General features: G+C 67.1%; 54 protein-coding genes and 1 riboswitch (2 of these 55 running past the window's edge). Of the genes, 31 read left to right on the top strand and 23 right to left on the bottom strand.

Annotated features, from left to right (window positions below; all coding sequences use genetic code 11):
• The 3 genes in view from betB to betI are tightly spaced (at most 12 nt apart) and all read right to left on the bottom strand, a layout consistent with a single transcriptional unit that may run on beyond the window.
• Window positions 1–1,388, bottom strand: partial view of a betaine-aldehyde dehydrogenase gene (betB, locus tag PAA8504_RS06185; protein WP_108893279.1) — the 5' portion only. It extends 70 nt beyond the left edge of the window; only the first 1,388 of its 1,458 coding nucleotides appear in the window; its start codon is at window positions 1,386–1,388; its stop codon lies off the left edge, out of view.
• Window positions 1,389–1,400: 12 nt separating this feature from the next.
• The gene (betC, locus tag PAA8504_RS06180) at window positions 1,401–2,915 is read right to left on the bottom strand and encodes a choline-sulfatase (protein ID WP_281259936.1); all 1,515 of its coding nucleotides are present in this window, start codon (window positions 2,913–2,915) and stop codon (window positions 1,401–1,403) included.
• A complete protein-coding gene (betI, locus tag PAA8504_RS06175; protein WP_108893278.1) occupies window positions 2,912–3,514 on the bottom strand; it encodes a transcriptional regulator BetI in 603 nt (200 codons plus the stop codon). Before betI ends, betC begins: the two co-directional genes overlap by 4 nt.
• Window positions 3,515–3,578: 64 nt before the next feature.
• Between betI and choX the strand changes: the two genes are divergently transcribed.
• The 3 genes from choX to choV all read left to right on the top strand — a co-directional run bounded on the left by choX (window position 3,579) and on the right by choV (window position 6,454).
• On the top strand, window positions 3,579–4,502 hold the full coding sequence (gene choX, locus PAA8504_RS06170) for a choline ABC transporter substrate-binding protein (protein WP_108893277.1): 924 nt from the start codon (window positions 3,579–3,581) through the stop codon (window positions 4,500–4,502).
• A gap of 75 nt (window positions 4,503–4,577) precedes the next feature.
• Window positions 4,578–5,432 (top strand): choline ABC transporter permease subunit, encoded by an 855-nt coding sequence (gene choW / locus PAA8504_RS06165; RefSeq protein ID WP_108893276.1) that lies wholly within the window; start codon window positions 4,578–4,580, stop codon window positions 5,430–5,432.
• Window positions 5,429–6,454, top strand: coding sequence for a choline ABC transporter ATP-binding protein (choV, locus tag PAA8504_RS06160; protein ID WP_108893275.1), 1,026 nt, complete (start codon window positions 5,429–5,431; stop codon window positions 6,452–6,454). The genes choW and choV overlap by 4 nt, the downstream gene beginning before the upstream one ends.
• A 4-nt stretch (window positions 6,455–6,458) precedes the next feature.
• Here the strand turns inward: choV and PAA8504_RS06155 are convergent, their stop codons facing one another.
• A complete protein-coding gene (locus PAA8504_RS06155; protein WP_108893274.1) occupies window positions 6,459–7,118 on the bottom strand; it encodes a response regulator transcription factor in 660 nt (219 codons plus the stop codon).
• An 11-nt stretch (window positions 7,119–7,129) separates the two neighbouring features.
• The gene (locus PAA8504_RS06150; protein ID WP_108893273.1) at window positions 7,130–7,894 is read right to left on the bottom strand and encodes an HpcH/HpaI aldolase family protein; all 765 of its coding nucleotides are present in this window, start codon (window positions 7,892–7,894) and stop codon (window positions 7,130–7,132) included.
• 152 nt (window positions 7,895–8,046) lie between these two features.
• Between PAA8504_RS06150 and PAA8504_RS06145 the strand changes: the two genes are divergently transcribed.
• Genes PAA8504_RS06145 through PAA8504_RS06130 form a run of 4 tightly spaced genes read left to right on the top strand, consistent with a single transcriptional unit; the run spans window position 8,047 to window position 10,607 of the window.
• Window positions 8,047–8,448 (top strand): ketosteroid isomerase-related protein, encoded by a 402-nt coding sequence (locus tag PAA8504_RS06145; RefSeq protein ID WP_108893272.1) that lies wholly within the window; start codon window positions 8,047–8,049, stop codon window positions 8,446–8,448.
• Window positions 8,445–9,029: a GNAT family N-acetyltransferase gene (locus PAA8504_RS06140; RefSeq protein WP_108893271.1), complete on the top strand. Its 585-nt coding sequence runs from the start codon at window positions 8,445–8,447 to the stop codon at window positions 9,027–9,029. The genes PAA8504_RS06145 and PAA8504_RS06140 overlap by 4 nt, the downstream gene beginning before the upstream one ends.
• Window positions 9,026–9,913 carry a nitrilase-related carbon-nitrogen hydrolase gene (locus PAA8504_RS06135; protein WP_181375710.1) on the top strand — a complete coding sequence of 296 codons (888 nt, stop codon included), beginning with the start codon at window positions 9,026–9,028 and terminating at the stop codon, window positions 9,911–9,913. Before PAA8504_RS06140 ends, PAA8504_RS06135 begins: the two co-directional genes overlap by 4 nt.
• 52 nt (window positions 9,914–9,965) lie before the next feature.
• Window positions 9,966–10,607: a DUF3047 domain-containing protein gene (locus tag PAA8504_RS06130; RefSeq protein ID WP_108893269.1), complete on the top strand. Its 642-nt coding sequence runs from the start codon at window positions 9,966–9,968 to the stop codon at window positions 10,605–10,607.
• A gap of 2 nt (window positions 10,608–10,609) precedes the next feature.
• On the opposite strand, the gene PAA8504_RS06125 is transcribed toward PAA8504_RS06130, so the two are convergent.
• A complete protein-coding gene (locus tag PAA8504_RS06125; RefSeq protein ID WP_108893268.1) occupies window positions 10,610–11,887 on the bottom strand; it encodes a lytic murein transglycosylase in 1,278 nt (425 codons plus the stop codon).
• A gap of 179 nt (window positions 11,888–12,066) precedes the next feature.
• Here PAA8504_RS06125 and PAA8504_RS06120 point away from each other — a divergent pair, with 179 nt between their 5' ends.
• Together PAA8504_RS06120 and PAA8504_RS06115 are read left to right on the top strand one after the other, a co-directional pair.
• Entirely contained in the window at window positions 12,067–13,242 is a 1,176-nt protein-coding gene (locus PAA8504_RS06120) for an acetyl-CoA C-acyltransferase family protein (RefSeq protein ID WP_181375728.1), read from the top strand.
• A gap of 66 nt (window positions 13,243–13,308) precedes the next feature.
• Window positions 13,309–15,378 (top strand): PAS-domain containing protein, encoded by a 2,070-nt coding sequence (locus PAA8504_RS06115; RefSeq protein ID WP_108893266.1) that lies wholly within the window; start codon window positions 13,309–13,311, stop codon window positions 15,376–15,378.
• A gap of 4 nt (window positions 15,379–15,382) precedes the next feature.
• Here PAA8504_RS06115 and PAA8504_RS06110 read toward each other — a convergent pair whose 3' ends face one another.
• The 3 genes from PAA8504_RS06110 to PAA8504_RS06100 all read right to left on the bottom strand — a co-directional run bounded on the left by PAA8504_RS06110 (window position 15,383) and on the right by PAA8504_RS06100 (window position 18,608).
• Window positions 15,383–16,144, bottom strand: coding sequence for a YaaA family protein (locus PAA8504_RS06110; protein ID WP_108893265.1), 762 nt, complete (start codon window positions 16,142–16,144; stop codon window positions 15,383–15,385).
• A gap of 52 nt (window positions 16,145–16,196) precedes the next feature.
• Entirely contained in the window at window positions 16,197–18,239 is a 2,043-nt protein-coding gene (recQ, locus tag PAA8504_RS06105) for a DNA helicase RecQ (protein WP_108893264.1), read from the bottom strand.
• An 81-nt stretch (window positions 18,240–18,320) separates the two neighbouring features.
• Window positions 18,321–18,608, bottom strand: a complete 288-nt coding sequence (locus PAA8504_RS06100) for a YggT family protein (protein WP_108893263.1) — start codon at window positions 18,606–18,608, stop codon at window positions 18,321–18,323.
• A gap of 112 nt (window positions 18,609–18,720) precedes the next feature.
• Here PAA8504_RS06100 and PAA8504_RS06095 point away from each other — a divergent pair, with 112 nt between their 5' ends.
• The 7 genes from PAA8504_RS06095 to arfB all read left to right on the top strand — a co-directional run bounded on the left by PAA8504_RS06095 (window position 18,721) and on the right by arfB (window position 24,824).
• Window positions 18,721–19,257: an acyl-CoA thioesterase gene (locus tag PAA8504_RS06095; protein WP_108893262.1), complete on the top strand. Its 537-nt coding sequence runs from the start codon at window positions 18,721–18,723 to the stop codon at window positions 19,255–19,257.
• A gap of 57 nt (window positions 19,258–19,314) precedes the next feature.
• Window positions 19,315–20,649: an MFS transporter gene (locus PAA8504_RS06090; RefSeq protein ID WP_108893523.1), complete on the top strand. Its 1,335-nt coding sequence runs from the start codon at window positions 19,315–19,317 to the stop codon at window positions 20,647–20,649.
• Window positions 20,646–21,551 (top strand): penicillin-insensitive murein endopeptidase, encoded by a 906-nt coding sequence (gene mepA, locus PAA8504_RS06085; protein WP_108893261.1) that lies wholly within the window; start codon window positions 20,646–20,648, stop codon window positions 21,549–21,551. Before PAA8504_RS06090 ends, mepA begins: the two co-directional genes overlap by 4 nt.
• Window positions 21,527–22,384: an esterase-like activity of phytase family protein gene (locus PAA8504_RS06080; RefSeq protein WP_108893260.1), complete on the top strand. Its 858-nt coding sequence runs from the start codon at window positions 21,527–21,529 to the stop codon at window positions 22,382–22,384. The genes mepA and PAA8504_RS06080 overlap by 25 nt, the downstream gene beginning before the upstream one ends.
• A gap of 104 nt (window positions 22,385–22,488) precedes the next feature.
• The gene (locus tag PAA8504_RS06075; protein WP_108893259.1) at window positions 22,489–23,106 is read left to right on the top strand and encodes a queuosine precursor transporter; all 618 of its coding nucleotides are present in this window, start codon (window positions 22,489–22,491) and stop codon (window positions 23,104–23,106) included.
• A gap of 264 nt (window positions 23,107–23,370) precedes the next feature.
• Window positions 23,371–24,405 carry a sodium:calcium antiporter gene (locus PAA8504_RS06070; RefSeq protein ID WP_108893258.1) on the top strand — a complete coding sequence of 345 codons (1,035 nt, stop codon included), beginning with the start codon at window positions 23,371–23,373 and terminating at the stop codon, window positions 24,403–24,405.
• Window positions 24,402–24,824, top strand: coding sequence for an alternative ribosome rescue aminoacyl-tRNA hydrolase ArfB (gene arfB / locus PAA8504_RS06065; RefSeq protein WP_108893257.1), 423 nt, complete (start codon window positions 24,402–24,404; stop codon window positions 24,822–24,824). The genes PAA8504_RS06070 and arfB overlap by 4 nt, the downstream gene beginning before the upstream one ends.
• A gap of 75 nt (window positions 24,825–24,899) precedes the next feature.
• Here arfB and PAA8504_RS06060 read toward each other — a convergent pair whose 3' ends face one another.
• Window positions 24,900–26,012: an S-(hydroxymethyl)glutathione dehydrogenase/class III alcohol dehydrogenase gene (locus PAA8504_RS06060; protein WP_108893256.1), complete on the bottom strand. Its 1,113-nt coding sequence runs from the start codon at window positions 26,010–26,012 to the stop codon at window positions 24,900–24,902.
• A gap of 137 nt (window positions 26,013–26,149) precedes the next feature.
• Here PAA8504_RS06060 and pncB point away from each other — a divergent pair, with 137 nt between their 5' ends.
• A complete protein-coding gene (pncB, locus tag PAA8504_RS06055) occupies window positions 26,150–27,442 on the top strand; it encodes a nicotinate phosphoribosyltransferase (RefSeq protein ID WP_108893255.1) in 1,293 nt (430 codons plus the stop codon).
• On the opposite strand, the gene cobS is transcribed toward pncB, so the two are convergent.
• From cobS to cobU, 3 genes are read right to left on the bottom strand one after another with little or no spacing between them, the layout of a single operon-like run.
• Complete coding sequence (cobS, locus tag PAA8504_RS06050) at window positions 27,439–28,149, bottom strand: adenosylcobinamide-GDP ribazoletransferase (RefSeq protein WP_245897535.1); 711 nt, start codon at window positions 28,147–28,149, stop codon at window positions 27,439–27,441. The two genes, pncB and cobS, sit on opposite strands and share 4 nt — an antisense overlap.
• Window positions 28,146–29,150 (bottom strand): nicotinate-nucleotide--dimethylbenzimidazole phosphoribosyltransferase, encoded by a 1,005-nt coding sequence (gene cobT / locus PAA8504_RS06045; protein WP_108893254.1) that lies wholly within the window; start codon window positions 29,148–29,150, stop codon window positions 28,146–28,148. The genes cobS and cobT overlap by 4 nt, the downstream gene beginning before the upstream one ends.
• A complete protein-coding gene (gene cobU, locus PAA8504_RS06040; RefSeq protein ID WP_108893521.1) occupies window positions 29,147–29,656 on the bottom strand; it encodes a bifunctional adenosylcobinamide kinase/adenosylcobinamide-phosphate guanylyltransferase in 510 nt (169 codons plus the stop codon). The genes cobT and cobU overlap by 4 nt, the downstream gene beginning before the upstream one ends.
• Before the next feature lie 49 nt (window positions 29,657–29,705).
• On the opposite strand from cobU, the gene PAA8504_RS06035 reads away from it, so the two are divergent.
• The 4 genes from PAA8504_RS06035 to cobD are packed head-to-tail and all read left to right on the top strand — an operon-like array spanning window position 29,706 to window position 32,921.
• Window positions 29,706–30,278, top strand: coding sequence for a histidine phosphatase family protein (locus PAA8504_RS06035; protein ID WP_108893253.1), 573 nt, complete (start codon window positions 29,706–29,708; stop codon window positions 30,276–30,278).
• Window positions 30,275–31,036, top strand: coding sequence for a propanediol utilization protein (locus tag PAA8504_RS06030; RefSeq protein ID WP_108893252.1), 762 nt, complete (start codon window positions 30,275–30,277; stop codon window positions 31,034–31,036). Before PAA8504_RS06035 ends, PAA8504_RS06030 begins: the two co-directional genes overlap by 4 nt.
• Before the next feature lie 8 nt (window positions 31,037–31,044).
• Entirely contained in the window at window positions 31,045–31,965 is a 921-nt protein-coding gene (cbiB, locus tag PAA8504_RS06025; RefSeq protein WP_108893520.1) for an adenosylcobinamide-phosphate synthase CbiB, read from the top strand.
• Window positions 31,962–32,921 (top strand): threonine-phosphate decarboxylase CobD, encoded by a 960-nt coding sequence (gene cobD / locus PAA8504_RS06020; RefSeq protein WP_108893251.1) that lies wholly within the window; start codon window positions 31,962–31,964, stop codon window positions 32,919–32,921. The genes cbiB and cobD overlap by 4 nt, the downstream gene beginning before the upstream one ends.
• 3 nt (window positions 32,922–32,924) lie before the next feature.
• Here cobD and PAA8504_RS06015 read toward each other — a convergent pair whose 3' ends face one another.
• Genes PAA8504_RS06015 through cobO form a run of 4 tightly spaced genes read right to left on the bottom strand, consistent with a single transcriptional unit; the run spans window position 32,925 to window position 36,366 of the window.
• Entirely contained in the window at window positions 32,925–34,370 is a 1,446-nt protein-coding gene (locus PAA8504_RS06015) for a cobyric acid synthase (RefSeq protein ID WP_108893250.1), read from the bottom strand.
• Window positions 34,367–35,149: a metallophosphoesterase gene (locus PAA8504_RS06010; RefSeq protein WP_108893249.1), complete on the bottom strand. Its 783-nt coding sequence runs from the start codon at window positions 35,147–35,149 to the stop codon at window positions 34,367–34,369. Before PAA8504_RS06010 ends, PAA8504_RS06015 begins: the two co-directional genes overlap by 4 nt.
• Window positions 35,146–35,757 carry an HAD family hydrolase gene (locus PAA8504_RS06005; RefSeq protein ID WP_108893248.1) on the bottom strand — a complete coding sequence of 204 codons (612 nt, stop codon included), beginning with the start codon at window positions 35,755–35,757 and terminating at the stop codon, window positions 35,146–35,148. The genes PAA8504_RS06010 and PAA8504_RS06005 overlap by 4 nt, the downstream gene beginning before the upstream one ends.
• A complete protein-coding gene (gene cobO / locus PAA8504_RS06000) occupies window positions 35,758–36,366 on the bottom strand; it encodes a cob(I)yrinic acid a,c-diamide adenosyltransferase (protein WP_108893247.1) in 609 nt (202 codons plus the stop codon).
• A 26-nt stretch (window positions 36,367–36,392) separates the two neighbouring features.
• Window positions 36,393–36,580, top strand: a riboswitch (cobalamin riboswitch).
• Between the two features lie 79 nt (window positions 36,581–36,659).
• Here cobO and PAA8504_RS05995 point away from each other — a divergent pair.
• From PAA8504_RS05995 to PAA8504_RS05950, 10 genes are read left to right on the top strand one after another with little or no spacing between them, the layout of a single operon-like run.
• Window positions 36,660–37,034 (top strand): DUF1636 family protein, encoded by a 375-nt coding sequence (locus tag PAA8504_RS05995; protein WP_108893246.1) that lies wholly within the window; start codon window positions 36,660–36,662, stop codon window positions 37,032–37,034.
• Complete coding sequence (cobW, locus tag PAA8504_RS05990; protein WP_108893245.1) at window positions 37,031–38,080, top strand: cobalamin biosynthesis protein CobW; 1,050 nt, start codon at window positions 37,031–37,033, stop codon at window positions 38,078–38,080. Before PAA8504_RS05995 ends, cobW begins: the two co-directional genes overlap by 4 nt.
• The gene (gene cobN / locus PAA8504_RS05985; RefSeq protein WP_108893244.1) at window positions 38,081–41,359 is read left to right on the top strand and encodes a cobaltochelatase subunit CobN; all 3,279 of its coding nucleotides are present in this window, start codon (window positions 38,081–38,083) and stop codon (window positions 41,357–41,359) included.
• Window positions 41,356–42,498 carry a ferredoxin-like domain-containing protein gene (locus PAA8504_RS05980; RefSeq protein ID WP_245897534.1) on the top strand — a complete coding sequence of 381 codons (1,143 nt, stop codon included), beginning with the start codon at window positions 41,356–41,358 and terminating at the stop codon, window positions 42,496–42,498. The genes cobN and PAA8504_RS05980 overlap by 4 nt, the downstream gene beginning before the upstream one ends.
• Window positions 42,488–43,117: a precorrin-8X methylmutase gene (locus tag PAA8504_RS05975; RefSeq protein ID WP_108893242.1), complete on the top strand. Its 630-nt coding sequence runs from the start codon at window positions 42,488–42,490 to the stop codon at window positions 43,115–43,117. Before PAA8504_RS05980 ends, PAA8504_RS05975 begins: the two co-directional genes overlap by 11 nt.
• A complete protein-coding gene (locus PAA8504_RS05970; protein WP_108893241.1) occupies window positions 43,114–43,839 on the top strand; it encodes a precorrin-2 C(20)-methyltransferase in 726 nt (241 codons plus the stop codon). Before PAA8504_RS05975 ends, PAA8504_RS05970 begins: the two co-directional genes overlap by 4 nt.
• Window positions 43,836–44,570 carry a precorrin-3B C(17)-methyltransferase gene (gene cobJ, locus PAA8504_RS05965; RefSeq protein ID WP_108893240.1) on the top strand — a complete coding sequence of 245 codons (735 nt, stop codon included), beginning with the start codon at window positions 43,836–43,838 and terminating at the stop codon, window positions 44,568–44,570. Before PAA8504_RS05970 ends, cobJ begins: the two co-directional genes overlap by 4 nt.
• A 51-nt stretch (window positions 44,571–44,621) precedes the next feature.
• Window positions 44,622–45,878, top strand: a complete 1,257-nt coding sequence (locus PAA8504_RS05960) for an alpha/beta hydrolase family protein (RefSeq protein ID WP_108893239.1) — start codon at window positions 44,622–44,624, stop codon at window positions 45,876–45,878.
• A 59-nt stretch (window positions 45,879–45,937) separates the two neighbouring features.
• On the top strand, window positions 45,938–47,041 hold the full coding sequence (gene aroC, locus PAA8504_RS05955; protein WP_108893238.1) for a chorismate synthase: 1,104 nt from the start codon (window positions 45,938–45,940) through the stop codon (window positions 47,039–47,041).
• A gap of 39 nt (window positions 47,042–47,080) precedes the next feature.
• Window positions 47,081–48,745, top strand: coding sequence for a S1 family peptidase (locus PAA8504_RS05950; RefSeq protein ID WP_108893237.1), 1,665 nt, complete (start codon window positions 47,081–47,083; stop codon window positions 48,743–48,745).
• A gap of 12 nt (window positions 48,746–48,757) precedes the next feature.
• Here PAA8504_RS05950 and PAA8504_RS05945 read toward each other — a convergent pair whose 3' ends face one another.
• The 6 genes from PAA8504_RS05945 to PAA8504_RS05920 form a co-directional block, all read right to left on the bottom strand.
• Window positions 48,758–49,885 carry a zinc-binding dehydrogenase gene (locus PAA8504_RS05945; protein ID WP_108893236.1) on the bottom strand — a complete coding sequence of 376 codons (1,128 nt, stop codon included), beginning with the start codon at window positions 49,883–49,885 and terminating at the stop codon, window positions 48,758–48,760.
• 62 nt (window positions 49,886–49,947) lie between these two features.
• A complete protein-coding gene (locus tag PAA8504_RS05940) occupies window positions 49,948–50,985 on the bottom strand; it encodes a LacI family DNA-binding transcriptional regulator (RefSeq protein WP_108893235.1) in 1,038 nt (345 codons plus the stop codon).
• A gap of 79 nt (window positions 50,986–51,064) precedes the next feature.
• Window positions 51,065–52,681: a peptidoglycan-binding domain-containing protein gene (locus PAA8504_RS05935; RefSeq protein ID WP_108893234.1), complete on the bottom strand. Its 1,617-nt coding sequence runs from the start codon at window positions 52,679–52,681 to the stop codon at window positions 51,065–51,067.
• A gap of 17 nt (window positions 52,682–52,698) precedes the next feature.
• A complete protein-coding gene (locus tag PAA8504_RS05930; RefSeq protein ID WP_108893233.1) occupies window positions 52,699–53,898 on the bottom strand; it encodes a phenylacetate--CoA ligase family protein in 1,200 nt (399 codons plus the stop codon).
• Window positions 53,899–54,033: 135 nt separating this feature from the next.
• A complete protein-coding gene (locus tag PAA8504_RS05925) occupies window positions 54,034–54,885 on the bottom strand; it encodes an ABC transporter ATP-binding protein (protein WP_108893232.1) in 852 nt (283 codons plus the stop codon).
• 60 nt (window positions 54,886–54,945) lie between these two features.
• A protein-coding gene (locus PAA8504_RS05920; RefSeq protein WP_108893231.1) for an ABC transporter substrate-binding protein crosses the window boundary here: on the bottom strand, window positions 54,946–55,745 show its 3' portion. 484 nt of this gene lie beyond the right edge of the window; only the last 800 of its 1,284 coding nucleotides appear in the window; the start codon falls outside the window, past its right edge; it ends in the stop codon at window positions 54,946–54,948.

Here is a 55,745-nt window from a genome sequence, read left to right as displayed (position 1 = left end):
GCCTTCGAGTTCTCGCGTCCCATACCGGACATCTTCATGCCGCCGAACGGCGCCTCGACGGGCGTAAGGTTGAAGGCGTTGATATAGCATGTCCCGGCCTGGAACCCGGCGGCCATGCGATGGGCGCGGGTCAGGTCCTGCGTGAAGACCCCGGCGGCGAGGCCGAATTGCGTGGCGTTGGCGCGGGCCAGCACCTCGTCCTCGGTCTCGAAATCGAGGACGGACATGACGGGGCCGAAGATCTCCTCGCGGGCGATGGTCATGTCGTCGGCGACATCCGCGAAGACGGCGGGGGCGATCCAGAAGCCTTCCTGTTCATGGCGTTCGCCGCCCGTAACGAGGCGCGCGCCCTCGGCCTTTCCCTTTTCGATGTAGTCGAGCGTGATGGACAGTTGGCGCTCCGAGACCATGGGGCCGAGGGTCGTGGCCTGGTCCAGCGGATCGCCGATGACGACGTCCTTCATGCGGGTCGTAAGCCGATCTAGGAAGGCCTGCTTGATGCCGGACTGGACGAAGACACGGGTCGAGTTCGAGCAGATCTGGCCGGTGGAGTAGAAGTTGCCGTTGATCGCCGCCGAAACGGCCGAGTCCAGATCCGCGTCGTCGAAGATCACCAGGGGGGACTTGCCACCCAGTTCCAGCGTCGCGTGCTTCATGCCCGCGGCGGCGGATTGATAGACCTTGAGGCCGGTGGGCACCGACCCGGTCAGCGACACTTTGGCGATACGCGGATCCTCCAGCATCTTCGCCGCTTCGGGGCCATATCCCTGCACGACGTTGAACACGCCGGGGGGTGCGCCCGCCTCGGTCAGGATCTCGGCCAGTTTCAGGGTGCACAGGGGCGTCGTCTCGCTGGGCTTCATCACCATGGTGTTGCCGCAGGCCAAAGCGGGCGCGGCCTTCCACGCGGCGATCTGGGTCGGATAGTTCCAAGCGCCGATGCCCAGAACGACGCCCAGCGCCTCGCGGCGGGTATAGACGAAATCGCCCTCGGGAAGCTGGATGTGCTCGCCCGTCAGGGCCCCCGCCAGACCGCCGAAATATTCCAGCGCATCGGCGGCAGAGGTGGCGTCTGCGATCAGCGTCTCGGACAGGGGCTTGCCCGTGTCGTAGGTCTCCAGAACGGACATCTCGTGGTTGCGGTCGCGCAGGATGTCGGCGGCCTTGCGCAGGATGCGGCCGCGTTCGGTGCCAGAAAGCGCGGCCCAGGCGGGTTGCGCGGCATGGGCGGCGGCTAGGGCCTTGTCGATCACCGCGTCGGTCGCGGCGTGAAGGCGCGCGATCTCCTGGCCCGTGGCGGGATAGATCACCGGAATCGCGGCGCCTTCGGCATCATCGAGGTAAGCGCCAGCGATATAGTGGCTGGCGGGCGGCTGTTGGCTGGTCATGAGATCTTCTTTCTATTCGCCGCGGGGGAAGCGTTGGCTTTCTTCGACCACGTTCAGGTCCATGTGGTTGCGCATGTACCGCTCGGACGCCTTCTGGAGGGGCTGGAAATCCCAGGGATACTGGCCACCCTGGCTCAGCGCCTGGTAGGTAACCCAGCGTTTGGCTTGGCTGTCGCGCACCTCGGCGTCGAACTTGTCCAGATTCCAGATGGCATCGGCCTTGGCACGCAGATCGTTCAGCGCGTCCGGCGCGTCACTGGCGATCGCGAGGTTCGTCAGCTCGTGCGGGTCGGCGTCGAGGTCGAACAGCTGTTCGGGGTCCAGCGCGCAGCGGGTGTATTTCCACTTGCCCTCGCGCAGGGCGACCATGGGTGCGTAACTCGCCTCGGCCGCGTATTCCATGCGGACGGGGTTCTGCCGCCCCTGCCCCGCCGCGACTGGAACCAGGCTTTCGCCTTCCGTCCAGGGCATGACCTCTTCCATCGAGATCCCGGCGAGGTCGCACAGCGTCGGGCACACGTCGATGGTCGAGACGGGGTCGGTGATCAGCCCCGGCTCCATCCCCGGGGCACAGATCATCAGCGGCACGCGGGAGGAGCCCTCATAGAAGCTCATCTTGAACCACAGGCCACGTTCGCCCAGCATGTCGCCGTGATCGCTGACAAACATGATGATCGCCTCCTGACGCGTGCGGTCCAGCACGTCGAGGATCTCTCCGACCTTCTCGTCCAGATAGCTGATGTTGGCGAAATAAGCACGGCGGGAGCGTTCGATGTCGCGTTCAGTGATGTCGAAATCGCGCCAGTTGTTGGCGTCGAAGATGCGCTTGGAATGGTTGTCCTGATCCTCGTAGGGGATCGCCGGGACTGCCGGTTGCAGGCGGTCGCAATCTTCGTAGAGGTCCCAGAACTTGCGGCGCGCGACGTATGGGTCGTGCGGGTGGGTGAAGCTGACCGTCATCATCCACGGCCGGTCATCCTTGCCCCGCGCGAGGTCATAGAGCTTGCGGGTCGCGTGATAGGCGACTTCGTCGTCGTATTCCATCTGGTTGGTGATCTCGGCCACGCCTGCCCCGGTCACGGACCCCATGTTGTGATACCACCAGTCGATCCGCTCGCCCGGCTTGCGGTAGTCCGGGGTCCAGCCGAAATCGGCGGGGTAGATATCGGTGGTCAGACGCTCCTCGAACCCGTGCAGCTGGTCGGGGCCGACGAAATGCATCTTGCCCGACAGCGTCGTCTGATAGCCCGCGCGGCGCAGGTGGTGGGCGTAGGTCGGCAGGGCCGAGGGAAACTCGGCCGCGTTGTCGTAGATGCCGGTCGATGACGGCAGGCGACCGGACATGAAGGCACCGCGCCCGGGCGCACACAGGGGGCTGGCGGTATATGCGTTGCGGAACCGGGTCGAGCGTTCGGCCAGCTTCTTCAGGTTCGGGGCGTGGATGAAATCCTCGGGCCCGTCGGGAAAGAACGTCCCGTTCAACTGGTCGACCATGAGGATCAGGATGTTCGGCTTCTTGCGTGTCACGTGCTGTGTTCCATTTCCTGGTCGAGTTGGGTGAGGACGTGCGCCTGCGCCTCCGCGGCGGTGGTCAGATCATCAAGGGCCGCGTGCAGGTACAGACCGTCGATCATACAGGCGATGCGCTTGGCGGCGCCGGGGGCGCGGTCGCCCAGGGACGGGCGCAGGGCGTAGCAGAGGTTCGAGGCCAGCCGGCGGCGATAGAGGGTCAGAAGCCGCCGCGCCCCGTCCGAGCGCTGGGCCAGCACATAGAAGTTCAGCCAGGCGGCAATCGAATCATGGCCGAAATTGTGGGGCGAGAACGAGGCGGCCACGATCCCCCTGACCCGAGCGCGCGCGCCTGTCACGCCGCGCAGCGCATCGGCGGCCTCGGCCCCGAAATCTTTCAGGATCTGGCGCATGGCCGCCAGGAACAGCGCTTCCTTGCCGCCGAAATAATGGAACGCCAGCGCAGGCGACATCCCCGCGCGGGCGGCGATCTTGCCCACGGTCACGTCGAGCGATCCGCTCGCCCCAATTTCGGCGATAGTCGCGGCGATCAATTCCTTCCGCCTGCGGACCTCGGCCCTCGCCTTTTCGGGTTTTTTCGCATCCACTGTTGTCATCACGGGAGAGATAGCATTTTATTGACCCGTCAATCAATAGATCGAACAGAACAGGGAGACCATAATGAAACTTCTCGCTTCCGCTTCGCTTGTCGCACTTCTGGGTGCAGGTGCCGCTGCGGCACAGGGTGCCCAGTGCGACGAAGTCGTGTTCTCGGACGTGGGCTGGACCGACATCACCACCACCACCGCCGTCGCCAACCACGTGCTGAGCGCGCTGGGTTACGACGTCGAAGTGAAGGTCCTGTCCGTGCCGGTGACCTTCGCATCGCTTGAGAACGACGACATCGACGTGTTCCTGGGCAACTGGATGCCGTCGCAGACCCAGGCGATCCAGCCCTACCTCGACTCGGGCGAGATCGAGCAGGTCGCGGTGAACCTCGAAGGCACGAAATATAACCTGGCCGTGCCGACCTACACCTACGAAAAGGGCCTGCAATCCTACGAGGACCTGGCCGAGTTCGAGGAAGAGCTGGACGGCACGATCTATGGCATCGAGCCCGGCAACGAAGGCAACGCCTACCTCATCGGGCTGACCGAAGAGGACGAGTACGGCATGGGCGCCCTCGAAGTCCGCGAAAGCAGCGAACAAGGCATGCTGGCGCAAGTGCGCCGCGCGGTGGACGACGAGGAAGACGTCGTGTTCCTTGGCTGGGAGCCACACCCGATGAACGCCAATTTCGACTTGGAGTATCTGGAAGGCGGCGAGGATTTCTTCGGCGGTGAAGGCCAAGTCCACACCGTTACACGTCAAGGTTTCGTCGAGGAGTGCCCGAATGTCGGCCAGCTTCTGCAGCAGATGCAGTTCAGCCTGCCGATGGAAAACGAGATCATGGGCAAGATCCTGGATGACGGCATGGATGCCGAAGAAGCCTCTCTCGAATGGCTTCAGGCCAACCCGGACGTGGTCGAGCCCTGGCTTGAAGGCGTGACCACCGTCGAGGGCGAGCCCGGCCTCGCCGCCGTTCAGGAAGAACTGGAGCTGTAAGCCGCCCCCGGGCGCGACATCGCGGCCCTGCCCACCGATCGGGCGGGGCCGTTTTCTTGAAAGCGAGGGGACCGGATGGACTGGCTGACGAACAACAAGCTGCCGGTGGGCGACATCGCCGAAACGGCGTTCGACTGGATCAACGACAACCTGCAATTCCTGCTGGACTGGCTATCGGACGTGCTGGAGGTGCTGATCGACGCGATCCTGCTGGTGCTTCAGGGTCCCGTGGGCGCGGAAGATTGGTGGGCGCTTCTGATCATCGCGGCCTTCGTGGCGCTGACATGGGCGCTGCAGAAGAACTGGAAGGTCTGCCTGTTCGTCGGCTTGGGGTTCCTGTTCATCCTCAACCAGGACTATTGGGAGGAAACGACCGAAAGCCTGACGCTGGTCCTGTCCGCCTGCATCGTCTGCATGGCCATCGGGGTGCCCATCGGCATCGCGGCGGCGCACCGCCCGAAGCTGTATGCCGCCATCCGCCCGGTGCTGGACCTGATGCAGACGCTGCCGACCTTCGTCTATCTGATCCCGGCGATCGTCTTCTTCGGCATCGGCATGGTGCCGGGTCTGATCGCCACGGTGATCTTCGTGTTGCCCGCGCCGATCCGCCTGACCTATTTGGGGATCGCGAACACCCCCACGGCGCTGGTCGAGGCCGCGCGCGCCTTCGGCGCCACCCCGCGCCAACTTCTGTGGAAGGTCGAGATGCCAAGCGCCTTCCCGCAGATCATGGCCGGCCTGAACCAGACCATCATGCTGTCGCTGTCGATGGTTGTGATCGCCGCCCTTGTCGGCGCGGACGGTCTGGGCGTGCCGGTGGTGCGGGCGCTGAATTCGGTGAACACCGCGCTGGGGTTCGAGAGCGGGTTCGTCATCGTGGTCGTCGCCATCATCCTTGATCGCATGCTGAACGTGGGGACGCGCAAATGAGTACGGCAGTTCGGATCGACAACGTCTCGATCGTGTTCGGAGACCGGCCCGAGGACGCGCTTCCGCTGATGGATCAGGGGCAGAACCGCCCGACCATTCAGGAGAAGACCGGCCAGGTTCTGGGCGTGCACGACTGCAAGGTGGACGTGGAAGAGGGCGAGATCCTCGTCCTGATGGGGCTTTCGGGCTCGGGCAAGTCCACGCTTCTGCGGGCCGTGAACGGGTTGAACCCCGTGGCGCGCGGCAAGGTCGAAGTGCGGTCGGGCGACCGGATGGTCGACGTCACTCACGCCGATCGCAAGACGCTGCGCAGTCTGCGGCTGGATACCGTGTCGATGGTGTTCCAGCAGTTCGGCCTGCTGCCCTGGCGCACCGTGCGCGAGAATGTCGGGCTGGGGCTGGAGCTTGGCGGCCAGTCGAAGAAGGCCCGGGTCGAAGCGGTGGACCGCCAGCTGGAGCTTGTCGGCCTGTCCGACTGGTCCGAGCGCAAGGTGGGCGAGCTGTCGGGCGGGATGCAGCAGCGCGTGGGCTTGGCCCGCGCCTTCGCCACCGACGCGCCGATCCTTCTGATGGACGAGCCGTTCTCTGCCCTCGACCCGCTGATCCGGGGCAAACTGCAAGACGAGTTGCTGGAGCTTCAGCAGCGGTTGCAGCGAACCATCGTCTTCGTCAGCCACGATCTGGACGAGGCGTTCAAGATCGGTAACCGCATCGCAATCATGGAAGGCGGGCGGATCGTGCAATGCGGGCGCCCGGCCGAGATATTCTCGAACCCCGCGGACGATTACGTGGCCGAGTTCGTGGCCCATATGAACCCGCTGGGCGTACTGACCGCGCGTGACGTGATGGAAGACGGCGCGGGCGGGCATCTGAAGGTCGATCACGGCGCCAGCGTCGAGGAAACGATGCGCGCCCTCGTCGCCTCGGACGGGCCGATCTCGGTCACACGCGACGGAGAGACCATCGGTCAAGTGTCCGAACGCGGCCTGATGAAGCGGCTTCTGGACCCGCGCGGCGGCTGAGGGCTCAGAACAGCCCCTCTTGCCGGGCGATCATGGCCGCCTGCGTCCGGTTCGCCGCGCCAATCTTGCGATACAGCGACTTGGCGTGCATCTTCACGGTCGGCTCGCTGATGTTAAGGCGACGGGCGATCTGCTTGTTCGAAAGGCCGCAGACGAGGCAGGCCAGCGCCTCGATCTCGCGACGGCTGAGGCGTGACGCCAAAGGATGCTCTTCCGCGACCACGTTCAGAAAGTCGGTGTCGGCGATGCTTTGCCCGGACGCCATGGCCTTGATGGCCTGAACCAGTCTCGCACCCGTGATCGTCTTGGGCAGGAAACCCGCCACATTCTTCGCCTTCGTCCAGAAGGCGACGTCTGGCCAGGCAGCGTTCAACAGCAGGGCGATCCGTGCGTTGGGCGCCGCGCTGCAGATCGCGTCGTAGGCGTCAAGCTGGCTGCTTCCGGGCAGGTCGTAGCCGATCACGATGACGCCGAACCCGGGGCCGCCTCTCAAATGGGCCAAGGTCTGATTCAGATCGTCGGCCACCGTCACGTCGAACTCGGGCTCTTCGCGCAGGAAATTGGCCAGCAAATCGCGAAGAAGCGTATCGTCATCGGCCAACAGAACGCGCGCCGTCCGGATGGGGGGCATCGCCGTGTGCGGATCCGGGTCCAGGATGGCCATCGCCGGACCCGTCAGTTGAAGGCAGCGCGCAGTGCGCGCGCCCCGTTCGCCAGGATCCCGACGTCAAGGCCGACGGCTGTGAACGAGGTCCCCCGCGCGATATGGGCGGCTGCCGTATCTTGACCCGTGGCAAGGATACCGATGGGCACGCCGACCGCTTTCGCCCGGTCGATGGCGCCATCGATTGCCGAGCGCACTTCGGGGTGGTCCAATTCGCCGGGATATCCCATCGACGCGCTCAGGTCAGAAGGACCGATGAAGATCCCGTCCACGCCCTCGACCGTCGCGATGGCCTCGAGCCTGTCGAGCGCGGTGGCGGTCTCGATCTGTACGATCAGGCACAGTTCGGCTTCGGCGGCCGTGATGTAGTCGGGGATCGCGCCGTAAAGGCTCGCGCGGTGCAGACCGGCCACCCCACGACCGCCACGCGGCGGATAGCGCATGGCGCTGACGGCTGCACTCGCCTCTTCCGCCGATTGGACCTGGGGGATCAGAAGTGTCTGCGCGCCCTGGTCCAGATGCCGCTTGATGAGGACCACGTCGTTCGCGGCGGGGCGGACCACAGCCCCGACATCCGGCACCGTGGCCAGCGCCTGAAGGGCGGGCAGCGCACCGGACACCTCGATCGGGCTATGCTCGGTATCGACGACGATCCAGTCGAACCCGGTATGCGCCAGCAACTCGGACACGACAGGCCCCGGAATGGCGTTCCACAGCCCAAGCTGGTGCCTTCCCGATATCAGACGTTCTTTGAAGGAATTACGCAGAATCTTCATAATGGCCCCTTGTTGGCTGCACATACGTACTCGCTTCCGAAGGTATGCTGCCAGAGCTCGTCAGATTGTGTATCGCGACGTGATATACAACCTCGGATAGAAATTTGCATATCAGGGTTGCGAGCGCTCTTTCGACCAGGAAAAAAGGCGGTATGAGTGATGAAACAGACCTGATCCGCCGATATTTTGCCGCTTTCAACGCCGGCGATGCCGATGGAATGCTGGCGCTTGTATCCCAGGACGTGAGCCATTTCCCCAATCAGGGTGAATTGCGGCCCGGCAAGGATGCCTTCCGCGCGTTCCTGGCCGAGATGGACCGCGCCTATTCCGAACGGGCGGAGGACCTGACGCTGTTCGAGGGCCCCCGCGGTCGGGTGGCCGCCGAATTCATGATCCACGGGCAGTACCTGCAAACCCAGGATGGCCTGCCTGAAGCGACGGGGCAGAGCTATGTCCTGCCAGTCGGGTCGTTCTTCGACATTGGCGGCGGGCGGATCACCCGGGTGACGACCTACTACAACCTGGAGGACTGGTTGCGGCAGGTCGGGGGATGAACCTGACTTTCGAGACCTCGACCGGGGCCAAGGTCGGGGCGGCCCTGGACGATCTGGCCCGCCTCCGGGCCGAGGTATTTCGCGCGTGGCCCTACCTGTATGACGGGGATCCGGGGGAAGAGGCCGACTATCTGCGCAGCTATCGCGATACGCCGGGGGCCATCCTCGTGGCCGCACGGGATGGCAATCACACGGTCGGATGCGCGACCGGCATGCCGCTTGCATGTCACGAAGACGCTCAAGACGTACCGCTGGATAAGTTGGGCCTGTCGATGGACGCGGTATTCTACTGCGCGGAGTCGGTGCTTTTGCCCGGCTATCGCGGTCAAGGGGCGGGCCACGCCTTCTTCGACATCCGCGAGGCGCATGCGCGCGAGCTTGGGTATACCATATCGATGTTCTGCGGCGTCGAACGCCCGGACCATCACCCCCTGCGCCCCGAAGGCCCGCGGTCGTTGATCCCCTTTTGGGAGCGGCGCGGATACGTGGGGACGGAGGCGTTCATTCACATGACCTGGACCGATCTGGACCGGGATACCCCGACGGAAAAACCCCTTCGCGTGTGGGTGAAGCACCTGTGAGGGTTGCATCGGCGACATGGCCTCTGGAATGGCACCCCGACTGGCGGTCCTACGCCAGGAAGGTCGAGGACTGGATTGCGGGATGCAAGGCGGACCTGGCCGTGTTTCCCGAATACGCGGGGATGGAAGGATGCCTGATCGCCCCCCCTCCCCGCGACACGCCGCAGGACTGGGTGGACCACGCGACCGCGGTCGCGGACCGTGTGCGCGATTTGCATGCCGGTCTGGCACATCGCCACGGGCGGCACATCCTGACCGGCAGCCTGCCGGTGGAGACCGATGCGGGCGTGGTGAACCGCGCGTGGCTGATCGCACCCGATGGCAGCGTGGCTTGGCAGGACAAGCAGATCCCGACCCCGTACGAACGGGCGCACACCGCCTTGATTCCGGGCGATCCGCTGCGGGTATTCGACACCGCACTGGGCCGCATCGGCGTTCTGATCTGCCACGATGCCGAGTTCCCACTGCTGGCCCGCGCGCAGGACTGCGAGGTTCTGCTGATCCCCGCCTGCACCGACGCCCCCCATGGCGCAGCCCGCGTGCGCAACGCGGCCCGCGCGCGGGCGCTTGAAGGCGCCTGCGTCACCGTGCTGTCGCAGACGGTGGGCGACGTGGCGGGATGCTGCTTTCTGGATACGAACCGGTCCGGCGCGGGCATCTTCGCGCCGCCCGACCGGGGGTTCCCCGATTACGGGATCCTAGCCGAACTTTCCCCCGATGAACCGGGCTGGGCGCGGGCGAATGTGGACCAGGAGGCGCTGGCGCGGTTGCGAGAGGGCCGTGGCGAGGTTGCGATCCCCCTCGATTGGCCCATGTCGGAAGGGCGAGAGACGGCCGCAACCGTCCCCCTGGGGATCACGTCTGCGTCAGGGGCGGCCCCCTGACACCGATCCGTGCGTGAGTGGGACGAGGACCCGCCACACTCCCGGAGGATACATGACCCGCACCTTGCCCCTGGCCTCGCTTCTGACGGCCCTGTCCCTGCCCGCATTCGCTGCCGAAGTCGCGTTCGACGACCAGTGGCAAACGCAGAAATTCCCGTTCCAGGCTGACAACGAATACGGGCTCGGGGGCGACACGCTGACCGTCGCGTCGGACGATTCCGTCTCGCTGGTCTATCGTCGCACGCCGGACCTTGCCGGGTCCGAGACCGCGTCATGGACCTGGGACGTGCTCGAAGGCGTGCCCGCGACGGACCTGTCGGTGAAGGGCGGCGACGACAGGAACCTCGCGCTCTACTTCGTATTCTCCGACCCCGATACGGCGACCGAGCTTGAGGACGCCTCCCTGCGGAGCCTGTTGAACGAGGACGACGTGCGCATCCTCGTCTATGTTCGCGGCGGCCAAAGCGCGCCGGGAACGGTGCTCGACAGCCCCTATCTGGGCGAACGGGGCAAGACCATCGTATTATCGGGCACGGGTACGGGCGCCGAGGAGGTAGACGTGAATCTGACGGAGGACCTGCAGGACGCCTTTGGCACCCGCCCCAGCGAGCTTCTGGGGATCGCGGTGTCGTCCGACAGTGACGACACCGACAGCACGGTGGATGCCACGATCAGCGGACTGACCCTGAAATAGGGTCAGCTTTCACGCAGCATGTTCAGAATCCGCAGCGATACATACCCATCCGGGACCATGCCCCGCGCCCGCTGGAACGCCCGGATCGCATCGAGCGTCAGCGGCCCGATCCGCCCGTCGATGCCGCGCGTGTCGAACCCGGCCGAGGTCAGGCGGCGCTGAAGCTCTTCCTTCTCGTCCTGTGTCAGGGCGCGGTCGTCACGCGGCCAGTCAGCTTGGATCGGGTCGCCGCCCGCCAGACGATCCGACAGATGCCCGACGCCAATGACATAGGCGTCGGCGGTGTTATAGCGTTCGATCACACCGAAATTCGGGAAGATCATGAACGCCGCGCCCTGCGCGCCCGCAGGCAACAAAAGGGACGCCTCGGCATGGTCGGGAACGGTTTCGCCGTCCACTCCGGTAACGCCAAGTTCGGCCCATTCCGAAGGCAGCCGTGTCTCGCCGCGCCGGGCGAGGCGATAGTCGAAATCCTCGGGCAGGCTGACTTCCACGCCCCAAGGTTGCCCCTGCACCCACCCATAGCCGGCCAGATAAGCGGCGGTCGAGGCTAGCGCATCGGCAGGATTCTCGCCCCAGATGTCGCGCTTGCCGTCGCCGGTGAAATCGACCGCGTGCACCAGGTACGAGGTCGGGATGAACTGCGTGTGCCCCATCGCCCCGGCCCAGGATCCGGTCATGCCCTCGCGCGTGACGTCGCCAGCCTGGATGATCTTCAGCGCGCCGACCAGTTGCGACTCGAAGAACGACCCGCGACGGGCATCGAAGGCCAGCGTGGCCAGCGCCTCTATGATGTCGGTCTCGCCCCGGAACTCTCCATAGGCCGACTCCAGACCCCAGATCGCCGCGACGACCTCCTTCTCGACCCCGTAGCGCGCCTCGATCGCGTCCAGAAGCCGGGCATGGGTTTCCAGCGCGGCGCGCCCGTTCTCGACGCGGGTGTCGGATACGGCGCGATCCAGATACTCCCAGATGGTGCTGTTGAACTCAGCCTGGTTCCGGTCGCGCGAGATGACGCCAGTGTCGTATTCCAGCCCATCCAGCGCGGCATCGACCGTCGCCCGGTCGACCCCCTGGGCCAGCGCGCGGCCCCTGAACTGCGACAGCCAATCCTCGAACGCGGTCTGACGGGGGGACACGGTGGGCAAATCCTCGGGTCGTGCGCGCGGCGTGATCAATGGCTCGACCGTGGCTTGGGGCACATCGGCCGAAGCAGGGGAGTCCTGCGCGGCGGCGGGGGCCGCGATCAGCGCGGCCAATATGGTGACGATACGATACATGATTACCCTCCGAACAGAGCGACCCCGATGTTAGTTCGCCTGTTTCCGGAATTTAACCGGTTCCCGCCCGTCTTCACGGATCATTGCCCGTCGCGTGACCGGGGCTGCCGCGGTCCCTTGTTCGCCGGTGCCGCCGCGGGATAGGGTCCGCGCACCACGAACGGGAGAGAGACCATATGCTGGACGATATCGTCATTCTGGGTGGCGCACGCACCGCCATCGGCACCTTCGGCGGATCGCTTGCCGGAACGCCGCCGATCGATCTGGCGGCCACCGCCTCGAAAGCCGCGCTGGAGCGGGCGGGCGTCGAGGGCGGGCAGATCGGCCATGTCGCCTTCGGCCATGTCATCAACACCGAACCGCGCGACATGTACCTGTCCCGCGTTGCCGCGATGGATGCCGGCGTGCCAGAGACGGTGCCCGCGATGAACGTGAACCGGCTGTGTGGGTCAGGCGCGCAGGCCATCGTCAGCGTGGTGCAGGCGTTGGCCATGGGCGACGCCGATTTCGTGCTGACCGGTGGCGCCGAATGCATGAGCCGCTCGCCCCACATCCTGCCTGCCCTGCGCTGGGGCCAGAAGATGGGCGACGTCTCGACCCAGGACATGATGCTGGGCGCGCTGAACTGCCCGTTCGGAACCGGCCATATGGGCGTGACGGCGGAGAACGTTGCGAAGGAACATCAGATCAGCCGCGAGGATCAGGACGCCTTCGCGCTGACCTCGCAGGAGCGCGCCGCCGGCGCCATGGCCGACGACCGCTTTCAAGATCAGATCGTGCCAGTCGAGATCAGGATCAAGCGCGACACGGTGGCGTTCCAGAAGGACGAACACCCCAAGCAAACCTCGGCCGAGCAACTGGCGGGGTTGCGCCCGGTGTTCCAGAAGGACGGCACGGTCACAGCCGGAAATGCCAGCGGCATCAACGACGGCGCCGCTGCCCTGGTTCTGGCCAAGGGCGCCGCGGCCGAGAAGGCGGGACTGAAGCCAATGTTCCGCGTTCTGGGCTATGCCCATTCGGGCGTCCGCCCCGAGGTCATGGGCGTCGGCCCCATCCCGGCCGTGCGCGCCCTGTGCGATCGGACCGGCGTGACGGTCGACCAGTTCGACGTGATCGAATCAAACGAGGCGTTCGCGGCGCAGGCGTTGGCCGTCAATCGCGAACTTGGCCTTGACGGGGCGAAGGTGAACCCCAATGGCGGCGCCATCGCGCTGGGCCATCCGGTGGGGGCCACGGGCGCGATCCTGACCGTCAAGGCAATGTACGAGCTGCAGCGCATCGGTGGATCGAAGGCGCTGATCACGATGTGCATCGGCGGCGGTCAGGGTATCGCGCTGGCGATCGAACGGATCTGATCCGGTCTTCACGTCGCCTTAACATCCGCTTGCGCACACTCGCGCCATCCAAACTGTGGTGGCGCGATGTTGCACGACAAGGGGCTGAGCGCCGAGCGGGAGCGCCGCGCGCGGCTTGCCTCGGAACGAATGGCTGCAAAACGGGAGCGTGAGCTCACCGAGAAGATCGCGCGCCTTGAAGAGACGTCGCGCCGCCTGAATCGCGAGATCGCGGAGAAGCGCCAGGATGCCCGGCGCCCGATCGAGGCAGCGCCCCTGCCTCCACCGACGCCGCAAGGCGGTGCGGCGCCGGATCAGATGATCCTTTGGGCTGCCGTCCAGACACTTGCGAATGGCTTCGCGATCTGGGGTGCGGACGACCATCTGGTGATTGCGAATGATGCCTATTTTCGCTTCCTGGGCGAGATCGACGAAATCAGGCCGGGCATCTCCTACCGGCGTATGCTCGAAATTCTCGTCGAGGAAGGGGTCGCCGATACCGGTGGCGACGATCCGGCGAGCTGGGTCAGCCGCATGGTCTCGACCATCCGCGGCGACAGCGTTCCCGATCGCCTGGTACGCCATTGGGACGGGCGGTTCCTTCGAGTCACTTCACAGCGTCTGTCGACCGGGGGGTTCGTCACGCTGGTGATGGACCAGTCCGACATGATCCGCTTGTCCACCGCCATAGAATCCCTGCCCGACGGGTTCGTCATGACCGATGCTGCCGACCGGGTGGTCCTGTCCAACGCGGAATTCCGGTCAGCCTATGTCGGCGCCGGGGTCGCCCTTCCGACCGGGACCCAATTCGCCGACATCCTGCGGCGTGGGCTGGCGCGGGGACTGTTTCCCGCCGCCAAGGACCGAGAGGAGGACTGGCTCGACCAGTGGCTCGACCGCCGTGCCGACGCAGAGCCGGTCGAGGAACGCCTGGCCAACGGTCGGTGGATCCGCGCGCTGGACGTGGAACTGCCGGATGGCGGGCATGTCGGCTTTCACCTCGATATTACGGACGCCAAGACGCAGCAGCTTGAGTTGGAGAGGTTGGCAGAAGCCGCCGAAGCCGCAGCCCGCGCCAAGGCCGCGTTCCTGTCGAACATGAGCCACGAGATCCGGACACCGATGAACGGCCTCGTGGGCATGGCCGACATGCTGCTGGAAACGAACCTCGACTCCGATCAGAAAGAGATGCTCGGCACGCTGCGCAGTTCGGCGGGCGGCCTGATGTCGCTCCTCGACGACGTTCTGGAGTTTTCGCGCGCCGAGGCGGGCCAGATCGACCTGGCGATCGCGCCTTTCGACGCCGCCGCCCTGCTGCGCGACGTGGCCGAGGTCTTCCGGGCCGAAGCCGCGCAGCGCGGGCTGGCATTGGACATCTACTGCCCCCCCCTTCCCGAATGCGTGGGCGATGCCAGACGGCTTCGGCAGGTTCTGGCGATCCTGCTGGGCAATGCCGTGAAATTCACCGACAGCGGCGGTGTCACCGTTCGGTGCGCCGTCGACGGGGGGGATCTGCGTATCGCGGTCCAGGATACCGGTCCGGGGATCCCTGACCACCGGGCCGCCACGATTTTCGAGGGGTTCGTTCAGGGCGAAGACGGGGCGGACCGTTCGCATGATGGTAGCGGTCTGGGCCTGGCGATCTGCCGCAAGCTGGTCGAGCGGATGGACGGGTCCATCGTCTACAGACCGCGGGACTGCGGCGGGTCGATCTTCGAGGTGACGTTGCCCGTTTCCAGCGAGGCAGACGCCGCCCCGGTGCCGCGTATGCTCAGAATCCTGGCGGCTGAGGACAACGCGACGAACCGGTTGGTCCTTAAGAAGCTGTTGGAACCTTTTGAGGCGGAAATCACGATGGTCGAGCGCGCGGAGGATTGTCTGGCGCAAATACGGTCTCAGCGGCCGGACCTTCTGTTGACGGACATTTCTATGCCCGACATGGACGGGTGCGAGATGACCCGCCGCATCCGGGCACAGGAGCGGGACGCCGGTGCATCGCCGCTGCGGATCGTCGCCATGACGGCGCACGCGCACCCCACCGACACCCAGAGAATGCACGACGCGGGTATTGACCGGGTACTGACCAAACCGCTGAGCCGCGCGGTGCTGGCAGAAGAGGTCGAGGCCGCAACCGCCGGACTGGCCGAAACGACCTGACGGTTCAGGCGCGCAGAAAGACCGGACGGCCCTCTGTCGATGCCTCGGCGTCGAAGGCATGACCGCCGACATCGAACCCGGTCAGGTCGGCCGGCGTGCTGGCCCCCGTTTCAAGCACCCAGCGCGCCATGGCCCCTCGCGCCCGCTTGGCCGAGACGGCCACGACCTTGCGCTTTCCTCCGCGCTCTTCCTCGAAGCGCGGTTCGATGATGGTCAGGTCATTCAGCGCCCCCCGGTCGACGGCCTTCGCGTATTCAGAGGAAGCCAGGTTCAGGACCACATCGACACCCAAGCTGCGGCAGTCATCGACCACGGCGCGGGCGATCTTGTCGCCCCAGAAGCGGTAGAGTGTTCCCGCCGGATGACCTGGCAATTTCCGCCCCATCTCAAGCCTGTAGGGGGCGATCGCGTCGGCCGGGCGCAACAGACCGTAAAGCCCGGACAGGATCCGCAGTCGTCGGTCCGCCGCATCACGGGCGGGCGCGTCGAGGGTAGGCAGGTCCAGGTGCTTGTAGACGTCGCCGTCGAACATCAGGCCCGCCGAGGCCCCTTCCCGATCATGCGGGGACCAGTCCGCGAAACGGTCCGCGTTCAGTTCCGCAATCGCGGGGGAGACCTTCATCAATTCGGCGATGTCAGCCGCAGACCACGTGCGGGCGACGTCGACCAGTTCCCTGGCCTCGTTCAGGAACCGCGGTGTGGTGGTCGCATGGCCAGCGGCACGCGCCTCGTTCAGGTTCTTCGCCGGGGACAACAGGATCAGCACGCACACCTCCTTGGATCGCGGGACGGGGATATGCCCCGGCGCCGCGCAAAGCTCAACCCGGCCCGGTGTCGCGGACGATCTCGAGGAACGCGTCCCCGAACCGGTCCAGCTTGGGCTCGTTCAGGCCGGGGGCACGGGCTAGAAACTCGCGCGTGTCGGGGCGCCGTTCGGCGATCCAGCGTAACGTGCCGGCCGTGCAGGACAGGGGTTTGCCGGTGCCGTCTTCGCCCCGCGCAAGGTCGGCCTGCGCCTCCAGAAGCCGGTCGTAGATGGCGCCCGATGCCTGTCCGGCCAGCTTTCGCCGCGCCGGGTGCGGCATCTGGACTTCGCCCGCGATCACCTCGAGGAACTGGGCACCATACCGTTCCAGCTTGGTGGCCCCGACACCACCGATCCGGGCCATGGCGTCAAGCGTATCGGGCCGCGTCTCGGCCATCTCGATCAGGGTCTTGTCCGTGAATATGACATAGGCCGGAACGCGCTGCGCCTCGGCCAGGGCGCGGCGCTTGGCCTTCAGCGCCGACAGAAGCGGCGCATCCTCGTCCGAGACCAGTGCCTTCGCCGCCGGCCGATCGGTCGCGGTCAGCACGTCGCGGCGAAGGGTCACGCTGTCCTCGCCGCGCAGGACGGGGCGCGCGGCCTCGGTCATGCGCAGCGCCCCGTGGCGTTCGGGATCGGGGCGCACGAGGTCAAGGCCCATCATCTGCCGGAAGATCGCCTGCCATTGCCGGGGCTGCGTCGCCCGACCCACGCCGAAGGTCGGCAGGTCGTCATGGCTGCGCTGCTTGACCTTTTCGGTCTGCCGCCCTGTCAGCACGTCGATCAGGTGGCCCGCGCCGAAATACTCGCCGGTGCGCAGGATGGCCGACAGGGCCATGCGCACCGCCTCGGTCCCATCGAACGTGTCGGGCGGCCGGTCGCACAGGTCGCAATTCCCGCACGGCTCGGCCGTTTCCCCGAAATAGGACAGCAAACGCTGACGTCGGCAGCCCAGCGCCTCGGCCAGGCCCAGAAGCGCGTTCAGCCGCCCGTGATCGGCGGATTTGCGTTCCGGCGGGGCAAGCCCCTCGTCGATCTGGGATCGGCGCAAGCGGATGTCGTCGGGACCGTAGAGGGTCATCGTCTCGGCCGGGGCACCGTCGCGCCCGGCGCGGCCGATCTCCTGGTAATAGGACTCGATGGATTTCGGCAGGTCGGCATGGGCGACCCAACGGATGTCCGGCTTGTCCACGCCCATCCCGAAGGCCACGGTGGCACAAACGATCAGACCGTCCTCGACCGCGAACCGGGTTTCGACATGACGGCGCTGCTCGGCCTCCATCCCGCCGTGATAGGCGGCCGCGGCGTGCCCCTCGCGGCCCAGTGCGTCGGCCAGCCCTTCGGTCTTGGCCCGGGTGCCGCAATAAACGATGCCAGACTGCCCCTTGCGGGCAGCGGCGAAGGACAGGATTTGCTGGCGCGGCTTGTCCTTGGGGCGGAAGGCCAGGTGGATGTTCGGCCGGTCGAAGCCCCGCAGGAACATCCGGGGTTCCACCCCGTCGAAGAGGCGGGTGACGATTTCATCGCGCGTCTCGGCGTCGGCGGTCGCGGTGAAGGCGGCCAGCGGCACGCCCAGGCTGCGGCGCAGCTCACCGATGCGCAGGTAGTCGGGGCGGAAATCGTGGCCCCATTGGCTGACGCAATGCGCCTCGTCCACGGCGATCAGGCTGACATTGGCGCGCCTCAACATCCCGGCGGCCGAGCCCAGGCGTTCGGGCGCGAGGTAGAGCAGCTTCAGCGTGCCCGACTCGAGCTGATCGAAGATCGCGCGCGTCTCATCCTCGGTATTGGCCGAGGTCAGGGCGCCGGCGGCGACCCCCGCTTCCTGCAAGCCCCGGACCTGATCGCGCATCAGGGCGATCAGGGGAGAGACGACCAGCGTCACCCCGTCGCGCAGCAGCGCGGGCAGTTGGTAACACAGCGACTTGCCGCCACCCGTGGGCATGATGGCCAGCACCGGCTCCCCCGCCGTCACGGCCTCGACGATCTCTCCCTGGCCCGGGCGGAAATCCGAGAATCCGAAAACGGAGGCGAGGATCGCCTGTGGCTCTGGCATGGGCCTGTCCCTGAGGTTTGTCGCGGCGCGTCGCCCCCGATCCCATATCGGGACTCGGGGAACAAGCGCGGGCCGCAGTCGTCAGTAGAAGGCGGGCGCGTTGTTCATCAGGATGATCCGCAGGGCATAGACGGCGATCAGCGCCACCAGCGGCGCAAGATCGAGCCCCCCCATCGGCGGAAGGATTCGGCGGATCGGGCCGTAGAGCGGTTCCAGAAGACGGTTCAGGCCGTCCCAGATTTGCGCCACCAGCGGCTGGCGCAGGTTCAGCACCTGGAAGTTTATCAGCCACGACATGATGATGTGGGCGATCATGATGAACCACACCACGTCGAGGATCAGGAGAAGGATCTGGATTACCGAGAGCATTGGGGTCCCTGTCTTGCGTCCGTCGCTACGTAACCACCGACACCCCCTGCGGCAAGACTTGACCGCTGGCGCGCGGCAGGCCACCTCGCCGCAGGGTTAATGGGGGCTGAAGATGTATCCGATCCTGCGTTTCGCCAAGGAATTGTTCGTGCACCGCAGCGCCCCAGCGCTGGGACTGTTCGAGACGCATGTCAGCCACCATCGCATCTGGCCCATCGACATCGACATGTGGGCCGAACTGAACAACGGACGCACTCTGACGCTCTACGATCTGGGGCGGCTGGTCCTGTTCAACCGGGTGGGCGTCGTGGGGTTCATGCGCAAGAAGGGTTGGGTCGGCACCGTGGCGGGGGCCAGCGTGCGCTATCGCCGCCGGGTGCAGATGTTCCACAAGGTCCAGATGCGCAGCCGCATCGTCGGCTGGGACGCCAAGTTCCTGTATATCGAACAGGCGATGTTCAGAGACACGGATGGCGAATGCACCAGCCACGTCCTGCTGCGCACCGCCGTGACCGATCGCAAGCGCATGATCCCCATGTCCGAGGCCGCCGAGGCCATGGGCAGCCGCGAAAGCCCCGCCCTGCCCGATTGGGTCACACGGTGGGCCGAGGCGGACGATCACCGCCCCTGGCCCCCGATGGCCGAATAACCCTTTGCCGGATGCGCCCGCGCGTGTTTGATGCGCGCGAAACGGGCGGGGGCGGGCATGGCCGAGAAAGTCGCGCGCAAGCGCATTTGGGGGTGGTACTTCTTCGACTGGGCCAGCCAGCCCTATAACACGCTTCTGATCACCTTCATCTTCGGTCCCTACGTCGCCTCGGTCCTCGAAGACGGGTCGCAAGCGCAAGCAGCCTGGGGTTATGGCATCGCGGCGGCGGGGATCGTCATGGCGATCCTGGCGCCGGTGCTGGGGGCCATCGCGGACCAGGGCGGCCGGCGAATGCCGTGGATCTGGGGGTTCTCGGCGCTGTATGTCATCGGCTCGGGCGCGCTGTGGTTCGCCGCGCCGCAGGATTTCGCCCTGATCCGCACGCTGTTCTTCTTCGGCATCGGTCTCATCGGGATGGAGTTCGCGACGATCTTCACCAACTCGATGCTGCCGGATCTGGCCACGCGAGGGACGATCGGGCGCATCTCCGGCTCCGGCTGGGCGTTCGGCTATCTGGGCGGGCTGATCGCGCTGGTCATGATGCTGCTACTGTTCGCCGAAGACGAGGCGACGGGGACCACGCTGATCGGGCTTCAGCCGTTGTTCGGCCTGGATGCGGAGGCGCGCGAGGGGACGCGCTTCGTCGGCCCCTTCACGGCCATCTGGTATGCCCTGTTCATGATCCCGTTCTTCCTGTGGGTGAAAGAGCCGCGGACGACGACCCGCCGCGTCGACATCCGCGGCGCGTTGCGCGACCTGGGCCGGACGATCCGCCGCCTGCCCGAAACGCCGTCGCAGCTGACCTTCCTGATCTCGTCAATGTTGTATCGCGACGGGCTGTCGGGGGCCTATGCGCTGGGGGCGATCTTTGCCGCGGGCGTGCTCGACTGGTCGGTCGTGCAGACCGGCACGTTCGGGATCCTTGCCGTCGTCACAGGCGCGCTTTTCGCGTGGATCGGCGGCCGCGCGGATGAACGGTTCGGACCCATGCCGGTGATCGTGATCTGCACCACGACCCTGATGCTGACCGTCATCGCGACGATCTTCGTCAGCCGCGAGACGGTGTTCGGCCTTCCGCAGGCGCCGGACTCGTCGCTGCCCGACACGGTGTTCATGGTGATCGGTGCGACCATCGGCGCGGCGGGCGGGGCGCTGCAATCGGCCAGCCGCACGATGATGGTCCGGCAGGGCAACCGCGCGCGGATGACCGAGGCGTTCGGCCTCTATGCGCTGTCGGGAAAGGCGACCTCATTCCTGGCCCCGCTGTCGATAGGTGTGGCAACATCGCTTACGGGATCGCAACAATGGGGCATATCCCCCCTGATCGTCCTTTTCGCGGTGGGATTGATTCTGCTAGCGTGGGTCAACCCCGAGGGAGATCCCGTCGTATGAGTGTAACCCGTTTCCTTGCCGCATTAGGCCTTGTGGCGCTCACCGCCTGCGGCAGTTCCAAGATCCCCGTGCCCAGCCTTGCCGGGGTCGAAGTGACCCAAAGCGGCATGGCAAAGCAGTTGTTCGGCAACAAGCCGACCCCCGCCGCCCTGCCCAGCGCGCCTTACGGCTTCTATTCCAAGGGCTGCATGGCCGGCGCACAACAATTGCCCGAAACCGGCCCGACCTGGCAGGCGATGCGCCTGAGCCGGAACCGCAACTGGGCGCTGCCCCAGACCATCGACGTCGTTCAGGGCATCAGCCGCGCCGCCGCCGCGCACCCCGCGTCGAACGGCATCTATGTCGGCGACATGAGCCAACCGTCGGGCGGGCCGATGCTGACCGGTCACGCCAGCCACCAGATCGGTCTGGATGCGGATATCTGGCTGATGCCCGCGACGCTGGGCTTGAACCGCACCCAGCGCGAAAACATCAGTGCCAAGTCCTACCGCCGCGCCGAAGGCGCCTACACCAACAGCGCATGGTCTTCGTTCCAGGAAACCATTGTGAAGGCCGCCGCGACCGATCCCCGGGTCGAGCGCATCTTCATCTTCCCCGGCGCCAAGGTTGCCATGTGCGACAACGCCACGGGCGACCGGTCCTGGTTGCGCAAGGTGCGGCCCTGGTACGGGCATCACTATCATTTCCACGTCCGGCTTTCGTGCCCCGACAACGCGACGGGTTGCGTGGCCCAGGATCCGCCGCCCCCGGGCGACGGGTGCGAGGATGCCCGCCAGTGGGTGCGGAACATCCTGAACCCGCCCCCGCAACCACGCGACCCAAACGCCCCCGCGCCGCAGCCCAAGCGGGAACTGACCATGGCCGACCTTCCGCAAGCATGCCAGGCCGTTCTGGCGCGCTGATCCTCGCCCTCGCCTTTGCCCTGCCCGCCGACGCCGCCGAGCTGGTGGGCAGCTGGCGCTGGGATAGCGAGGTCGAGGATCACGGCGGATATTCGGGGATCGACCTGTCGGAGGACGGGCGCGAGGGCACCGTGATCTCTGACCGGGGGCGGATTGCGCGGATTGGTCTCTCTCGTGGACCGGATGGGCAGATCGACGGCGTTTCGGCCAGCTTGCCAACGCCGCTTGCCCTCTATGAGGGGACCGGCAAGCTGGACAGTGAGGGTCTGGCCGTCTCCCCGGACGGAACGATCTGGATCTCTCTGGAAGGCGGGCGCCAGGGGCTCGTGCGCTATAACACCCCAGACGGGGACCCGATCTCTTTCCCGACGCCCGAGGAGGTGGACGTCTTCCCAAATAACCGAAGGCTCGAAGGGCTGGCCATCGCATCGGATGGCACGCTCTGGGCGGTCCCGGAAACCAATTCAGGCGACGGCTTTCGCGTCTTCGTGTTTGAGGACGAAAACTGGAGGCCCGGACCGTTGTTGCCGGCTGGGAACGGTTTCGTCCCCGTAGGTCTGGACTTCGACGATGAAGGTCGGCTGTACCTGCTCGAACGCAATTTGCGCAGTGTGTTCGGCTTCAGCAGCCGAGTGCGTCGGTTCACCCTGGCAGGACGGCAGATCCGGGATGAGGACGTCTTGCTCACGTCCAGACCCGGTCAGCACGACAACCTGGAAGGGCTGGCGGTCTGGCGCGATGCGACGGGCGATCTGCGGCTGACCATGATCTCGGACGACAATTTCTTCGCCCTGCAAAAGACCGAGATCGTGGAATACCGCCTCGCGGACTGACGGCAAGGCGGCTTGAACCCCGCGGGCGGGCGCGCTAGACGCGCCCGGTCCCGCATGGGCGGGCACAAGTCTCCGGTCACCTTGTCTAAAAAACGGATAACGACATGTCCCGTCTTCTTCCCGGCATCCTTGCCATGGCCGCCATTGTCGTGGCCTCGAACATCCTCGTGCAATACCTGCTTGGCCAATGGCTGACCTGGGGCGCGATCAGCTATCCCCTGGCCTTCCTCGTCACCGACGTGATGAACCGCGTCTATGGCGCGCCCACCGCCCGCAAGGTGGTAATCGCGGGCTTCATCGTCGGAGTCATCTGTTCGCTGATCGGCACCCAGATCCAGGGCGAGTTCGGCCCCATCGTTACCGTGCGCGTCGCCATCGCCTCGGGCTCGGCGTTCCTGATCGCGCAACTGGCCGATGTCGCGATCTTCGACCGCATCCGCGGCCATGCCTGGTGGCAGGCGCCGCTGGCGTCGTCGGTCGTGGGATCGGCGCTGGACACCGCGCTGTTCTTTTCGATCGCGTTTTCGGCCAGCCTGTCGGGCCTCCTTCCCGGCGACGTCTCTTGGGCGAACGAGGCGCTGCCGCTTGTCGGCGTTGGCCCCGTGGCACCCCTTTGGATGTCTTTGGCGTTTGCCGACTGGTTGGTCAAACTGGCACTGGCTATGATCGCTTTGGCGCCGTTCCGCGTCATCACCGAGAAGATGACACCAGATGCGGCGTAAAACCGTTTGACACACGCGAAATATGTGGCACCGTCCCCCTATCGGCAATCAGCGAAAGGAGGTGGTCCAGTGTCTAGAATGATGCAGGAGTGTGAGGTCGGAACAGTCATGGGGGCCGACGTCTGAGGGCAGCCCCGCAGACGAAAGAACCATGATTGGGTCGGACCCTAACCGGGCCTACCTCCGAAACATTCGAGGGACCGTCGACTTCCGGCGGTCCCTTTTCTTTTGACCAGGCGTTCAGGCCCGAAATCCGGGGAACTCATGCCGTCAATCCTTCAGATATCGCTCTATCCGCTCTGGGGCCTTGTCGCGGTCTTCGTTCTGTCCGCCACCGCGATCTGCATCGCCGGAACCCGCCTGTCCTATGTCGCCGACGAGCTGGCCGACCGCACCGGGCTGGGCGAGGTCATCGCGGGTGCCTTGTTCGTGGGCGCCGCCACGTCCCTGCCGGGCGCGATCACGTCCGTTTCGACCGCGGCGCAGGGCGCGCCCGAGCTTGCCATCGGCAACGCGCTTGGGGGCCTGACCGCGCAGACCGCGTTCGTCGCCGTGGCCGACCTGGTGTACAGGCGCGCGAACCTGGAACACGCGGCGGCCTCGACCGTGGGTCTGGCGCAGGGCGTGCTGATGGTAGTGATGCTGACGATCCCGCTGATCGCCTCGAACGAGGGAGAGATGCTGATCTGGCGCATCCACCCCGCCACGATCGTCACCCCCGTCGTCTATATCTTCGGCCTGCGCCTTTTGTGGAAGATCGAACAGGATCCCATGTGGAAACCGGTTCAGACCGACGAGACGCAGGAGGAGGTCTCGGAGGTCGACCATGTCGAGGGCCGTATGAGCACGCTGTGGACGCAGTTCCTGATCCTGGCCGGGATCACCGCCGTGGCGGGTTATGCCATCGGCGAGGCGTCCATAGGCCTGCTGGACAAGACCGAGATCGGCGCGGGCCCCATCGGCACGATCTTCGCGGCCGTCGCGAACTCTTTGCCCGAGCTGGTGACCGCCATTGCCGCCGTGCACGCGGGCGCTGTCAGCCTAGCGATCGGCAACATCATCGGCGGCAACTCGTTCGAGGTGATGTTCCTTGCCGCCGCCGACACGGTCTATCCCGGCTCGATCTACGAGCGGATGAGCCAGGCCGACCGAACAACCGCGCTGATCGCGCTGCTGATGGTGGGCGTCCTGCTTCTGGGTCTTTTGCGCCGCGAGCGGACGGGCCCGGCCGTGATCGGGTTCGAAAGCGTGCTGGTCCTTGGACTTTACGCGCTGTCCGTGGTTCTGATCCTGACATGACGATACGGGTAAACGACCGCATCTCGATCGAGGATTGGGAGATCACCGAACAATTCACCCAGGCCGGCGGCCCGGGTGGGCAGAACGTGAACAAAGTGGCCACCGCCGTCGAGCTTCGGTTCGAGGCCGAGCGGTCGCCCAATCTGCCCGAGGCCGTGAAGTCGCGCCTGCGCAGGGTGGCCGGGCGGCGCTGGACCAAGGACGGCGCGCTGCTGATCCAGGTCAGTGAAACGCGCCATCAGGCCCGCAACCGCGAGATTGCCCGCGACCGGCTGGTCGAACTGATCCGGCAGGCGCTGGAAAAACCCAAGCGCCGCATCCCGACAAAGCCCACCTACGGATCGAAGAAACGGCGGCTGAAGGCCAAGAAGACGCGCGGCGAGGTCAAGGCCCTGCGCGGCAAGGTCGATCCCGACTGACGAAAGGCGCCGCCCTTCCCGTTGGGACGGCCCCGAAAGGCGTCGCGGCGACCAGACGCCGCCGCGACAGCAGGGTCAGTACTCGACGACCGCGCGGATCGACTTGCCCTCGTGCATCAGGTCGAAGCCGTGGTTGATCTCGTCCAGCGTCAGCTTGTGGGTGATCATCGGATCGATCTCGATCTTGCCCTGCATGTACCAGTCGACGATCTTCGGCACGTCCGTCCGCCCGCGCGCCCCGCCGAAGGCAGATCCGCGCCAGACACGGCCGGTGACCAGCTGGAACGGCCGGGTCGAGATTTCCTCGCCCGCGCCGGCGACGCCGATGATGATCGACTCGCCCCAGCCCTTGTGCGCGCATTCCAGCGCCTGGCGCATGACCGGGGTCTTGCCGATGCATTCGAACGTATAGTCCGCCCCGCCCTTGGTCAGGTCGACGATATAGGGGACCAGATCGCCCTCGACCTCGTTGGGATTAACGAAATGCGTCATGCCGAAGCGCTCGGCGATCTCTTTCTTGGAATCGTTGATATCGACACCGACGATCATCTCGGCACCGGCCAGACGCAGGCCCTGAATGACGTTCAGGCCGATGCCGCCCAGACCGAACACCACGCAGCGCGATCCGACCTCGACCTTGGCGGTGTAGATCACGGCGCCGATGCCGGTCGTCACGCCGCAGCCGATATAGCAGATCTTGTCGAACGGCGCGTCCGGGTTGACCTTGGCGAGCGCGATCTCGGGAAGGACCGTGTAGTTCGAAAAGGTCGAGCAGCCCATGTAGTGCAGGATCGGGGTGCCATCCTCCATCGAGAAGCGCGAGGTGCCGTCGGGCATGACGCCCTGACCTTGTGTGCCGCGGATCTTCTGGCACAGGTTGGTCTTGGGATTCAGGCAGTATTCGCATTCCCGGCACTCGGCCGTGTAAAGCGGGATGACATGATCGCCGGGCTTCACGCTGGTCACGCCCTCGCCGACTTCCTGCACGATGCCCGCGCCCTCATGGCCCAGGATCGCGGGGAACGCGCCTTCGGGGTCGGCGCCGGAACGGGTGAACTCGTCGGTGTGGCATAATCCGGTCGCCTTGATTTCGACCAGCACCTCTCCGGCGCGTGGGCCTTCCAGGTTCACGTCCATGATCTCAAGCGGTTTGCCGGCCTCAAGGGCGACGGCGGCGCGGGTTTTCATTGCAACTCTCCTTGAACTGTCGGGCAGAGGTCCGCCCTCGCGGGCACCCTTAACCGCCATGGCGCATGGGGCAAGCGGCGGGTTGCCCATTGCCGGGCGGGATGCACATATGCGCCCAACTTCGAAAGGAATGCGACATGGTCGACATCGCCACGCGGGTCTGGAACCACAAATGGAAGATCGATCCGATCGTGCGGTCGCTGATCGATACCGATTTCTACAAGCTGCTGATGTGCCAGACCGTCCAGCGCCGTCACCCCGACACGCGCGTGACGTTCAGCCTGATCAACCGCACCAAGGATGTCCCCCTGGCCCGACTGGTCGACGAGGGCGAACTGCGCGAGCAGCTTGACCACATCCGGTCGCTGTCCCTGTCCCGGGGCGAGTCCACGTGGATGCGCGGCAACACGTTCTACGGCAAGCGCCAAATGTTCACGCCCGAGTTCATGGACTGGTTCGAGGCGCTGCGCCTGCCACCCTATTATCTGGAACGCGTGGGCGACCAGTACGAACTGACGTTCGAGGGGGCGTGGCCCGAGGTCATGCTGTGGGAGATTCCCGCCCTGTCGGTCCTGATGGAGCTTCGCAGCCGCGCCGTGCTGCACGACATGGGCCGGTTCGAGATGCAGGTCCTCTATGCCCGCGCGATGACCAAGCTGTGGGAGAAGGTGAAGCGTCTGCAAAAGCTCGACCAGCTTCGGATCGCGGATTTCGGCACGCGGCGGCGGCATTCCTTCTTGTGGCAGGACTGGGCCGTGCAGGCCATGCAGGAAGGGCTGGGAACCGCGTTCACCGGCACCTCCAACTGCCTGATCGCCAAGAACCGCGACCTCGAGGCAATCGGCACGAACGCGCACGAGCTGCCCATGGTCTATGCCGCACTGGCCGACACCGACGAGGGCGTGCGGCAGGCCCCCTATGACGTGCTGGCCGACTGGCACGAAGAACACGAGGGTAATCTGCGCATCATCCTGCCCGACACCTACGGCACCAAGGGATTCCTGGATGACGCGCCCGACTGGCTGGCGGGCTGGACCGGGATACGGATCGATTCCGGCGACCCGGTGAAGGGCGCCGAAACCGCCATCGACTGGTGGAAGGACCGGGGCGAGGATCCCCGCGACAAGCTGGTCATCTTCTCGGACGGGCTGGATGTCGGCGTGATCGAGGATCTGCATTCCCGTTTCGCCGGCCGGGTGCGGGTCAGCTTCGGCTGGGGCACGCTTCTGACCAACGATTTCCGCGGGCTGGTGAAGGACGACGCGCTCGCGCCGTTCTCTCTGGTGTGCAAGGCGCGGGCGGCGAACGGGCGCCCCACGGTCAAGCTGTCGGACAACCCCGAGAAGGCGACCGGCCCGGCAGAAGAGGTCGAGCGGTATCGCCAGATTTTCGAGGTGGGCCATCAGGAACGGCGCGAAGTCCTCGTCTAGGCGAGCGCGGCCAGAACCGCCCACCCGGCCGTCTCGGCCAGAAGCTGGGTCGCGCCGCACGCGTCCCCGGTCTGTCCGCCCATCCGCTTGCGGCACAGGCGCGCGACGGCCACGTAGGTCGCCCCGATGGCCAGCGCCGCCCAGATCGCTGGCCATCCGACCCACAGCGCCAAGATCAGGGCCACCGACCCACTGCGCCAGAACACCGGGTCGCCCATGGCAATGGCGCTCAGGCCTTTTTCCCGCGCGGGCGGCAGGCGGGTCAGGAGGGCCAGCATCGCCACGCGACTGAGGACCGCCAGGAACAGGAACGCAGGCAGCGATCCGACCTCGGCGATCGCCACGACCTGAACCAGCGACACCGCGATCAGGGCCAGCACGCCGTAGCTGCCGATCCGGCTGTCTTCCATGATGGTCAGGACGTGTTCCCGGTCGCGCCCGCCGCCGATGCCGTCGGCGAAATCGGCCAGCCCGTCGAAATGCAGCCCCCCCGTCGCCAGCATCACCACGCCAAGCGCCAGCGTCGCGCCGAACAGACCGCCATCGACAAGGGCAAAGATAATCCAACCCAGCGCGGCGGGAACAAGCCCCGCGACCGGGAAGGCCCAAGCGACGTCCTTCAGTTCCGGTGCGTCCTTGATCCGCCCGACGGGCAGCCGGGTCAGGAACATCACCGCAAGGCGCAGCTCGTCGAAAAGGCGGCTCACCCGATCCCCGCTTCGGAGAAGGTGGCCATGCCGTCATGCATGGCAAGCGCATGGCGCAGCACCGACAGCGCGACCGCCGCACCGGACCCTTCGCCCAGTGCCATCCCCAGATCGAGGATCGGGCGTTTGCCCATTGCCTCGAGCATCTTCGCATGGCCGCCTTCGGCGCTGCGATGCGCAACCAGGCAATGGCCCAGAAGCTCAGGGTCGATGGCCCAGAGCGGCACGGTCGAGGCCGTGCAGATGAACCCGTCCAGCATCACCGGGATCCGCGCGGCCCGTGCCGCCAGAACGGCGCCCGCAATGGCCGCCTGCTCGCGTCCGCCCAGTGCCGCCAGAAGCCCCAGCGGCGACAGACCGGCATGCCGGGCAACCCCGTCGCGCACGACGTCGCGCTTCTTTGTCAGCACATCGCCCACGGCACCCGTGCCACGCCCGACCCAATCTTCGGCCTTTCCGCCCAGGACACCGTGGGCCAGCGCCGCCGCGACGGTCGAATTGCCGATCCCCATCTCGCCCAGGATCAGGACGGACGCATTCGTATCCACCGCCTCGGCCCCTTGGCGCAGGGCGTCCAGGGCCTCGGCCTCGTCCATGGCGGGGCCTTGGGTGAAGTCGCGGGTGGGGCGATCCAAATCCAGCGCGACGACTAGCATCTCGGCGCCGGCCACACGGCAAAGCTGGTTGATCGCAGCGCCCCCGGCGTTGAAGTTCGCGACCATGGCGGCCGTCACCTCTTGCGGGAAAGGGTTCACGCCTTGCGCGCAGATCCCGTGATTGCCCGCGAAGACCAGCGCTTGCGCGCCATCGATCCGGGGACGCGCGGCGCCCTGCCAACCGGCCATGAAGATCGCCAGCTCCTCCAGTCGCCCCAACGATCCGGGCGGCTTGGTCAGTTCCGCCTGCCGCGCCTGCGCCGCTTCGGCGGCCTTATGGTCAATGGCGGGCAAGTCGGTCAGGCCGGCGGCCAGCGCATCGAGGGACGAGAAATCAAGCTTCATTGCGGTTTCACCTTCAGGGGTTGCCCGGCGACGACAAGGACGACTTCGTCCGACGCCTCGGCGATGGTCTGGTTCAGCCAGCCGGCCGCGTCGCGGAACCGGCGGGCCAGCGCGTTGTCGGGCACGATGCCCAGTCCGACCTCGTTCGTGACGAAGACGACTGGATGCGTCAGCGCCGGGATCGCGTTGGCAACGCGGACACCTTCGGCCTTCCAGTCGCGGTCGGCAAACATCAGGTTCGACAGCCACAGCGTAAGGCAATCTACCAGCCGGGGCCCTTGGTCGCTGCGGTTCAGCGCGCCGATCAGGTCCAGCGGCTCCTCGATCAGGCCCCATTCAGGGCCCCGCCGGGCCCGGTGCTGCGCCACCCTCTCGGCCATCTCGCCGTCCCGCGCCTCGGCCGTGGCGACATAGATCGGCGCGCCGCCCATCGCGGCGATCCGACGCTCGGCATAGGCGGATTTTCCGGACCGCGCACCACCGGTGATGAGGATCGACTTTGCCATCGCGAAATGACACATCACACCCTGCTTGAAATGGAAAGCCTCGCCCGCAATGACCGTGCGCCCCGACCTTTTGCTGATCCGCCACGCGCCCATTGCGCGCGCTGGGATCCTGTGCGGCCGGACGGATGCAGAGGCCCGGATCGACCCGGCGCACATCGCCGCGCTTCGGTCCATTTTGCCTGATTTGGCGCGCGTCGTTGCAAGTCCCGCGATACGCTGCGCCGCCACGGCCCAAGCGCTGTTTCCCGGGACCGCTGTCACCAAAGATCCCCGCCTGTGGGAGCAGGATTTCGGCATTCATGACGGCCAGCCCGCGACCGAGATGCCGGACCTCGGCCCAATTCCGCCCGAGGACCTCATCCGGCATCGCTGGGAGGGCGGTGAGAGCTTCGACGACCTATGCGCCCGGATCGCCCCGGCGCTTGCGGACCTCGCAAGCCGGGCCCGCACCGAAGGTCCGATCGCCGTCGTCGCCCATGCGGGTACGGTCCGCGCGGCTTTGGCAACGGTCGTCGGCGCCGCCCCCGCCCTGTCGTTCGAGGTCGCGCCGCTGTCCCTGACCCGCCTGACCTTCTGGCCCGGCGCAACCGGCATCGCCTGCGTGAACCGGATCGCGGCATGACGGGGATTGCTGGGCATTTCGGCGAATGGCTGCAAGGACGGCTTGGCCCCGACGGCCCCCTTGCGCTGGTCACGCTGGCTTGCACCGTCGCACCGGTTGAACAGGACGGCACCGATCCGCTGATGCCCGCCTCGGTGATCGCGGCGTTCTGCGACGCCCTCGGGGTCGCCGATCCCGGCATCGGCCTTGTCGCGCGGATGCCTCTGGGGGCGGGCACGGGCGCCTCGACCGCCGCGCTGATCGCGATTGCGCGCGCCGCGGGCGTCACCGACCCCGACCGCGTGCGGGCCGCCTGCCTGACCGCCGAAGGTGCAAGCGATCCGCTGATGCTGCCCCGCCCCGACGCCGTCCTATGGGCCCCGCGCGAAGGTCGAGTCCTGCGCGAAGGGCGAACCCCGCCAAGGGCGCAGATCGTCGGCGGCTTCTTCGGACCCCCGACCCCGACTGACCCCGCCGACATCGCCTTTCCCGACATCTCGGATCTGGCTGACGCCTGGTCCGCCGCCGAAACGCTGGACGACCATGCCCGGATCGCCACCGAGTCCGCCCTGCGCTGCACGGCCCTGCGCGGCCCCGCCAACGACCCAACTCCGTTGCTCGCCGCCGATCTTGGTGCGCTGGGGCATGCCCGCGCCCATACCGGATCGGCCCGCGCGCTGATCTTCGCCCCCGGCACGGCGCCGGACGGGACCGAACAGGCCTTGGCGCAGTCCGGGCTGGCGGCGCCCCTGCAGTTCGTAACCGGAGGGGGCACGTGATCGGGGCGATGGTGGTGGCTTTGGCGCTGGACGCGGCGTTCGGCTGGCCTGATGCGCTGTATCGGCGGATCGGCCACCCGGTGACGTGGATCGGCGGCCTGATTGGCGCGCTCGACCGGCGGCTGAACGCGCCGGGCGACCCCGAAGCCGCCCGCCGCGCGGGAAAGGTGACCGTGGCGCTCGTCCTCGGGGCCACGCTTTTGCCCGCGCTCGCCCTGCAAGCCGCGCTGAACGACGGGCTTTTTGCGGCGCTTCTGGCCGGGATCCTTGCTTGGCCGCTGGTCGCGGCACGGTCCCTGCACGATCACGTCTCCGCCGTCGCCGAGCCGCTGGGCAGTGGCGACACCGAAGGTGCACGGCACGCGGTGTCCATGATCGTCGGGCGTGATCCGGCGACGCTCGACCCGCCGGCGATTGCCCGCGCGGGGATCGAATCGCTGGCCGAGAATGCCTCGGACGCGGTGGTCGCACCCCTGGTCTGGGGGGCGCTTCTGGGCCTGCCGGGGATCGTGGCCTACAAGGCGATCAACACGATGGATTCCATGATCGGTCACCGCACGCCCCGCCATGTCGATTTCGGCCGAGCCGCCGCGATCCTGGACGACTGGGCCAACTGGGTCCCTGCGCGCCTGACCGGGGCACTGTTCTGCGTCGTCTCTCCATCCCCCCGCGCCGCCTTCGCCGCAATGTGCCGGGACGCGCCCGGCCATCGGTCCCCCAACGCAGGCTGGCCCGAAGGGGCGATGGCGGCCGCGCTGGACTGCCGCCTGTCCGGCCCGCGCGTCTATGCCGAGGGCACGGCGGACGAGCCATGGCTGAACGAGGGCGCGCCCGATCCCGGGCCGGACACGATGGAGCGGGCGCTGAGCCTGTATCGCCGGGCCATGCTGATCTTCGGGGCGGGGCTTCTGGTCCTGTGGCTGGTATGACGCGGGATCACGGTGGCAACCTCGACGCCGCAATGCGGGACTATGGCGGGGACGACTGGCTGGACCTGTCGACGGGCATCAACCCGCGCGCCTATCCCGTGCCCCCACTTCCGCCCCGCGCCTGGACCGCCCTGCCCACACGCGCCGACATGGCCGCCCTGACGGACGCCGCCCGGCAGGCATATCGCAGCCCGGTCCCGCTCGTGCCACTGGCCGGGGCACAGGCCGCCATTCAGGCCCTGCCGCGGATCGCCCCCGGCCGGACCGCGCGGGTGCTGGCCCCGACCTACAACGAACATGCCGGAGCGCTGCGCCAGGCGGGCTGGCAGGTCGAAGGTGTGGCGTCCCTCGATGATCTGACCGGCGCGGACCTGGCGGTGATCGTCAATCCCAACAACCCGGACGGACGCGTGGCGGAGCCCGAGACACTGGAGCGCATTGCTGCCGGTGTGGGCACATTGGTCGTGGACGAAAGCTTCGGCGACGTGACGCCCGAGCTGTCGATCGCCCCACGGCTGGATCGATTGCCGAACGTGGTCGTCCTGCGCTCCTTCGGGAAGTTCTTCGGACTGGCGGGCCTGCGCCTGGGCTTTGCCTTGGCCGCACCATCTCTGGCGGATGCGATCCGGGCCGAGGCCGGGCCCTGGCCGGTCTCTGGCGCGGCGATTCATGTGGGTCGGATCGCGCTTCTGGACGGCGATTGGCAGGCGCAGACGCGGGCGCGGCTGACCCGCGACGCACATCGCCTCGACAAGCTGGCCATGGCCGCAGGATGGGGGGTGCTTGGCGGGTGCGACCTGTTCCGCACCTATGTCACGCCCGATGCCGCGGCCGCGCAGGACCGGCTGGCCCGCGCGCGCATCTGGAGCCGGATTTTCCCCTATTCCGACACCTGGCTTAGGCTGGGTCTGCCCGATGGGGACGGGTGGCCTCGTCTGGAAGACACATTGAATTAAGCCCTAACAGGCCGCAGCCAGAAGCCCGTCAACGTCCAGATGCGCATCCAGATGGTCGGCCAGACCGTCCAGAACCGTCTCGATCCCCGCGCCGTAGCTGACGTCGGACGCCACGCCGAACCCCGCAAGCCACGCCCCGCGGAACGCATCGTCGGTGAACATGCCGTGTAGATAGCTGCCCGCGACGCGGCCATCCGCACTGACCGCGCCTTCGGGCTGGTCGTCCACCGTGGCGAAGGGGCGCGCGCGATCCGCGCCCTCGCTGCGGCCCATGTGGATCTCGTAGCCGTCGAAGGGCAGGCCGGTGGCGCAGTGGGTGCCCTGCACCTCGGTCAGGCGCTTGTCGGCGGACATGACGGTCGCGATGTCCAGCAGCCCCAGGCCCGGATCCTCGCCCGGCGCGCCTTCGACGCCGTCCGGGTCCGAGATCACGCGCCCCAGCATCTGATAGCCGCCGCAGATCCCCAGGACATGCCCGCCGCGCCGGACATGCGCGGCCAGATCCACGTCCCAGCCCTGCGCGCGCAGAAACGCCAGATCGCCGCGCGTCGATTTCGAGCCCGGCAGGATCACCACGTCCGTATCCCCTGGCAGTGCCTCCCCCGGGCCCAGCATGGTCAGGCGCACGCCCGGCTCCTGCGCAAGCGGGTCGAGGTCGTCAAAATTCGCGATTCGGCTCAGGCGCAGGCAGACGATGTGCAGCCCCTCGGCCCGGCGGTCGGTGCGGATGTCCAACGCATCTTCGGCCGGCAGGCGCCACGCGTCGGGGAACCACGGGCAGACGCCGAAGCCGCGCCAGCCGGTCTGCGCCTCGATCATCCGGTAGCCGTCGTCGAACAGACTGGGATCGCCTCGAAAGCGGTTAATCAGGAAGCCTGCGATCTGCCGCGCATCCTCGGGGTCCAAGACGGCCTTCGTTCCCACGATCTGCGCGATCACCCCGCCCCGGTCGATATCACCGGCCAGGATCACGGGCACGTCCGCCGCGCGCGCAAAGCCCATATTGGCAATGTCGCCGCTGCGCAGGTTGACCTCGGCCGGGCTGCCCGCCCCTTCGACCAGCACCAGATCATGCGCCGCCTTCAGCCGCCCGAAACTGTCCAGGACATGCCCCAGAAGCTGCGGCTTCAGCTTGGCATAGTCCCGCGCCTTTACCGTGGTCAGCCGCCTGCCCTGCACGATGACCTGCGCGCCGATATCCGTCTCGGGCTTCAGCAGAACGGGGTTCATGTCGGTCACGGGCGCCAACCCGCAGGCCCGCGCCTGCAAGGCCTGCGCGCGCCCGATCTCTCCGCGGTCGGCGGTCACGGCGGCGTTGTTCGACATGTTCTGCGGCTTGAACGGCGCCACCGTCAGGCCCCGCCGCAGGGCCGCGCGGCACAGCCCCGCAACCAGCATCGACTTGCCCACATTCGAGCCTGTGCCCTGGATCATCAGCGCGCGGGTCATGCGACCTCGATCAGCGTCAGCTCGGGCGGGCAGAACAGGCGGAAAGGCGGCCCGCTGGTGCCGACGCCTCCGGACACCACCATCTGCCGCGACCCCTCGATAAACTGCCCATAGGCGTAGCGCGTCCCGAAGCGAGAGGGCACGATCCAGGGCCGCCCGAAGAAGCGGATCTGGCCGCCATGGGTATGTCCCGACAGGGTCAGGTCCACGTGATCGGGCAGGCAGGCGAACACGTCAGGCTCATGCGCCAGAAGGATCGTGAAACGCCTTAGGTCCGTCCCGCCCAAGGTGGCATCCAGATCGTCCGCACCGCTGCGCCGGCCGAAGGCACGCTGCGACTCGAGCCCCGCCACCGTGAACGAAACGCCCCCGGCCTCGACCTGCCGCGCCGTGTTGACCATCGGCGGCAGACCGGCCCCCGCCAGCGCGCGGTGCCAGACCGTTTCCCTGGCACGGCGCGCTTGGGCCTCGGGGTTGTCCATCCAGTCGTGGTTGCCCATGATCGCGTACACGCCAAGCGGCGCCATGAGCCGCGCCAGATGCGGTACGACCCGCTCGGGCTCTAGCGGGCGCGTCCCCCAGGAATGGCCGACATAGTCCCCCAGCAGGCAGATCATGTCAGCGCCAAGCCCCTGAACCTGATCGACCACGGCGGCGATGCGTTCCTCGGGCATGGCAAACGTACAGGCATGCAGATCGGCCATCACCGCGATCTTCAGACGCGGGACAGGCACCTCGCGCCGCGGCGTAATGGCATACCGCGCGACACGAAGGCTCAAAGCCCCAGCACCTCCGGCAGGCGGTCGCGGCTGTCGGTGGTGAAGCAGAAGGTCCGCCAGCCCCGGTTTGCTGCCGTCCGGCAGTTGTCGTCGCTGTCGTCGATCAGCAGAAGACGCGACGGCGGCAGTCCGGAATAGAGCTCGATATGGCGGAAAAAGCCGGGATCGGGCTTGGCGACGCCGATCTCACCGCTGGCGAACACCGCTTCGACCAGTTGTCCGGCCTTCGTCCGTTCGGCGATATAGCGGGCACGGGCGGGCGGGTTGTTCGTGCCGATGACCTTGCGCCCGGGATGCGTGGCCAGAAGCTCCAGCGCGGTGGCGTCGGGGCGGTCGTCGCGGTCCAGCCAGTGGTCCAGGAACGCCTCGGCCTCGATGGCATGCCCCTCGGCCGCGATCCAGCCGCGCAGGCGGTTCAGCAGATCCGCGTCGCCCTTCAGCACGTCGCGCGCCTGTCCCGGCACGTTCAGAAACCGACGGAAGCTTTCTGCAGGCACGCCGATCTCGTGGTCCAGGTCGGCGACCCAGGGGAATACCTCTCCGCCGGGGTTCACGTTCAGCACGCCGTCGAAATCCCAGACCGCCAGATCGAACCGAGGCTCGGCCATCTAGAACTCCACCCCCTTCTGGGCCTTCACGCCGTCGCGGAACGGGTGCTTGACCAGCGTGAAGTCGGTCACCAGGTCCGCGGCCTCGATCAGCTCGGGCTTGGCGTTGCGCCCGGTCAGGACGACATGGGTCATGTGCGGCTTCTGGTGCAGCAGGAAATCGACCACCTCGTCGATGTCGAGGTAATCGTAGCGCAGCGCGATGTTGATCTCGTCCAGAAGGACGAACTGGATTTCGGGGTCGAGGACCTGTTCCTTCGCTATCTCCCACCCGCGCCGGGCCGCGGCGATGTCCTTGTCGCGGTCCTGCACCTCCCAGGTGAAGCCCTCGCCCGAGACGAAGAACCGGCACTCCTCGGCGAAGCGATCGCGCAGCAGCGTCTTCTCGCCCGTTTCCCAGTTGCCCTTCACGAACTGCACCACGGCGCAGGGCATGCCCCAGGCAATACAGCGCATTACCATGCCGAAGGCACTGGAACTCTTGCCCTTGCCCTTGCCGGTGTGGACGACGATCAGGCCCTTTTCCTCGGTCTTGGACTCCATCATCCGGTCGCGGGCGGCCTTGATCTTCTTCATCTTGGCGTTGTGGGCTTCGGCGGTCTCGTCCATCGCTTGACTCCGGGCTGGGGTTGCGCCCATGTCTCGCCTGCGTCGGTGCCCGTTGCAACGGGTGAAAAGGGAATGGGACATCAAGCCCAGCCGCCCCCGCGACCGTGACCGGAGAGGTCCGCCAACAGCCACTGGCCCGTTCGAACGGGGTGGGAAGGCGGCGGGCCAGACCACCTCCGCAAGCCGGGAGACCTGCCGCCGCGAGAGACATCGAACCGGACGGGGTGTGCCGGTGTCGGAACGACGGGTCCGCCTGTCCTTTCGTCCCGTGCCCCTTGCCCAGAAAGGCCGCCATGACGGGCACCGAGCTTCTGGTCTGCGTGAAATGCCGCCGCGGGATGGACGTGCCCGGCGAAGGGCGACGCCCCGGCAAGGTCTTGGCCGACCGCATCGCGGCTGACCTGCCCGAAGGCGTCACCCTGCGCGAGGTGGAATGCATGTCGAACTGCGACCGCGGCTGTTCCGTCGCCCTGCGCGGGCCGGGACGCTGGACCTTCGTCTACGGCAACCTGACCGAGGCCGATGCCGATATCGTGACCCACGGTGCCGCTTTATACGCAGCGCAGGCCGACGGTCTCGTGCCATGGCGAGAGAGATCACAACATTTCAAGCGCAACTGCATCGCGCGTATCCCACCCCTTGATGCCACGCCGGAGGCCCCCGAATGACCGACTTGTCCAAACTTCCCGTCACCGTCGTCACCGGCTTTCTGGGATCGGGCAAGACGACCCTGATCCGCCACCTGATGCAGAACCCCGGCGGCCGTCGCCTGGCTGTCGTGGTCAACGAGTTCGGCGACGTGGGCGTCGACGGCGAGATCCTCAAAGGGTGCGCTATCCCCGACTGCCCCGAGGAAAACATCATGGAACTGGCGAACGGCTGCATCTGCTGCACCGTGGCCGACGACTTCATCCCCACGATCGAGGCGCTGATGAAGCTGGACCCGCGCCCCGATCACATCCTGATCGAGACCTCCGGCCTGGCCTTGCCCAAGCCGCTCCTGAAGGCATTCGACTGGCCCGACATCCGGTCCAAGATCACGGTGGACGGCGTGATCGCGCTGGCCGATGCCGAGGCCGTGGCGGCGGGCCGTTTCGCCCCCGACGTCGACCGCGTGAACGCCCAGCGCGAGGCCGACGACAGCCTGGATCACGAGACGCCCCTGTCGGAGGTGTTCGAGGACCAGATCTCCTGCGCCGACATCGTGCTGCTGACCAAGCCCGACCTCGCCGGCCCCGAAGGCGTCGCGAAGGCGCGCGAGGTCATCGCCGCCGAGGCCCCCCGCCCCCTGCCGGTCGTCGAATGCGCCGAAGGTGTGGTCGACCCCCGTGTGATCCTGGGGCTGGAGGCCGCGGCCGAAGATGACATGGACGCCCGCCCCAGCCATCACGACAATGCGGACGACCACGATCACGAGGATTTCGAAAGCATCGTCGTGGACATCCCCGAGCTTGCCGCCCCGGCCGACCTGGTCGCAGCCATCGAACGGCTGGCGACCGAGCGTAACATCCTGCGCGTGAAGGGCTATGCCGCCGTTCAGGGCAAGCCAATGCGCCTGCTGGTGCAGGCCGTGGGCGCGCGCGTGCGGCACCAGTTCGACCGCCCGTGGAAGGCCGACGAGGCGCGGCAGGGCCGTCTGGTCGTCATCGCCGAGCATGACGACATCGACGAGGCGGCCATCCGCACCGCCCTGACGCCCGAGCATGTCGCGTAAATGCACGTCATCTTCCGCGAAAGCCACGGTCTGGACGAGACCGACACACCCACCGACCTGGGCCAGAGCCCGGCCGAGCTGGTGGTGCTGTCATTCTCGGACTCGGACCTGGGCGCCTTCGCGGAAGGCTGGCGGCGCGGGAAGGACGGCCTGCCGACGCTGCGGCTGGCGAACCTGTCCGCGCTGCGTCATCCCCTGTCCGTCGATACCTATGTCGAACGGACGCTCGAAGGGGCCACGGGCATCCTGATCCGTCTGATCGGCGGGGCACCTTATTGGTCCTACGGGCTGCAACAGGTCCAGACGATGGCCCGCCAGCGCGGCATCGCGCTGGCCGTCCTGCCCGCCGACGGGCGCCCCGACGAGACGCTCGACCGGGCCTCGACCCTTCCCGTGTCCACGCTGCGCCGGTTGCAGCACCTGTGCGACACCGGGGGCGCGGTAGCCGCGCAGGCCGCGCTTCAGCAGATGGCGCTGGCCTCGGGGCTGTATGCGGGGCCGGTACGGGGTCAGAAGGCGCTTCCCATGGTGGGGGCCTGGACGCCCGAACACGGTCCCTGCTGTCCCGTCGTGGCCCTGCCGGGGGTTTCACCCCCGGACCCCCAGGGTATTTCCCCAAGGATGAAGGGCCGGGCGCTGGTGGTGTTCTACCGCTCGTACCTGGTGGCGGCGGATACGGCGCCCGTGGCCGCGGTGATCGAGGCGCTGCGGGCGCGCGGGTTCGATGCGATGGGGCTGTTCGTGCCGTCGCTGAAGGCGCCCGATGCGGCGAACTGGCTGCGCCGGCAGGTGGCCTTCTGGCGGCCCGACGCGATCGTGAACGCGACCGCGTTTTCGGGCAAGGGAGACGATGGCACGTCTCCGCTGGATGCGGGCGGGGTGCCGGTGTTCCAGGTCGCCCTGTCCACCGCCTCGGAAGCGGCATGGGCCGAGGCCGAGCGCGGATTGTCCCCGGCGGATCTGGCGATGCACGTGGTGCTGCCCGAAATGGACGGCCGGATCATGGCCGGGGTGACGTCTTTCAAGGAGCCGGGCGCGCGGGACGCGGATCTGCAGTTCGCCCGCCTGGCCCACCGCCCGCAGATGGAGCGGATTGCCGCGATCGCGGATCGCGTTGCAGCCTGGGTGAGGCTTGGGAAGACGGGCGCGCGCGCACGCCGGCCCGCGCTGGTCCTGTCGACCTATCCGGGGCGGGACTGGAACATGGCGCATGCCGTGGGGCTGGATGCCGTCGCCTCGACCCAAGCGATCCTGTCCGATCTGGGCGATGCGGGATACGACGTCGCGCCCGTCGCCGATCTGACGGGCAAGCTTGCGGCGCGGGACGTGGCGTGGCCGCTGAAGAAGTACCGCGCGGCGCTGGAGGGGCTGCCCGAAAGCCTGCGCGACGAGCTGGATGCGGCATGGGGCGGCCCCGAAGACGATCCCGATGCGGTCGATGGTGCCTTCCGGTTCGCCGCGATCCGAAACGGCGGGGCATGGATCGCGTTGCAACCCGAGCGTGGCGTCCCGGACACGAAGGACGACGATTACCACGACCTGGCCCGGGTGCCGCGCCATGCCTATGTCGCCTTCTACCTGTGGTTACGGCAGCGCGCCGATGCGGTGGTCCATATCGGGGCGCATGGCACTCTGGAATGGCTGCCCGGAAAGGCCGTCGCTTTGTCGGACACGTGCTGGCCCGAGGCGTTGATCGGGTCGATGCCGGTCATCTATCCTTTCATCGTCAACGATCCCGGCGAGGCCGCGCAGGCCAAGCGGCGCATCGGTGCCGTCACGCTGGGCCATGTGCCACCGCCGCTGAAGCCGTCCGGAACGCCGGACCGGTTCGCCCATCTTGAAGCGCTGCTGGACGAGTTTTCCAATGCCGACGGGCTGGACCCGAAACGGCGGGATCGGCTGCAGGAGGACATTCGCGCCGAAGCCGGCGCGCTGGGCGTCGAGGCCGATTTGGGCGTCGACGCGGCCACCTGCCCGGCCGAGGCCATCACCCGGATCGACCGCTTCGTCTGCGACGTGAAGGAAGGGCAGTTCGGAGACGGGCTGCATGTCTGGGGGCGCGAGAACGCATTTGACGACGGCCGCGGCGAGCGGCAGGCCCTGCTGGACGCGCTGGCGGGGATCCGGATCGAGGCCGGCCCGTCGGGATCACCCTATCGCGGTCGGACCGACGTGCTGCCCACGGGGCGCAACCTTTACACCGTGGACGCCCGGGCGATCCCCACGCAGGCGGCCTATACTCAGGGGCAACGGCTGGCGGACGAGCTGGTGCGGCGGCATCTGCAGGACGAGGGCGACTGGCCGCGCACGCTGGTCGTGGATCTGTGGGGGTCATCGACCATGCGCACGGCCGGCGAGGATTTCGCCATGGCGCTGGCACTGATGGGCGTGCGGCCGGTCTGGGACGATGGATCGGGGCGGGTGTCAGGTGTGGAGATCCTGCCCATCGCCGAACTGGATCGCCCGCGGGTGGACGTCACGCTGCGGATCTCGGGCCTGTTCCGCGACACGTTCCCGATGCTGTCGCGGTTGCACGGGCAGGCCGTGCGGGCGCTGTCGCAGCGCGATGAGGCGCCCGACTGGAACCCCTTCGTGGGACAGACAGGCGCACGAGTCTTTGGACCTGCGCCGGGCAGTTTCGGGCTGGGCCTGGACCCCCACGACTATTCCGACGGCGCGCGCGAGCGGGCGGGCCAGGCCTGGCTGGCCGCCAGCGCCTGGGCCCATGACGGCGATGTCCCGCAGCGCGATGCGGACGGCATCCGCGACCGGGTGCGCCGGGCCGAGGCTTTCGTCCACGCGCAGGACCTGGCCGAGAGCGACCTGCTTCTGGCCGGGGACTATGCCACGCACGAAGCGGGGTTCGCCGCCGCGCAGGCTGTAACCGGGGGACGGGCACGGATCTGGCATCTGGACAACACCGACCCCGCGCGCCCCCGCACCCGCGCCCTGCCGGAAGAGATTGCGCGCGTCGTCCATGCGCGCGCCGCCAATCCGGGCTGGATCGCCGGCATGATGCGTCACGGTTTTCGCGGCGGGGCAGAGATCGCGGCAACGCTGGAACATATGGCAGCCTTCGCGCAACTGGCCGGGGCCGTGGCCCCGCACCTGTTCGATGCGTATTACGAGGCGACGCTGGGGCGGGACGAGGTCGTGGCGTTTCTGAGGGAGCGGAACCCGGACGCGTTGCAGGCGATGCGGGATCGGTTCGAGGCGCTGAGAGACGCTGGGCTGTGGCAGACGCGACGGAACTCGATCTTGGCGGAACTGTCTCAATGACCGGGCGGAGCGCGCGTCGCGGGCCGGACGACACGGGTATTTCCACAAGGGTGAACGGGCCGGCGCGCCCCGGTGCCGTGAAAGGGTGGTGTCCCGGCGCGTGGCGGCCGATGATGTCGGGCGACGGGCTGGTGGTACGGGTCCGTCCGCGGCTGGCGCGGATCGATGCCGCGCAGGCTGCCGGGCTGGCCGACCTGTCTGAGGCGTTCGGCTCGGGGATTGTCGAGCTGACCCGGCGCGGCAATCTGCAACTGCGCGGCGTGGGCGAGGACGGGCATGGGGCGCTTCTGGGCGGGCTGGCCGAATTGGGGCTCCTGGACCCAGATCCGGACTGGGAAGCGCGGCGTAACATCCTGTCTGCGCCGGATTGGGTGGCGGGCGATGCCACCGAGCGACTATCGCAAGACTTGGCCGGGCGCTTGGGCGAGCTGCCCGACCTTCCGGCGAAATTCGGGATGGTGGTGGATGCTGGGCCGAAGCGGCGTCTTGACGGCGCGCCAGGCGATATCCGGATCGAACGGGCCGCGTCCGGGGTGATCGTGCGCGCGGATGGCTGCGATACCGGGGTTCCGGTGGAAAACGACACCGCGATAGGCACCGTCGTCGCCTTGGCCAGGTGGTTCGCCGCCCATCGCGGTGAGGCGCGGCGCATGGCGCAGCTGCTGGCAACGACGCCCCTGTCGGACCGGTTCACCGGCGTGCCACCCGCCCCGAACGGCATGCCAGAGGGCACGCTGGGGGGGGTGGCCTTCGGACAGATGGAAGCTGGTCTGCTGCGGACCCTGGCGCGCGGTGCGTTGCGGATAACGCCGTGGCGTATGGTGCTGCTGGAAGGCGGGGGGGCGCTGCCCGAGGGGCTTCTGCCCCCGGACGATCCGCTACTGGCGATCGATGCCTGCCCCGGGGCGCCCTTCTGCACTCAGGCGACGGTCGAGACGCGGTGGCTGGCCCGGACGCTGGCGGGGCGCGCGCCGAGCGTACATGTCTCTGGCTGTGCCAAGGGCTGCGCGCGGTCGGACCCGGCGGATGTGACGCTGACCGGGCGGGACGGTGCGTTCGACCTTGTCATTCGGGGACGGGCGGGCGACACCCCCCTCCGCCGCGGATTGGCGCCGAAGGAGGTCCCGGATGCCCTATGACTACGAGAAGGACGGCGCCGCGATCTATGCGCAATCCTTCGCCATGATCCGCGCCGAGGCGGACCTTGCCGCGTTCGACGCCCATGCCGAGCAGGTCGTCGTGCGCATGATCCACGCCGCCGGGATGGTCGGGTTGGAGCGACATGTGAAGGTCTCCGACGGGTTCGTGCCAGCCGCCCGCAGCGCGCTGGAGAATGGTGCCCCGATCCTGTGCGACGCGCGCATGGTCAGCGAAGGCGTCACCCGGTTCCGCCTGCCGGCCGAGAACGCGGTGATCTGCACGCTGCACGACCCCAAGGTGCCCGACATGGCCAAGGCGGCGGGCAACACGCGGTCGGCCATCGCGCTGGAGCTGTGGCGCCCGCATCTGGAGGGCGCGGTGGTCGCCATCGGCAACGCGCCGACGGCGCTGTTCCACCTTTTAAACATGCTTGAAGATCCCGAATGCCCGCGGCCCGCCGCGATCATTGGCTGCCCCGTGGGCTTCGTGGGGGCCGCCGAATCGAAGGACGCGCTGTGGGCGGACCAGCCGGTCCCGTCGCTGATCGTCAAGGGGCGGCTGGGCGGCAGCGCCATCACCGTGGCCGCCGTCAACGCCATCGCGAGCCGGAAGGAATGACCGGCAAGCTGATCGGCGTGGGGCTGGGCCCCGGCGATCCCGACCTGATGAGCGTGCGGGCCGACCGCCTGATCCGCGGCGCCGCGACGATCGCCTATTTCCGCAAGAAGGGTCGGCCGGGGCGCGCGCGGACCGCAGTTGACGGGATGCTGCGCGGCGATGTCGACGAGATCGCGATGGAATACCCCGTCACGACCGAGATCTCTTTGGACGATCCGGCCTACAACACCACGCTGGCCGGGTTCTACGAGGAGGTCGCCACCGACGTCCGCGAGCGGATCGAGGCAGGGGCCGAAATCGTCGTCCCCTGCGAGGGCGATCCGTTCTTCTATGGCTCGTTCATGCACCTGTACGAACGTTTGCGCGGGCATGTCCCGGTCGAGGTCGTGCCCGCCATCACCGGCATGTCGGCTGCATGGACCGCCACCGGCCATCCGATCACATGGGGCGACGACGTGCTGTCGGTCGTCATGGCAACCCTGCCCGAGGACCTGCTGGAAGCTCGGATTCGGGATGCGGACGCGCTGGTGGTGATGAAGATCGGGCGCAACATGGAGAAGGTCCGGCGGGCCCTGCGCGCCGCGGGCAAGTTCGACCGCGCCTGGCTGGTGGAATGTGCCTCGATGGCCGAGGAATGTGTCATGCCCCTGGCCGAGGCCGAAGGGCGCAGCGTGCCCTATTTCTCGATCGTGCTGGTCCACGGCCAAGGGCGGCGGCCGTGAGCGGGTGGGTCAGGATCGTCGGTTTGGGTCCCGGCTGCGATGGGCTGATCACACCCGAGGCGCAGGCGACTCTGGCCGAAGCCACGGATATCGTGGGATATATCCCCTATGTCGCCCGCATCCCGGACCGCCCCGGCCTGACGAAGCACGCCAGCGACAACCGGGTAGAGTTGGACCGGGCCCGGCACGCGCTGGATATGGCGCGCGCGGGGGCGCAGGTGGCCGTCGTCTCGTCAGGCGATCCGGGGGTGTTCGCCATGGCGTCCGCGGTGTTCGAGGCGCTGGAGGGCGCGCCGGATGCCGACACGCTGGACATCGAGGTCCTGCCGGGCATCACCGCCATGCTGGCTGCCGCGGCGCGGATAGGGGCGCCACTGGGCCACGATTTCTGCTGCATCAACCTGTCCGACAATCTCAAACCCTGGACGCTGATCGAAAAGCGTCTGCGCCTTGCGGCCGAGGCCGATTTCGCCATGGCCTTCTATAATCCCCGGTCCAAGTCCCGCCCCGAGGGGTTCGCGCGCGCCCTGTCGCTGCTGCAGCAGGTCTGCGCCGATACCCGGCCCATCATCTTCGCGCGTGCCGTCTCGACCGAGGAGGAAGAGATCAAGGTCCTCCCCCTGCCCGACGCGACGCCTGAGATGGCCGACATGCGTACAGTGGTGATCCTGGGGTCCTCGACGACCCGCCACGTCGGACGCTACGTCTATACGCCGCGGTTCGCGAAGTAGTTGTGTCCCCCGCGCCCGCGCCCTAGCTTCGCTGCAGGGAGGACCAACACCATGAAATATCTCGCTTTCACCCTTGCCCTGGCCACGCCGGCCATTGCGCAGGAGAACCCGATCGACACCATCCGGCCCGACGCGCCGGAGCTTGCCGCCTATGGCGATTACGCGGTCGGCGTGCAGACCATGACCTTCACGCGGCCGGACGTGATCGACGTCGTCAACTCGACCGAAGATCAGATGGCGCGCTATGACCGCGAGATCACGGTCGAGGTCTTCTATCCCGCCGCCGAAGGGACCGAGCCCGGTGGCACCTATACCGCCATCCTGCGCGACGGAGAGACCGAGGTGACCCTGTCCGGACAGGGCGTGCGCGACGCCGCCCCGGCCGAGGGGTCGTTCCCGTTGGTCCTCATCTCCCACGGGTATCCCGGCAACCGTTTCCTCATGGCGCACCTGGCCGAGAATCTCGCCTCGAAAGGCTATGTCACGGCGTCCATCGATCACCCCGACAGCACCTATTCCGACATGGGGGCCTTCCCTTCGACCCTCTACAACCGGCCGCAGGACCAGTCCTTCGTGCTGGACCAGATGGCGCAGCTTGACGGCGATCTGGGCCAGATCGTCGACGCCGAACAGTCCGGCCTCGTGGGCTATTCCATGGGCGGCTACGGCTCGCTCATCTTCGCGGGGGGCGCGCTGACCGACAACGGCTGGCCCGAACGCTATAACGCGCCGGGCGGGATCCTGTCGGATCTGGGCGTGGGTGCCGACCTGCACGAGGACATCCAGGACGACCGCCTGTCGGCCGTGGTAGCCATCGGTCCCTGGGGCCGCAACCGCGATTTCTGGAACGAAGAGGGGCTGAGCCAGATCGACACGCCCCTGATGATCGTCGCGGGCAGCGTCGACGACGTCTCGGAATACGACGCGATCCGCACGATTTTCGACGAGACGACAGGCACCACCCGGCACCTGCTGACGTTTGAAGGTGCGAACCACAACGCCGCCGCCCCCTATCCCGCGCCCGAGGTGACCTATTCCGAAAAGACCGACGTCTTCGGCCACTACGCCGATGCGGTCTGGGACACGACGCGGATGAACAACATCCTGCAACATTTCGTCACCGCCTTCATGGACCTGCACCTGAAGGGCGATCAGGCGAAGGCGGATTACCTCGACCTGACCGAGAATGCCGAAGACGGCACCACCGCGATGGAAGACGGCCAGCCGACCGAGGATCACACCTACTGGACCGGCTTCCCGGACCGCACCGCCAAGGCCCTGCGGTTCGAGACCTTAGAAGCCGAGTAAGGCTTGAGGCGGGGCAGCCGCCCCGCTACTCCCGGGGGGTCAGCGAAGGACCCCCCGGCATGAGCTTCAATACCTACGGACACCTTTTCCGCGTCACCACATGGGGCGAAAGCCACGGGCCCGCGCTGGGCGCTACGGTGGACGGCTGCCCGCCGGGCGTGCCGTTGGATGAAGCGGCGATCCAGGTCTGGCTGGACAAGCGCAAGCCCGGGCAGAACAAGTACACGACCCAGCGCCGCGAGGCCGACGAGGTCGAGATCCTGTCGGGCGTCTACGAGGGGCAGACCACCGGCACGCCGATCCAGCTGATGATCCGCAACACCGACCAGCGGTCCAAGGATTATGGCGACATCGCCGAGAAATTCCGCCCCGGCCATGCCGACATCACCTACTGGCAGAAATACGGCATCCGCGACCCGCGCGGCGGCGGCCGGTCCAGCGCGCGTGAGACAGCAGCGCGTGTGGCCGCGGGCGGCGTCGCCCGCGCAGCCTTGGCGGAATTGGCGCCGGGGATGCGGATCCTCGGCTACATGGTCCAGATGGGCCCCCATCGCGCCGACCCGGCCCGCTATGACTGGGATCAGGTCGCGCAGAACCCGTTCTGGACCCCCGACGCACAGGCGGCCGATGACTGGGCGGCCTACCTCGACGAGCTTCGTAAATCCGGCGACAGCGTGGGCGCGATGATCGAATGCCGCATCTCGGGCGCGGCGCCGGGTCTCGGCGCGCCGATCTATGGCAAGCTCGACACGGATCTGGCTGCCGCGATGATGTCGATCAACGCCGTGAAAGGCGTCGAGATCGGCGAGGGCATGGCCGCCGCCTCCCTGACCGGTTCCGAGAACGCCGACGAGATCTCGATGGGCGCGAACGGCCCCGAATACGGTACGAACCACGCGGGCGGAATCCTGGGCGGGATCTCGACCGGGCAGGACATCGTGGTGCGCTTTGCCGTCAAGCCGACCAGTTCGATCCTCACGACCCGCCAGACGATCACCAAGGCGGGCGACCCGGCCGAGATCATTACCAAGGGCCGCCACGACCCCTGCGTGGGCATCCGCGCCGTCCCGGTGGCCGAGGCAATGGCAGCGGCCGTGATGCTCGATCACGTTTTGCTGCATCGTGGGCAGGTGGGCGACGGTCCCCGCGGCCGCATCGGCTGACGCTTGCGGCGGGGCGCCGGGCTGCACTACCCTTCTGGCATGATCCGCGCGCTGCTCTTTCTTCTCTGTTGCCTTGCCGGTCCCGCAGCCGCGCAGGTCAGGGTGCCGGCGGGCGACTGCGCCATCGTTGTCGCCTCGCGCCAGTCCCTGCCCGAGGTGCGCAGCTTCATCGACGCCTGGGGCTTCCAGTCCCGCGCCCGGGTCTATCGCGCGCAGAACGGGTGGTTCGCGATCACGTTGGGGACCACGCGCAACGACGGCTCGGCCGACCGTATCGCCGCGATGAAGCGCGCAGGCACCGTTCCCTCGGACAGCTTCTGCTCGACCATGGACAGTTACTCGGCCGAAATCCCATGGCGGGCCTCGGCCCCAGCGGGCAACCTGTGGGCCGAGTTCGACGCTCGCCCCCTGTCGCGGCCCGAAAATCGGATGCTGCAAGCCGCGCTGACAGCCAGCGGGGACTATGTCGGCACGCTGGACGGCGAATGGGGCCGCCGCAGCCAGGATGCGCTGGACCGCTTTGCCCTGCGCGAGTTCCAAACCAAACCCCTGAACGCCCACGCCGCCCTTCTGGCTGCGCAGATTCTCGACACCTTCGCGGACGAAGGGTGGGAGTATCGCCGCATCGACTGGCTGGCGATGTCGGCCCTGCTGCCGCAGGCCAATCTGACCCTGACCGAGAATGAGGCGACGTTCAGCGAATGGCGCCATCGCACCCGGGATCTGGGTGTCCTCATGGGTGATTATGCGACCGGCTACATGGTCGATCTGCACGGACAGGTTTTGGAAAACGCCCCCTTCGCCAGCGCGCCCTACACAGTGCGGCAGGACGATCTGTGGATCTCGGCCTTTCCCACGGGCGGCGGGCGCATCTATCTGCGCAGCGATCTGCTTTATGGCACATGGTCCACGATCATGGTTCAGGCCGGCCCCGATGCCCTGCCTGATCTGGCCCTCATCACCGCCAGCCTGACGCCCGATCCGCCCCCGAATATCCTGCCGTCCATCGATGGTCCGCTTCTGCGCATGGTGGCCGAACTGAGCGAGGAGATCGCCGCCCCCGAACCCGACCGCCGGGCGGAGGTCGCCCAGCCGCAGCCGCATGGCGACGCGCCCATCGGGTCCGGCACAGCCTTCTTCGTGACCGACGATGGCATCGCCCTGACGAACCACCATGTGATTGCACAGTGCGCGACGATTACGGTGGGTGGCGCGTCCGCCACTGTGCTGGCCGACAGCGCCATGTTCGACCTGGCCGCGCTGAGGATCGGCGGGACCACGACGCCCCTGGCCTTTTCCGCCGAGACAACGCCCCTGAACGCCGACATCACCATTGCGGGCTATCCCTTGTCCGACATCCTGGGCGGTCTGAACATCAACCGAGGCAGCGTGTCATCCCTGAAAGGTCCGGGCGGGGACGAGACGAAGATCCAGATCTCGGCCCCCGTTCAAAGCGGCAACAGCGGCGGCCCGGTGATCGACCGCTATGGCAACCTTGTCGGCGTGGTGGTGGAGAAGATGAACAGCCTGCGCGGCGGCGAGGTCGTCCAGAACGTCAATTTCGCCGTGCGGGGCGAGATCGCGAAGGCCTTCCTGTCCTCGAACGGCATCCACTTCGCCGAAGCACTAGCCGCTGCGCCGTTGTCGCCCGAGGACGCGGCCCGTCGCCTGTCGGCGGCGACGAAGCCGGTCCTGTGCTACTGATCGGCTGAAGGGTCAGTCGAAGACGATGACCTGCCGGATCGCGTCGCCCGCGGCCAGCCTCTCGAACCCTTCGTTGATGTCCTCGAGCTTGATCTTGTGGGTCATCAACTTTTCGATCGGCATGGCGCCCGACATCATCAGGTCGGCAAACCGGGGAATGTCGCGCTTTGGAACGCAGGACCCGACATAGCTGCCGCGCAGGGATTTCTCGCTGACTGTCAGCGCGGCGGCGGGGATCGAGACTTCGTCATCGGGATGCGGCAGGCCGGCCGTCACCGCGATCCCGCCGCGCTTGACGATATCCCACGCAAAGCGCAGCGCGCGGGTGGACCCCGCGACCTCGACCGCGACATCCACGCCGCCGCCGGTCAGCTCCTGAACCTTGGCGACCGCGCCCTCCTCGGCTGGGTCGATAACGTGATGCGCGCCAAGCTCGAGCGCGAAATCGCGTTTCGCGGCAGACAGGTCCACCGCGATCACCGGATAGGCGCTGGCGGCCAGAGCGGCCAGAAGACCCGCCAGCCCGACGCCGCCCAGCCCAACGATGGCACAGCTTTGCCCCGTCTTCAGCGTGCCCGAGTTCAGCGCAGCCCCTGCCCCGGTCAGTACCGCGCAACCCAGCAACGCCGCCTTGTCCAGCGGGATATCCTTGCCGATCTTCACGGCACTTCCCTGGTCGATCACCACGTAATCGGAAAACGCCGAGACACCGATATGGTGGTCGACCACCTCGCCATCGACGCGGATCCGCTTTTCCCCCGACAACAACGATCCGCCCATCGCGGCTTTCGCGGCGGGCTGGCAGAGGGCAGGCCGCCCCTCAGCACAGGGCAGGCATTGCCCGCAGGAAGGGACGAAGATCAGCACCACATGATCGCCCGGCGCGAACCGCGTCACCGCGTTGCCGACCTCTTCCACGATGCCCGCAGCCTCGTGCCCCAGCGCCACCGGCATCGCCCGCGGCCGGTCGCCGTTGATCGACGACAGGTCGGAATGGCACAGCCCCGCGGCGGCGATCTTCACGCGCATTTCGGTCGGGCCGGGATCGTCCAGCTCGGCCTCGACGATCTTCAGGGGCTGCGAGTCGGTATAGGGACGGGGCAGGCCCATCTCGCTCAGCATGGCAATGCGCGTTTTCATTCAATCCTCCCGGGCGGTTACAGCCCGGAGCATGATCCGCCCGCGCAGGGCCCGCAAGCGCCTCAGGGCTTGTAGCGCCGGAGCGTGTCGCCAAAGGCCACGGTGGGCTCGATCTCGACCCGCTTGGGCTCGGTCAACGTGCCATCGGCGCGGCCCGCGATGATCTTGGCGGCCTCGCGCCCCGTCTCGCGCCGTCCGGCATCCATCGTCGCCAGCTTGCGCGGCAGACCGTCCAGAAGCTCGGTCCCGTTGAACCCGGCCAAGCCCAGTCGGCCGGGAATGTCGATGCCCTGCTCCAGACACCACAGCAATCCGCCCGCGCCGATCATGTCGTTGGAGTACCACAGGAAATCCAGATCCGGGTTACGCCCCAGAATGGTCTCCGTCATCTCGCGCCCCTTCTTGAGGGCCGAGCCTCCGGCATAGAATTCCTGATCCGCGACTTCCATGCCCCGGCGGGCCAGCGTCTCGGTAAACCCCTCGAAGCGTTTCCGCGCCCGGTGGTCCAGCGGCATCTGCGTGCCGAGGAACCCGATCTGCTCGAACCCCTGTTTCAGGATCGCCTCGGCCATCGTGCGGCCCGCGCGGCGCTGGCTGATGCCGACGACCGAATCCACCGGATCGCCGTCCACGTCCATGATCTCGACCACAGGCACATCGGCCGCCGTCAGCATCTTGCGGCAGGCGTCGTTATGCTCGATCCCCGCAATGATGATCCCCGAGGGCCGCCAGGACAGCATCTCGTAGATCACCTTTTCCTCCCGCTCGGGGCGATAGTTGGTGACGCCCACGACGGGTTGCAGGTGAGTCTCGTCCAGCACCTCGGTGATGCCGCCCAAGACGTCGGGAAACACCATGTTCGACAAGCTGGGGATGATGACCGCCACAAGGTTCACCCGGCTGGACGCCAGCGCACCCGCGATCTTGTTCGGCACATAGCCCAGGTCCTTCGCCGCCTCGAGCACCCGTTCGCGCGTCGTCTGGCTGACATCGCCGCGATTGCGCAGCACCCGGCTGACCGTCATTTCGCTGACGCCCGATGCCTCCGAGACGTCGCGCAACGTCATCGGGCGGCGGGGCGGTATGGGACGGTCGGTCATGAGGCGGCTCCGAAAAGGGGTGCACCGGATCTATCGCACCCCGTGCGGCGATGGAAGCATTCGATGTTAGCGCCCCAACTCACCGCAGGACATCGCGCAGGGTGTCGGCCAGCAGCCGGACTGCAGTGACCTGATTCACATACCCCGTCTGCGGCAGTCCCGCGCTTTGTTGATACCGGCGCAGCGCCGCGCGGGTCTGTTGATCGAAGGTGCCGTCCACGGCCCCCGGTTGGAAGCCCAGCGCCTCCAGTCGCGTCTCGACCGCGCGGCGGGTGATCGGCGTCAGGCCAAGACGTGCCTCTTCCTGCGCATTGGCGCTGTCCTGCGGCGCAGGGGCTTGAATGGGCGACTGTTGCTGAGGTTGTTGCGGCTGCTGCACCTGCCCTTCAAGGCCGGCGATCGCCGCGCGCGCCGCGCCCACGAACTCCCCATCCGGGAACGCGGCAATATAGCGGCGATACCCGTCAGCGCTGTTCTCCTGCTGGGTTGCGCGCCAGATCTGACGCTCCCGCTCGGTCGCGCCATCGTCGGCAGCCTGACTGTTGCGGATTTCGGTCAGAAGCCGGTTCGCCTCCTCGGCATGGAATCCGCCAGGGAACCGTTCCAGATAGGCCTGCAACTCGGCCTCGGACCGTTCCTGGCCCATCTCGGCCCAAAGCGCCTCGTCCTGTGCGCGTTGCGCCTCCCGCCGCTCGGCCCCCTGCGCATCCAGAGCATCGACTTGAGCTTGGGTCAGATAGCCTGTCGGCTCGAACCCGCGGCTTTGCTGCCACCCACGGATCGCGCCACGCGTGCCCGACCCGAAAATTCCGTCGATCCCGCGCGTGTCGTAGCCCAAGACCGACAGATCGCGCTGAACGGCCTGCCGCGCGTCGCGCCCAAGGCCCAGCGCTTCTTCGGCGCTGGCAAGCTGCTCCTCGGGGCTTTGGCTCTGGCGATCCAGTTCGGCCTGCGCCTCGGTCGCATAGCGCCCGTCGGGATAGCGCGACAAATAAGCGGCATAGGCGTCGGCGTTATCGCGCTGCTGGGTCAGCGCCCAATAGGCGGCTTCGGCATCGTTGGCCGGCGCGGTAGGCGTGGCAGCCGGTTGATCCTGCTGAATGAACACCAGCGAGTTGCTGACGAACCCGTCGAAGCTCATGTCCTCGGCCCCGGTCAGACGCGCGCCGGGCTGGGCCAGTCGATCCTCGATATAGCGCAGCGCCGCATCGGGCTCTCCTTGAGCCAGCATCACACCTTGGGGCAGGTCGATATCGCCAACCTCCCCGGGCGCGCCCAGCACCATGACCGCGCGACCGGGCATTTCGCCCAACAACTCTGCCAGCAACGACAGCGGCATCCCCGACGCCGCGGCATCCACGGGGCTGGCGCCTTGGGCATCGGCAGGCAGGAACCACGTCTCGCCCCCGACCTCGGCAAAGCGCCCGACCAGACCGACGGCCAGCGCATCGGCCTCGTCGATCCGCCCTTCGAACCGCCGAACCGCATCGAAGATCGCCCCCCGGTCCGCATCCTCGAGCGTGATCACCTCCACCCCGGCCCGGCGCAGCGCGGCCCCTGCATCGTCGATCCCGCGCGCGGCCTCGACCCTGTCCAGCGCGTCGTATCGGTCGTTCCCGATCAACAGCGCGACCTCATCGGCCAGGGCGGGACCCGTGACGAGCGAGAGGGCAAGGGCAGTGATAACGGCGCGCATGGGCGGGCTCCTTCGTGTCAGTCGTAGTGTCTCTGGTCGTCGATGACCTTGCCATCGCGCGGCAGGCTGCCGGGTGCAACCGTCTCGACCGTCCCGCGCAGTTTCAGCACGTCGCGCACGCTGTCCTCATAGCCGCCCGCGGGCGCGTCCGTTTCCAGCGCGACATGCATGGCATCGGCTTCCCCTTCGCGGGTGACGGTGACGCGGGCGCGGGATACCTCGGGATGGCGGGCGACCAGATCGGCCACCTGTTCGGGCCGGACGAACATCCCCTTGATCTTCGCCGTCTGGTCCGCGCGCCCCATCCAGCCCTTGATGCGCATGTTGGTCCGCCCGCAGGGTGACTGGCCGGGCAGCACTGCCGACAGGTCCCCCGTGGCGAAGCGGATCAGCGGGTAATCGGGGTTCAACGTGGTCACGACGACCTCGCCGACCTCGCCCTCCGGCACCGGATCGCCGGTGCCGGGGGTCACGATCTCGACGATCACGCCCTCGTCGACGATCAGCCCCTCCATCGCCTCGCTCTCATAGGCGATGTTGCCCAGGTCCGCGGTCGCATAGCACTGCCGGCACGCGATCCCGCGATCGCGGTACCATTCGCGCAGCGACGGGAACAGCGCCCCGCCCGAGACGGCGGCCTTCGTGATCCCCAGCGTCAGCCCCAACTCGTCCGCCTTTTCCAGGATCACCTTCAGGTAATCCGGCGTGCCGGCATAGGCGGTGATCCCAAGCTGCGCCGCCGCTTTCGCCTGAAGCTCGGTCTGGCCCGTCCCGGCGGGCAGCACGGTCGCCCCCACCGCCCGCGCGCCGCTTTCGAACATCATGCCCGCGGGCGTCAGGTGATAGCCGAAGCAGTTCTGCACGATATCGTCGGTCCCGATCCCGCAGGCGCGCAGGAACCGGGCCATGCGGAACCAGTCGCCGTCGATCTTGCCCGGCTCGTAGATCGGGCCGGGCGACTGGAAGACATGGGTGAACCCCGAAATCGGCCCCGTCAGCCCGCCAAGAGGCGGCGCGTCCTTCTGGGCCGCGATCAGGTCGGACTTGCGCAGCACCGGCAGCGCCGCCAACGCGGCCCGGTCCGTCACGCCCGCTGCGTCCACGCCGGCCAAGCCATACCCCGAAAGACCCTGCGCCCGCGCCACTTGCACCGGCAGAACCTCGGCCAGCGCGGCGTCCCGTGCCGCGGCGTCGCGAAACTCCAGATCGTCGGTCATCCTCATCTCTCCCTTATCGGCTCTTTCGCGGCCGTCTCTCAATAACAAGGGGACGTTACGGAATAACGCCCCCTTCATTCACCCTTGACCAAATACCCCCGCCGGAGGCGGATTTTCGCCCGCGAAAATCCCCACTCAGCTCAGCCACCTCTTTCGCCGCCGGTACGAGCGGGTGTCGCGAAACGACCGCCGTCCTTCGTCCGACATGCCAAGATAGAACTCCTTGACGTCCGGGTTCTCGCGCAACGCGTCGGCCTTGCCATCCATCACGATCCGCCCTGATTCCAGGATATATCCCTGATGGGCAAAGCGCAGCGCCACGTTGGTGTTCTGCTCGGCCAGCAGGAAGCTCACGCCCTCACGCTCGTTCAGATCCTTCACGATGCCGAAGATTTCCTCGACCAGCTGCGGCGCCAAGCCCATGGACGGCTCGTCCAGCAGGATCGTCTCGGGCCGGGCCATCATGGCGCGGCCGATGGCGCACATCTGCTGCTCTCCGCCGCTGGTGTATCCCGCCTGGCTCTTCCGCCGCTCCTTCAGGCGCGGGAAATAGGTATAGACCAGTTCGAGATCCGCCTCGACCTTCGCCCGGCCGTCACCACGGGTATAGGCGCCGGTCAGCAGGTTCTCCTCCACGGTCAGGTGCTCGAAGCAGTGCCGCCCCTCCATCACCTGGATGACGCCCCGCTTGACCAACTCGGACGGGTTCAGGTCCTGCACCTTCTCGCCGCGATAGAGGATCGATCCCTTGGTGACCTCCCCCCGCTCCGATCTCAGCAACGCCGAGATCGCCTTCAGCGTCGTCGTTTTGCCCGCGCCGTTGCCCCCCAGAAGCGCCGTGATCCCGCCTTTCTTCAGGCTCAGGGACACGCCCTTCAGCACGAGGATGACCGAATTGTAGATCACCTCGATATTGTTGACCTCCAGCAGCGGCGCGTCGTCCGCTCCGCCGGGCCGGTCCAGCGTCTGGGCCTCGGTCACGCTCATCGCACTCTCCTCCCCGGAATGGTCCCCGGGCGACCGACCGCCGCCCGGGGAAGGATCACATCAGTCCTGGCACCGCAGTTCGATGTTGTTCTCTTCGGCGTAGGCCATCGCGTCCTCTTCGACGAGGCGCTCGATCAGGTCCTGGTTCGACTGGATATAGTCGGTCAGAACCTCCCATTCGCCCGTCTCGGCGTTCCACTGGTTGATCGCGGCACGCCCCGATCCGCCGTGGTTGGTACAGGACGCCTCGAAGGTCGGGCCGAAGCCGGCAAGACCCAGGTCGGCCATCCTTTCCTCGGTCAGCGCAAGCTGCTCCATGCCGTCACGCATCTGCGCGGGGGTGATGGCGCTGACGCCGTGGATCTCTTGCGCCTTCTTCGCACCCTCCACGGCGATCATCGCGGCATAGAGGCCACGGTTATACAGGACCGTCCCATGCTGATCGCCCGCACCGGCGCCCAGACCTGCAGACCAGACATATTCTTCCAGATCGTCATAGAGTTCGAAGTCATCGCCCACCGCGTGGAAGTTCAGCGCCTTGTAACCGTTCGCACGCTCGCCCGCGGGCATCACGTCGTTCTCGGATCCGGACCACCAGATGCCGATGAAGTTCTCCATCGGAAAGCGGATATTCACGGCCTCCTGGATGGCGACTTGGTTCATGACGCCCCATCCCCACATGATCACGTAATCAGGCCGCTGCTGGCGCACCTGCACCCAGGTCGACCGTTGCTCCTGCCCAGGATGATCGACGGGCAGTTCCAAAAGCTCGAACCCGTGCATTTCGGACAATTCGGTCAGGGTGCGGATCGGCTCCTTCCCGTAGGCCGAGTTGTGGTAGACCAGCCCGATCTTCTTGC

Origin of the sequence: Palleronia abyssalis (assembly GCF_900302445.1) — a bacterium.
Lineage (GTDB): Bacteria > Pseudomonadota > Alphaproteobacteria > Rhodobacterales > Rhodobacteraceae > Palleronia > Palleronia abyssalis.
The sequence above is the reverse complement of the archived record's forward strand: the minus strand, read 5'-3'. Positions and strand labels throughout refer to the sequence as shown.

Excerpts from the sequence above, each read along its gene's own strand:
- betI (WP_108893278.1), bottom strand. The coding sequence starts at position 3,514 with ATGACAACAGTGGATGCGAAAAAACCCGAAAAGGCGAGGGCCGAGGTC.
- choX (WP_108893277.1), top strand. The coding sequence starts at position 3,579 with ATGAAACTTCTCGCTTCCGCTTCGCTTGTCGCACTTCTGGGTGCAGGT.
- choW (WP_108893276.1), top strand. The coding sequence starts at position 4,578 with ATGGACTGGCTGACGAACAACAAGCTGCCGGTGGGCGACATCGCCGAA.
- choV (WP_108893275.1), top strand. The coding sequence starts at position 5,429 with ATGAGTACGGCAGTTCGGATCGACAACGTCTCGATCGTGTTCGGAGAC.
- PAA8504_RS06155 (WP_108893274.1), bottom strand. The coding sequence starts at position 7,118 with ATGGCCATCCTGGACCCGGATCCGCACACGGCGATGCCCCCCATCCGG.
- PAA8504_RS06150 (WP_108893273.1), bottom strand. The coding sequence starts at position 7,894 with ATGAAGATTCTGCGTAATTCCTTCAAAGAACGTCTGATATCGGGAAGG.
- PAA8504_RS06145 (WP_108893272.1), top strand. The coding sequence starts at position 8,047 with ATGAGTGATGAAACAGACCTGATCCGCCGATATTTTGCCGCTTTCAAC.
- PAA8504_RS06140 (WP_108893271.1), top strand. The coding sequence starts at position 8,445 with ATGAACCTGACTTTCGAGACCTCGACCGGGGCCAAGGTCGGGGCGGCC.
- PAA8504_RS06130 (WP_108893269.1), top strand. The coding sequence starts at position 9,966 with ATGACCCGCACCTTGCCCCTGGCCTCGCTTCTGACGGCCCTGTCCCTG.
- PAA8504_RS06125 (WP_108893268.1), bottom strand. The coding sequence starts at position 11,887 with ATGTATCGTATCGTCACCATATTGGCCGCGCTGATCGCGGCCCCCGCC.
- PAA8504_RS06115 (WP_108893266.1), top strand. The coding sequence starts at position 13,309 with ATGTTGCACGACAAGGGGCTGAGCGCCGAGCGGGAGCGCCGCGCGCGG.
- recQ (WP_108893264.1), bottom strand. The coding sequence starts at position 18,239 with ATGCCAGAGCCACAGGCGATCCTCGCCTCCGTTTTCGGATTCTCGGAT.
- PAA8504_RS06100 (WP_108893263.1), bottom strand. The coding sequence starts at position 18,608 with ATGCTCTCGGTAATCCAGATCCTTCTCCTGATCCTCGACGTGGTGTGG.
- PAA8504_RS06095 (WP_108893262.1), top strand. The coding sequence starts at position 18,721 with ATGTATCCGATCCTGCGTTTCGCCAAGGAATTGTTCGTGCACCGCAGC.
- PAA8504_RS06090 (WP_108893523.1), top strand. The coding sequence starts at position 19,315 with ATGGCCGAGAAAGTCGCGCGCAAGCGCATTTGGGGGTGGTACTTCTTC.
- mepA (WP_108893261.1), top strand. The coding sequence starts at position 20,646 with ATGAGTGTAACCCGTTTCCTTGCCGCATTAGGCCTTGTGGCGCTCACC.
- PAA8504_RS06080 (WP_108893260.1), top strand. The coding sequence starts at position 21,527 with ATGCCAGGCCGTTCTGGCGCGCTGATCCTCGCCCTCGCCTTTGCCCTG.
- PAA8504_RS06075 (WP_108893259.1), top strand. The coding sequence starts at position 22,489 with ATGTCCCGTCTTCTTCCCGGCATCCTTGCCATGGCCGCCATTGTCGTG.
- PAA8504_RS06070 (WP_108893258.1), top strand. The coding sequence starts at position 23,371 with ATGCCGTCAATCCTTCAGATATCGCTCTATCCGCTCTGGGGCCTTGTC.
- arfB (WP_108893257.1), top strand. The coding sequence starts at position 24,402 with ATGACGATACGGGTAAACGACCGCATCTCGATCGAGGATTGGGAGATC.
- PAA8504_RS06060 (WP_108893256.1), bottom strand. The coding sequence starts at position 26,012 with ATGAAAACCCGCGCCGCCGTCGCCCTTGAGGCCGGCAAACCGCTTGAG.
- pncB (WP_108893255.1), top strand. The coding sequence starts at position 26,150 with ATGGTCGACATCGCCACGCGGGTCTGGAACCACAAATGGAAGATCGAT.
- cobT (WP_108893254.1), bottom strand. The coding sequence starts at position 29,150 with ATGAAGCTTGATTTCTCGTCCCTCGATGCGCTGGCCGCCGGCCTGACC.
- cobU (WP_108893521.1), bottom strand. The coding sequence starts at position 29,656 with ATGGCAAAGTCGATCCTCATCACCGGTGGTGCGCGGTCCGGAAAATCC.
- PAA8504_RS06035 (WP_108893253.1), top strand. The coding sequence starts at position 29,706 with ATGACCGTGCGCCCCGACCTTTTGCTGATCCGCCACGCGCCCATTGCG.
- PAA8504_RS06030 (WP_108893252.1), top strand. The coding sequence starts at position 30,275 with ATGACGGGGATTGCTGGGCATTTCGGCGAATGGCTGCAAGGACGGCTT.
- cbiB (WP_108893520.1), top strand. The coding sequence starts at position 31,045 with ATGGTGGTGGCTTTGGCGCTGGACGCGGCGTTCGGCTGGCCTGATGCG.
- cobD (WP_108893251.1), top strand. The coding sequence starts at position 31,962 with ATGACGCGGGATCACGGTGGCAACCTCGACGCCGCAATGCGGGACTAT.
- PAA8504_RS06015 (WP_108893250.1), bottom strand. The coding sequence starts at position 34,370 with ATGACCCGCGCGCTGATGATCCAGGGCACAGGCTCGAATGTGGGCAAG.
- PAA8504_RS06005 (WP_108893248.1), bottom strand. The coding sequence starts at position 35,757 with ATGGCCGAGCCTCGGTTCGATCTGGCGGTCTGGGATTTCGACGGCGTG.
- cobO (WP_108893247.1), bottom strand. The coding sequence starts at position 36,366 with ATGGACGAGACCGCCGAAGCCCACAACGCCAAGATGAAGAAGATCAAG.
- PAA8504_RS05995 (WP_108893246.1), top strand. The coding sequence starts at position 36,660 with ATGACGGGCACCGAGCTTCTGGTCTGCGTGAAATGCCGCCGCGGGATG.
- cobW (WP_108893245.1), top strand. The coding sequence starts at position 37,031 with ATGACCGACTTGTCCAAACTTCCCGTCACCGTCGTCACCGGCTTTCTG.
- cobN (WP_108893244.1), top strand. The coding sequence starts at position 38,081 with ATGCACGTCATCTTCCGCGAAAGCCACGGTCTGGACGAGACCGACACA.
- PAA8504_RS05980 (WP_245897534.1), top strand. The coding sequence starts at position 41,356 with ATGACCGGGCGGAGCGCGCGTCGCGGGCCGGACGACACGGGTATTTCC.
- PAA8504_RS05975 (WP_108893242.1), top strand. The coding sequence starts at position 42,488 with ATGCCCTATGACTACGAGAAGGACGGCGCCGCGATCTATGCGCAATCC.
- PAA8504_RS05970 (WP_108893241.1), top strand. The coding sequence starts at position 43,114 with ATGACCGGCAAGCTGATCGGCGTGGGGCTGGGCCCCGGCGATCCCGAC.
- PAA8504_RS05960 (WP_108893239.1), top strand. The coding sequence starts at position 44,622 with ATGAAATATCTCGCTTTCACCCTTGCCCTGGCCACGCCGGCCATTGCG.
- aroC (WP_108893238.1), top strand. The coding sequence starts at position 45,938 with ATGAGCTTCAATACCTACGGACACCTTTTCCGCGTCACCACATGGGGC.
- PAA8504_RS05950 (WP_108893237.1), top strand. The coding sequence starts at position 47,081 with ATGATCCGCGCGCTGCTCTTTCTTCTCTGTTGCCTTGCCGGTCCCGCA.
- PAA8504_RS05945 (WP_108893236.1), bottom strand. The coding sequence starts at position 49,885 with ATGAAAACGCGCATTGCCATGCTGAGCGAGATGGGCCTGCCCCGTCCC.
- PAA8504_RS05940 (WP_108893235.1), bottom strand. The coding sequence starts at position 50,985 with ATGACCGACCGTCCCATACCGCCCCGCCGCCCGATGACGTTGCGCGAC.
- PAA8504_RS05935 (WP_108893234.1), bottom strand. The coding sequence starts at position 52,681 with ATGCGCGCCGTTATCACTGCCCTTGCCCTCTCGCTCGTCACGGGTCCC.
- PAA8504_RS05930 (WP_108893233.1), bottom strand. The coding sequence starts at position 53,898 with ATGACCGACGATCTGGAGTTTCGCGACGCCGCGGCACGGGACGCCGCG.
- PAA8504_RS05925 (WP_108893232.1), bottom strand. The coding sequence starts at position 54,885 with ATGAGCGTGACCGAGGCCCAGACGCTGGACCGGCCCGGCGGAGCGGAC.